This is a genomic window from Streptomyces malaysiensis subsp. samsunensis, from assembly GCF_024519315.1.
Lineage (GTDB): Bacteria > Actinomycetota > Actinomycetes > Streptomycetales > Streptomycetaceae > Streptomyces > Streptomyces malaysiensis.
Genome location: NZ_JANIIC010000003.1, coordinates 167,664 through 223,689, shown reverse-complemented (window position 1 = coordinate 223,689; position 56,026 = coordinate 167,664). Strand labels below are relative to the sequence as shown.

Genomic DNA, 56,026 nt, shown 5'->3' with positions numbered 1-56,026 from the left:
ACGACCGCTTCGGTTCGGGGTTGCGCCACAGGAAGTCGGGGTGATCGGGCAGGGCGTCGCCGGGCCCGGCGTCGGGGTGCGGAGCTCGATTGAGGGTGGTGGCGGGAGACGGGCGGGCGGGAGCGTTGTCGCGTGGGAGCGTCATCGGGCAGCCTCCTGGGCCACGAGCCGCGGATCGACGGGGTAGAGCGGGAAGCGGTCGGTCAGGACCTGGACGCGTCGGCGGAGCGCGGCGGCGACCTGGTCGTCGAAGCCGGGCAGGAACGCCGTGGCCACGATGTCGGCGACCTCCGTGAACTCCTCCGCCCCGAAGCCGCGGGCCGCCAGGGCGGGGGTGCCGATCCGGACACCGGAGCTGACCATGGGCGGGCGGGGGTCGAAGGGGACGGCGTTGCGGTTGACGGTGATGCCGACCTGATGCAGCCGGTCCTCGGCCTGCTTGCCGTCCAACTCGGAATCGCGCAGGTCCACCAGGACCAGGTGCACATCGGTGCCTCCGGTCAGCACGCTGACCCCGGCCGCCTTCGTGTCCCCGGCCAGCAGCCGCTCGGCCAGGATCGCCGCCCCCTCCAGGGTGCGGCGCTGGCGGTCCGCGAACTCGGGCTGGGCGGCCATCTTGAAGGCGACGGCCTTCGCCGCGATGACGTGTTCGAGGGGACCGCCCTGCTGGCCCGGGAAGACCGAGGAGTTGATCTTCTTGGCCAGCTCGGCGGTGGAGAGGATCACACCGCCGCGGGGGCCGCCCAGCGTCTTGTGGGTGGTGGTGGTCACGACGTGAGCGTGCGGCACGGGGGAGGGGTGCAGTCCGGCAGCGACCAGCCCCGCGAAGTGGGCCATGTCGACCATCAGGTAGGCGCCCACCTCGTCCGCTATGCGGCGGAACTCCGCGAAGTCCAGGTGGCGGGGGTAGGCCGACCAGCCGGCCACGATCAGCTTCGGCCGGTGCTCGTGGGCGAGTGCGCGGACCTGCTCCATGTCGACGCGGTGGTCGCGTTCGCCGACCTGATAGGCCGCCACCTGGTACAGGCGCCCGGAGAAGTTGAGCCGCATGCCGTGGGTGAGGTGGCCGCCGTGGGCCAGGTCCAGCCCGAGAATCGTGTCGCCGGGCTTCAGCAGGGCGGCCATGACCGCCGCGTTGGCCTGCGCGCCCGAGTGGGGCTGCACATTGGCGGCCTCGGCTCCGAACAGTCGCTTGATGCGGTCGATGGCGATCTGCTCGATGGTGTCGATGTGCTCGCAGCCGCCGTAGTAGCGGCGGCCCGGGTAGCCCTCGGCGTACTTGTTGGTCAGGACCGAGCCCTGGGCCTGCATGACCGCGAGCGGTGCGAAGTTCTCGCTCGCGATCATCTCCAGGGTGCCGCGCTGCCGGGCCAGCTCCGCGTCGATCGCCGTGGCGATCTCCGGGTCGAACTCCGCGAGCTGGGCGTCGAGAACCGAGGGGTGGGCGGCTCGCTGGGCGGGGGTGTGGGCAGTCATGAGAACTCCCTGAGGAGCAACTAAAAGGCAACTGATATATCAACCTGCTGTTGCGATACGCTAAGAGCACGCTTCGGCTCGCGTCAAGAGAGGGGTTTCGGGTGACCGCGTCGACCGTCGCCGGTCAGGGCGATGGAACCCTGGCCGATCAGGCCTATCGCTCCATCTCGGACCGTCTTGTGACCCTCCGGATCCGCCCCGGAGAGCCGATCAACGATGAGCGGATCGCCGCCGAACTCGGCTTCGGGCGCACTCCGGTCCGTGAGGCACTCAAGCGGCTGGAGCACGAGCGCCTCATCGTCGCCTACCCGCGGCGCGGAACCTTCGCCACCGAGGTGCAGATCGCCGATCTCGGACACATCTCGGAAGTCCGTGAGCAACTCGAGCCCCTCGCCGCGGGCTTGGCCGCCCGACGCGCCGGCCGAGCCGATCGCGGTGACCTCGAGCGGTTGCTGGTGCGGCTGGCGAAGGTGTCCGGGGGCGGCACGGAACTGATCCGGCTCGATATGGCCGTGCACCGCGCCATCTACGCCGCGACCCGGAATCCCTACCTCGAGGACACCCTGATCAGGTACGACAACCTGGCCACGCGGATCTGGTGCCTGTTCCTCGACCGGCTGCCGGGCCTGGCGGGCCATGTGCACGAGCACGGGCCTCTGCTGCGCGCCGTCATCGACGGCGATGCGGAGAAGGCCGCCACTCTCGCCGCCGGACACGTGGAAGGGTTCGAGGCGGCGATCCGCGGCGTCATCTGACCCACGACCCGGTCGAAGGGGGCGTGCTCGCCGGTGCCCTTCGCCGTGCGGCCGGTGAGTCCGCCGTGTCAGGGTGCCGCGCCCCGGGGTTCCCCCCCCGGGCGCATGCGGGGCCGGCCCGCCAAAGTGGTCCACAGGTACGGGGCGACGTCGTCCTCGGGGAGCTGGGCGATCATGTAGCGGACGCAGCGCTCGATCTTCACCCGCCACAGACGGGCCGCCTCGTTCCCGTCCGCGTCGCACAACGCGTCGTGGACGGCCCCGTCCTCGTTACTCGTCTCGATCCACCGCGCGTTGCGCGACGGCGACCTCGACCGCGCGCGAGCCGAATGGGCGCGGATCTACCCGCTGATGGACGCCATCATGGCCGCCCCGTTCATTCCGGCGGTCAAGGCCGCCCTGACCGCGGCCGGGTTCCCCGTCGGAGAGCCCCGTGCGCCGCTCCTCGGCCTCGACGCCGCCACCACCGCCAGGATCTCCGCCCTGGTCGAGGAGGTGCCGCGGCTGTCGGCCGCACGCTGAGCCATGCGATTCCTCGGCGAACACGACGTCCGCACCGTGTTCGCCACGGCATCGGCCGCGGTGCCGACTGGCCGGCCATCACACGACCACACCCAAGGAGCCACTGCTCATGACCACTGCCACCGGCCTCACCACGGCCACCGCACGACGCGCAGCCGACGCATCGGCTCTGATCACCGAAGCCGACCTTCCCCCGGCTGGGCACTTCATCGACGGGGCCTTCGTCGAGGGATCGACCGGGCCCGTCATCGACGTGGTCGACCCGTGCACGGAAAACGTCATCGCCCGGATTCCCGAGGGCACCGCCGAGGACATCGACCGCGCGGTCGGCGCCGCTGTGGCGGCCAAGGCCGGGTGGGCCCGGCGGGTCCCCAAGGAGCGCTCCGAGCTACTGCACGCCATCGCCGATCGGGTGGCCGAGCACAGCCGGCTTCTGAGCAGGCTGGAGTCGGCGAACACCGGCAAGCCGCTCGCGGTCTCGCGGGACGACGTCGACATGGCCGTCGACACCTTCCGCTTCATGGCCGGTGCGGTGCGCGCGACCACCTCCATGGCCGCCGGCGACTACGTCGAGAACCATCTGTCGCTCATCCTGCGGGAACCGCTCGGCGTGACCGGTGTGGTCACCCCGTGGAACTACCCGCTGCTCATGGCGGTCTGGAAGATCGCACCCATCCTCGCCGCGGGCAACACCGTGGTTCTCAAGCCGTCCGAGCAGACCCCGCTGACCACTTTGAAGTTCGCCGAGCTCGTCGCCGGTCTCCTGCCGCGCGGTGTGGTGAACGTGGTGAACGGCTACGGCGGCGTCGTCGGGACCCGGCTCGCCGAACACCCGGACGTGAACATGATCGCCCTGACCGGTTCGGTCGGCAGCGGTCGCGCCGTCGCCCGGGCCGCCGCCGACAGCCTCAAGCGGGTGCACCTCGAACTCGGCGGCAAGGCCCCCGTCGTGATTTTCCGGGACGCCGACCTCGCGGCAGCCGCGTCGTCCCTGCGCGTCGCGGGCTTCTGGAACTCGGGCCAGGAGTGCGGGGCGGCCTGCCGCGTCCTCGTCCACGAATCCGTCGCCGGGCGATTCATCGAGCGACTCGTCCGCGAGGCGGGGGAGTTGCTCGTCGGTGAGCCACTGGCCGGCGAGGATGTCGAGGTCGGCCCCATGGTCTCGAAAGCACACTTCGACCGTGTCAGCGGGTACTTGGAGCGCGCGAAGGAGGAGGGCGTCCAGGTGGCGACGGGAGGCGTGGCCCTCGACGGGCCCGGCTACTTCATCGCCCCGACCGTGCTGACCGACGTCCCCGAAGGGGCCGAAGTCGCCCGCGAGGAGATCTTCGGCCCGGTGATCACGGTCGAGACCTTCGCCGACGAGGAGGAAGCGGTACGGCGCGCCAACGACGTCCCACTCGGTCTCTCGGCATCGGTGTGGACCGAGAACGCCCGCCGCGGCCACGACATCGCCGCCCGCCTCGACTTCGGCACCGTCTGGGTCAACTCCCACCTCGTGCTGGCCGGTGAGGTCCCCTGGGGCGGTTTCAAGGGGTCCGGTTACGGCCGCGACCTGTCGATCTACGCGCTGGACGACTACTCGCGCACCAAGCACGTCATGCACAACCACGGGCGCTGACCCCGTACTCGCGCGGAGGTGCGGAGCGACCGTCAACGGCCTCCTGCCGAGTCCGTTCGTGTGATGGCCGTCGCGGTGAACACGCCGTCGGCACGGGTCATGGCCAGCGCTCCAGCACCCCAGACCGTGCCACCGTGGCCCCAGAAGGTGCCTTGACCGGTGGCTTCCGTCGGGTGCAGGCCGAGGCCGTAGTCGATCGTCTTTCCCTCTTGGGAGACGACCGGGACGGTGCGTTGCATCTGTGCCGGCGACGGCGGGCCGACGATCTCGCCGGCCAGCAGCTTGCCGCGCAACGCTGTCGGTGGGCGTTCGCTCCCGTTCGGCCATGTCGACGCGTGGCGTGGTATGCCGTACCGGCTCTGCGGGGAGCTGTGTGAAACGCACCGCGCCTGGGGGCGCTGGCGGTGGGACCGTATTCAGCGGACGGGATCCGGGCCCGCTGCCGTCACCCCATGCGGGCGTAATGTATCTATATGGGTGATGTTCGGTGCCAATGGTGCGATGCATCGCTCCCGGATCAGGCCGGCCGCAACCGGCGTTATTGCAGCCCGGCTCACCGACAGGCGGCCTGGCGGGCGCGGCATCGATGGTCGGCGGCGGCCCAGACGCGGCAGGCGATGGTGCTCGCGGGTGTGGACCTGCTGGCCCGAGTTCAGGCGGTGGCGCGGCAGACGGGTGATCCGGCCCCGGAGCGGGAGGCCGCGGTGGGCTGTCACTGTGACGCGGTGGCGGAGGTCCCCGGGCTGGCCGAGCGGTTGGTGCGGTACGCGGTGCTCGCCGATCGGCAGGCCGGAGCCGGCTGGGCACGGATCGGCGCAGCCCTGGGGACCAGTGGCGAGGCGGCCAGGCGCCGCTTCGGGCATGTGCGGGATCTCTCGGGGGAGGAGCGGGGGCCGCGCGGTGACGCCACGTCCGCTGTCTGCTCCGGTACGGAGTTCCTGGATACGTTCCTGCGTCAGGCGGTACGGGAAACAGGTGCGTCCGCGGGCATGGTGTACCTGCTGTCGCCGTGCGGGCAGGTGCTGCGGCTGGCCACCATGACCGGGGTGCCGCCGAAGATCACCGCACTGTGGGAACGGCTGCTGCTTCCGGCTTCGGGTCCGGTGGCGGACGCGTTGCGTGAACGGCGCCTGGTGTGGCTCGCCAGCCAGGCGGCGCTGGTGCGCCGCTACCCGAGGGCAGCGCTGGTATTGCCCTACCCCGTGGCGCTGGCCGCCGCACCGGTCACCTCCGGTACCACTGTTCGGGGCGGACTGGTGCTGCTGTGGCCCGAACCGCGCCCATCGCACCTGAGCGCGCAGGAGCGCGCGGTGATCCGCTCCACCTGCGACCGTACGGGTGCGTTCCTCCAGCATGCCGCCGAGGACGGACACCCGATATCACCCGAGGAGCCGCACATGGCGGCCCCACCGCGGGCCCGGACCGGCGCGCGGACCGCGGTGGACTTCGGCGACCGCCCCGCGGAGGGCTGTTGTGTGCTGGACGCGGAGGGCCGGATCGCCTTCATCAGCGCCACCGCCGCCGACCTGGTCGGTGGCGGCGTCCCGGAGCTGCTCGGTGCACCGCTGTGGGAGGCACTGCCATGGCTGGACGACCCGGTCTTCGAAGACCGCTACCGGGCCGCGGTGCTCGGCCGCCGACCCACGTCCTTCACCGCCCTGCGCCCACCGGACCGGTGGCTGTCCTTCCAGCTCCGTCCGGACGCCTCCGGCGTCAGCGTGCGCGTTTCCCCCACCGAGCGCACCACCCCGGTGGACCACCCGGGGCCGGGGCGCGGAGCGGACACCGCCACACCGGCGCGGGCCGGCACGCTGTACGACCTGATGCATGTGGCCGGTGCGCTCACCAAGGCCGTCAGCGTGCGGGACGTGGTCGAGCTGACCGCCGACCTGGTCCTGCCGGCCTTCGGCGCCCAGGGCTTCGTCCTGTCCGTCGCCGAGGGCGACCGGTTGCGTGTCGTCGGCCACCGTGGCTACCCGGCCAAGGTCATCAGCGCCCTCGACCTCCCTCCCTTCCGGGACGAGTCGGCCCCTACCGTGCGCGCGGTGACCATGGGAGTACCCCTCTTTTTCGCCTCCCGCCGCGAGATGGCACAGCTCGCCCCCGAGATCCCACGGCTGACCAAGAGAGCGGCCTGGGCCTTCCTGCCGCTGCTGGCCTCCAGCCGACCGGTCGGCTGCTGCGTGGTCTCCTACGACCAGCCCCACGACTTCACCCCCGACGAACGCGCCGTTCTGACCTCTCTCGCCGGACTGATCGCCCAGGCCCTCGATCGCGCCCGCCTCTACGACGCCGAGCACCAGCTCGCCCGTGGTTTGCAGAGCGGCCTGCTCCCCGCCACCCTCCCCACCGTGCCCGGACTGGAGGTGGCGGCCCGCTATCTGCCCACGGCTTGCGGCATGGACATCGGCGGGGACTTCTACGACCTCATCCGCTGCGACGCCACCACCGTCGCCGCGGCCATCGGCGACGTCCAAGGCCACAGTGTGAACGCCGCCGTCCTCATGGGACAGGTCCGCACCGCCGTCCACGCCACCGCCGGCGCGCCTCCCGGCGAAGTCCTGGCCCGCACCAACCGCCTGCTCACCGACCTCGACCCCGGGCTGTTCACCAGCTGCCTCTACGCCCATATCGACCTGGCACACCACCTTGCCCACCTGGCCACCGCCGGTCATCTGCCCCCACTCCTGCGCCATCCCGACGGGCACACCGAGGTCCTCCATCTGCCACCCGGCCTCCTGCTGGGCATCGATCCCGACGCCGACTACCCGGCCACCGAGATCCCCCTGCCGCCCGGCGCCGTGCTGGCCCTCTACACCGACGGCCTCGTCGAAAGTCCCGACGTCGACCTCGACGACGCGACCGCCAACCTCGCCGACCAGCTCGCACAGGCCCAGGGCCAGCCCATGGCCACCCTCGCCGACACCCTCATCCACCACGACCCGCACACCGATCCCCGCAGCGATGACATCGCCCTGCTCCTGCTCCACTCACAACCGGATTGCGGATGACATAGCCTCCGCGCCCAGTGCTGTGACCGGGAAGGTCCGCCGGTCGCCGATCCCGTGGCCGGGCGGGTACCTGCCCGGCGTGCCACGCGTCGGAAGGAGCACACCATGCCGACCAGCGATGCCCTTGCCGAATACCGGCGCAGGCGGGACGTCGGGAAGTCAGCGGAGCCGAAGGGCGGCACGAGCCGTGGTGGACACCGAGGTCATCAGCCATCGTTCGTCGTGCAGATCCATGACGCGACGACCCTGCACTTCGACTTTCGCCTTCGGCGGCCGAAGCGGAATCCCGTCGGCGCCGCTGAGCCGCTCCCTCCCGGACCGGCTCCGAGCGGACGTGTGGCCCGTGCCCGGGGGCTGGGACGTTCGTCGCCCAGGACGCATCGCGCGATGCGGCCCAGCGATGTCTTCGCAGGTCACTCCGTGGCTTCTCCGCCGTGCTCGGTCTCGCGCGCCGGGCGTTCGTGGTCCTCGATCCGCTTCAGCGGGCGTACCGCCGGTCCCTGGAGGACACTGCCGTCGACGGCGAACCGTGAGCCGTGGCAGGGGCACTCCCAGGTCCGCTCGGCGTCGTTGAACCGCACCAGGCAGCCCAGATGGGTGCAGCGGGCGGACAGCGAACGCAACCGGCCCTTCTCGTCACGGTGGACGGCCCGCTGTCGTCCACCGAGGCGGACGACCGCCCCGCCGCCGGGCGGGATGTCCCGTTCCGCGTCGGCGCCGTCGCCGGACAGCCGGTCGCCGATGAAGTGGCGCGCGGCCGTGGCCTGGACGCGCAGCAGCGCGGGCGCCTCGCGCACCGGATTCAGCCGTCGCGGATCGTACAGGCCCTCCCAGGGCAGGGGCCGTCCGGTGAGTCGCGCGGCCAGCAGCCTGCCGGCGAGTACGCCACCGGTCATGCCCCACCCGGCGAACCCCGTGGCCACGAAGGCGTGGCGGGAGGCGGGGTGCAGCGGGCCCACATAGGGCACGTGGTCGGTGGTCCAGTTGTCCTGTGCCGCCCAGCGGAAGGCGGGTTCGGCGTCGGGGAAGCGGTCCCGCGTCCAGCCCATCAGCCGCTCATAGCGCCGCTCGACATCACCGACGCCGGGGGTGAACTTCTCCCCGGTGACGATGAGCAACCGCTGCCCCTGCCCGTACGGCGCGGTGCGCACCGAGCGGGTGCCGTCCTCGGGCGTGAGGTACATACCGCGCGGGGCGCGGTCGGAGGGGAGCACCGCGGCGACGACCAGCTCACGCCGCACTTCCAGCCGGGGGAAGAGCAGGGCCCGGTCGAAGACCGGGTAGGCCGTGGCGACCACCACGTCCCGGGCGCGCAATCGCGCTCCGCGGTCGGTGGTGAGACGACACGGATGGCCTTCGGCGAGGCTCACCACCCGCGAGCCCTCGAAGACCAGACCTCCCCGCGCGATCAGGTCCGCCACCAGCGCCAGCAGGTACTTCCGGGGGTGGAACTGCGCCTGGCCCGCCACCTCGACCGCCCCCGCGACGGGGAAGGGCAGATCGGTGGCGGTGGTGAACGCGGCGTCCAGCCCAGCCTCCGCGGCGGCCCCTGCCTCGGCCCGCACCTTCGCCAGGGCCTCCTCTCCCTCGGCGTAGGTGGCGGCGGGCGCCTCCTCCAGATCGCAGTCGATCCCCAGCTCGGCGGTCACCTCCCGTACCCGGTCGATGGCATCGGTCTGCGAGCGGGCGTAGCGCCGGGCCGCCTCCTCACCCCGCGCCGCCCGGATGTCCTGGTACGCGAGCCCTTGGAGGGCCGAGAGCTTGGCCGTGGTGTGGCCGGTGGCCCCGGCGGCCAGCCGGTCCGCCTCCACCAGCGCCACCCGGCGTCCGGCGCGCGCCAGCTCCCAAGCCGTGCAGATGCCCGCGATGCCCCCGCCCACCACGGCGACCTCGACATCGGGAGCGGTGCCCTCCCAGCCCGGCTCCAGGGCCGGGTAGGAGGCTCCCGGCGCTGATGACATCCAGTACGACGAGGGCGCGTACCCGGTGGGAAGACTCGTCATCGTCGGCTCCTCTCCCGATCCGCTTCCCGGCCGCGATCCCCTCCCGAGTGCCCCGATACCGATCGGCTACCGCGCTGAAGGGCGGGAGGCGGCGTGGCGGCCGTCGAGTCACCGGCTTCCACCACCGGCCGACCGGTTCCGCCCTGTCCCGCTACGAGCGCCGGGGCGGCACCGGCCTGCCGCTCGCAGCGGGGCAGGGCTAAGGGATGGGGCGCAGGGCGAGGAGGGCGATGTCATCGGTGCCGTCGGTGACCAGTCCGCCGACCAGCTCGTCGCAGAAGACGTCGAGGGGCGCGCGGGCCAGCGCCGCGGTGTGCTGGCGGAGCCGGGTCTGGCCGTGGGAGAGGGATTCTCCATGGCGCTCGATCAAGCCGTCGGTGAACAGCAACAGGGTGGAGTGGGCCGGTAGCGGATCGCGGCCGGTCGGACGCGGCAACTCGGGGTGCATGCCGAGCAGGAGCCCCCCTCCGCCGCCTTCGAGATACCGGGTGTCGCCCTCGCGGGTGGTCAGCAGGGGCGGCAGGTGTCCGGCCGAAGCGTGCTCCAACCACCAGGGGCCTTGCTCCTCTCCCTTGATCAGGGCGTAGATGCAGGTGGCTGTGGCGTTCTGGTACAGCGTGTGATTGGCCATGTCCAGTCGGCGCAGAACGTCACCCGGGGGCTCCTGACGGTCGACGGCGATACCGCGCAGCATATGGCGCAGGGCGCTCATCGCGACGGCCGCTTGCAGGTCATGGCCGGTGACGTCCCCGATCACCAGCACGGTGTCGCCCTCGGGGAGGACGAAGCAGTCGTACCAGTCGCCGCCGACCTGTGCGGTGGTGCGCGAGGGAGCGTAGCGGGCGGCCATCTGGAGGTGGCCGATCTCCGGGAGCGCGGGCAGCAGGGCGCGCTGGAAACGTTCGGCGATGTGCTGGGTCTCCTGATGGAGCCGTGCGTTGTCCACCTGGATCGCCAGGCCACGGACCAGGTCTTCGACCAGGGGGACGTCTTCTTCCGTGAACGGATGGCACGGATCGGTGCGGGAGACGGTCAGGGCGCCGAGAACCTCCCGGCGGGCCCGCAACGGGGAGACGATCGCGCTACGCGCCTCCAATTGATGGAACAGCTCCAGCTGGCGGGCGTGGAGCGGGTCGATGGCCTGGCTCGGCGGGGGAATGTCGGTGAGCAGCAGCGGCCCGGCGCCCCGCAGCACCCGTGGCAGCGGGCCCACGGCGTCCTCCGGCACCGGCGGGAGCCGGCCTTCGTATCTTCCCGGAGGCAGCACCTCGGGGGTACGGTGCACGACGCTCACACGGTCCAGACGGCCCGGCTCGCGGAGCAGGTCCACCACGCACCAGTCGCCCAGCCGCCTGGTCAGGATCCGGCACACCCGCCGCAATCCCTCGGACAGGTCCAGCGTGCTGGCCAGCGCGGCCCACGCCTCTGTCAGCAGAGCCAGCCGCTCCATCCGCGTCGTGTCGGCTTTGCGCTCCTTCACCCTTTCATCTTGCCGTGTCCCGGCCGTGAAGGCCCCGGCACCGCCGGGTGCCCATGGCCGCTGTGATGATTCGTGCGGATCCGCGCACATCACGGAAGGCGCCCGTGAGCGCGGCGGCGAACCTTGTCAAGATTTGTGGGCGGGCGCCGCACCGACCCAGCGGTGATAGGCGTCTACGTCGACGTTGCAGCACTGTAGCGCCGAAGGCGCCTATGACGTTCCTCGGACCACGTCCGGTGCTCGCACCACATCGCACACGCGCACAACGGCCCCTCGCGGGTACTCGCCACTGATGGTGTTCAAGACCCCTCCAGGTGTGTACGCGCCGCAGGACGACACATGGCTGCTGGCCGACGCCCTGCTGCGGGAGAACATCGGGGCCGATACGGCGGTTCTCGACGTGGGGACGGGCAGCGGGGCCCTGGCCCTCGCCGCGGCCGGGCGAGGTGCGGCCCAGGTGACCGCCGTCGATGTCTCACCGCTCGCCGTGGGCGCCACCTGGCTGCGGGCCCGTCTCAAAGGGCTCCCGGTGCGTGTCCTCCAGGGCGATCTGCTGACACCGGTCGCCGACCGCAGGTTCGATCTCATCGTCACCAACCCGCCCTATGTGCCGATGGCGGAGCGACGGCTCCGGCGGGGCCGCGGTGTGGCCTGGCAGGCCGGTGCCGACGGGCGGGCGCTGCTCGATCGGATCTGCCGCGACGCGCCACCGCTGCTGCGCCCCGGCGGTGCGCTGCTCCTGGTCCATTCGGGGCTGTGCGGCGCGGATCGTACGGTGGAGCAGTTGACGGGGGCCGGGCTGCGGGCGGCGGTGACCGACCGTCGCACGATCCCCTTCGGGCCGGTGCTGCGCGGGCAGACGCCGTGGCTGGAGTCCCATGGGCTGATCGCCCCGGGCGAGACGAAGGAAGAGCTGGTGGTGATCCGTGCCGAACGACGAACATGATCGCGCGGTGAGGGTGCGGCTGGGAACCGTCGGCCCGATGCTGATCGAGGGACCGGTCGAGATCACCCTCCCCGATGGCGGCGTGGTCCGCTCCGACCGCTTCATGGTGGCCGTGTGCCAGTGCGGCCGCAGCGCCCGCTACCCGTGGTGCGACACCAGCCACCGCCGCGTACCACCGAGGTCACGGCGCGGATCGGGCTCGGCGTAGAAGAAGCGCGGCATGGCGTAGCAGAACGGCGGTACGGCGTATCGGGACCCGGTACGCGAGGCCCGGGACCCGGGTCGGCCGAGGCACGCTCGGCCTCGGCGCGACCGGGGTCAGGTGGTGGCCAGCAACAGGTCTTCCCCGCTCGACGGACGGAGGCCATCGGCGCGACCGGCGAAGTAGCGCTCGGCGTGCGAAGCGCCGGACACATGGCGGACGTCCTTGAAGCCCGCTTCGCGGGCCAGCGCCAGCATGTCCTGCGGGGTGTAGAAGCTGATGAACGGTGTTCCGGCCGCTTGCGCGCCTTCCTTGCTCTTTCGGAGTCCGGGGCGATCGGCGTCGTCGAGGAGTTCGGCCGGCAGCAGGAAGGTCATGGCGAGCGTCGAGCCGGGTGCGAGCCCCGCGATCTGGCGCAGGGTGGCCGCGGTGGCGTCCTCGGTGAGGTACATGGTGACCCCGGTGGAGACGATGACCGCCGGTCGGGCGGGGTCGAATCCGGCGGCGGTCAGCCGCTCCAGCCAGGACTCGCTCGCCTCGAAGTCGACCGGCACCAGGTGCAGCCACTCGGGGATGCCGTAGCCGAGTTCGACCAGGCGCTGGCGCTTCCATGCCTGGGGGCCGGGCTGGTCGACCTCGAAGAGCCGCAGCCGGGAGGCGATCTCCGGCTTGCGCTGGGCGAAGGTGTCCATACCGGCTCCCAGGATGACGTACTGGGTGACGCCGCGGTCGGCCTGCTCGGCGACCAGGTCCTCGATGAAACGTGCACGGGCGACCACGGCCGCCCGGAACCCACGGGTGGCGTCCGGGTCCATGTCGGGGCGGCCGCGCCAGTCGTCGTCGGGCGCCGCCAGCCGCAGTCCGATCTCGTCCTGGAGCACATGTGGCGGCGGGTCGACCTGGACGTGCATCGTCCGCCAGAGGGCGACTCGCACGGCGGTGCTGTCCGGTGTGCTGGTCTGCTCGTCCGCCATGCTGGTCCCTCTCGTCGCGGTCAATTCCTCACGGGGCCGCATCCGCCGCCGGCTTCATTGAACCGTACGATTTCCTCGATCGTCCGCTGGAGCTTCAGCTCATCAGGGTCGGATACGATCGCCTGCCCCACGCGGCCGTACGGACCGACCGGCGCGTCGGGCGACGAAGCATATTGGATCTCATCGAAACGGAAGTTGCGCTCTGGGAAGTTGCGCTCGAAGTCCTCCTGGGTCACATTGCCGACTTTCGGACGGCGTAGAAGGATGTACCCATAGAAGCGTTCGGGGGCACCGCCGTCCAGTGGCCGGGGCACCTCTTCCCCGAGCGCCAGGCTGATTTCGACGTCAAAGAGATCGACGCCGAATGTCAGCTTGTTGACCTGAGGGGAGAGGGCGCCCGGGAGACGGATGGCGCACTCGCCGAAGGTGAGTCCCGAGTCTTCCGTGAACGCTTCCAGATGGAATACGCAATCAGGGGCGTCGAGGCTTGCGAGTGCCTGTCCGGCGAGCGTCTCCGCCTGCTGGAACAGCACTTCATACCGCCTTCTGTCCAATATGTGGGCGGCCAGGACGCCGCCCTGTACGGCACTCAGCGGTGAAATATGGTTGCGGCTCATGGATGACCATTGCAGCTCGCCGTTCTTCCAGATGCCGTCCATATAGACTTCCGAGGCGTCTATGAAGGACTCGGCGACGACCTCGACATCCGACAGCCCTGTGAACAGCTTCAAGGCTCGTTCATGGTCTTCCGGAGACCGGACGATGTTCGTACGAAGAGCGCCGGCTCCGGTGGCCGGCTTGACCACGAAGACATCCCCCCAGCTCGTCGGCGAGATCCGTGAACGACGTACCCCTGGGTACGTATCGGCAGCGCGCTCGCTTGACGTGAGGCGGCAGCTTGCTCTTCTGTAGACACTTGTCCCGGAAGTGGAGAGTGGTCTTTGAATCCGTATTGCCGGGAAGGTTCAGCTGCTGCCGCAGATAGGCGGCCCCGAATACGCCCATTTCATGAACGGTCAGCACTCCCGCTATATCGTCGAGGCGCGCGGAAAGCACCGCTCGCAGGATTTCCTGGGCGTTCTCCATGTCCGTGACACACCTGAAGCCCCGGCCCTTCGGTGTGCGCACCGGCGGCTGCACGATATAGAAGGGATCCAGGCCCCGGCGCTCCAGTGCCTCGTCCAGCCCGTCCCGGTATCCGATGAGGATCATCGTTGGCATTCTTTTATCCCCCGATTGCGGTCGGCCAAAACCTTGAAGCGGTAATGTGCCATACCGCCACCCGACGCCAATACGGTGGCATCCTTCCACAGGAATAGAGAGTTGCGGCCTGTGATGTGGGTCACGGCAAAATCTTTGCGATGTCAGCGGCATGGATTGCCCGTCCCTTTTTCGCTCCTCGGTGAATGGCCGCGACCGGGCCGCCGTGTGCCCGGTCGGTGGCGGCGATCGGTCGCGTGGCCCACCGGCCCGGCATGCGCGCCGCGACGTCATCACGGCAAGGGTGACGCCCGGCGTATACGATTCGTGGCGATCAATCCGGTATGCGGTTATTTGTGGAGTGGTGTCATGGAGGGCATTGCCGATATGGGCGGCACCCCGGGATGGGGTGCCGTTCATCCACCGAGACATGATGAGCCGGTCTTCGACGAGCCCTGGCAGGGCCGTGCCTTCGCGCTGGCGATTCTCTCCGGCCGCGTCGCGTGCGGCGGTGCCAATACGGATGCCTTCCGGCACGCGCTGGAGCGTCTGGACCGGGCGGCCTACCTGGACGACGGCTACTTCGGGCGCTGGCTCAACGGCGGGGAGCTGATGCTCACCGACAGCGCCATCCTGGCGCCCGGTGCGATCGACGCCCGCGCCCGCAATCTGCGGGGGGAACACGTGGCGGAGCCGCCGATCCCCGAGCCCGCGGTACCCGACTACACGCCCACCGCCGAGGGATCCCTGCGTTCCATGGACACCGCGCCGGCCTTCACCGTCGGCCGTCGCGTACGGGCCAGGGCCATGTCGGTGCCCGGGCACACCCGGCTGCCGGGCTACGTACGGGGGCACACCGGAATTGTGGAGGCCGTGCGGCCCGCTTCCGTGCTGCCGGACACCAACGCCCACTTCCAGGGCGAGAACCCGCAACACGTCTACTCCGTGCGATTCGCCTCGCGCGAGCTGTGGGGCGCCGACGCCGAACCCTTGCGCTCACCGTTGAGCTGTTCGAGAGCTACCTGGAGACCACCCCATGACCACCACCGCTGGCGGCCCCGAGGAGACCCTTCCCGTGGCCCTGCGCACCGAGGCGCTCGAGCAACTGCTCACCGAACGCGGCCTGATCGACCCGAAGGTGCTGGATAAGATCATCACCACCTACGAGACGAACGTGGGCCCGCTCAACGGGGCCAAGGTCGTCGCCAGGGCCTGGACCGACCCGGAGTACCGGCGTCTCGGCGGCCTCCGCCAGGGGCTCCTTGCGGCGCCCGCAGATCACGACACGCGCGCCGCCCGCGGCCAGGTCCAGTGCGGTGGCCCGGCCGATGCCGGTGCCCCCGCCGGTCACCAGCGCGACCTTGCCGGTGTGGACATCCGGGCGTAGCCCGCTGATCGGCGGCACGGGTTGGTCAGTGCGCACAGAGCCTCCTCGATCTGTGTGCCAGGGATGGGTGAGCCACATGTTTGACTGATGCGTCAGTTAGCCCTCCGGGCGAGACCGACGTCGAGAGGTCGCAGCAAGAAAGTTCCAGCAGCGGACGGGAGTTCACCATGGTCACGGGACTTGCTGAGGAGCTGACGCTTCAGTCAGAATGACCGACCGGACGCTGAGTGCCGACGCGGACGGGGGAGCCGGAACCGACAACCACGGGGAGACGATGTGACCACAGGGACCAAGGCGGAGCCCAGGAGCGATGAGGATCGCAGGGCACGGATCCTCGACGCCACGTGGCAGCTGATCGCCGAGCGGGGCTTCCACGCCGTGCGCATCTCCGACGTCGCCAAGGTCTGCGGCACCAGCACCGGCACGGTGCACTACTACTTCCCCGGCAAGAACGACGTACTGGCAGAAGCCCTCAAGTACTGCGTCGACCGGGCCTTCGCCCGCCAGTCCACCCAGCTGCGCGCCGTCCACAACGCACATGAACGGCTGCTGAAGCTGATCGACATGCAGCTGCCGCGGGTCGGCCAGGTCCGTGACGAGTGGTCCATCTGGCTCCAGTACTGGGCCGAGGCCACCATCCGCCCCGAGTTCCGCCCGGCCCACAATGAGTACTACGCACGCTGGCAGGAGACCGTCCGCCGGATCGTCCAGCGCGGCCAGCGGCAGGGAATCTTCCGCGCGGACGCCGATCCGCACGTTGTCGCGCTGCGGCTGACCTCACTCACCGACGGCGCGGCGATCCAGGTGCTGACGGGAGTGCCCGGTATGACCATCGGCACCATGCGCGAGCTCCTGGTGGATTTCGTCCACCAGGAGCTCGTGGCGGGTGCACGCTGAGTTCCTGACTTCCCCACCGGAGATGATGCGGCGATGTCCCTTCCGAGCCTCCTCGCGGTTTTCGCCCACCCGGACGACGAGTCCCTGTCGGCGGGCGGTGTGCTCGCCCGCCACGCGGCCGACGGAGCGCGAACCGCGGTCGTCACGGCGACCTGGGCGGAGGACACCCGGCGCGCCGCGGAGCTGGCCGACGCGCTCCGCATCCTCGGCGCGGGCGAGCCGCGGATGCTCGGCTACGCCGACGCCCGGGTGCCACAGTCGGCCCCGGGCAGTGTCCGGTTCCGCGACGCGCCGCTCGATGAGTCGGTGCGTCGGCTGGTCACGCACATCCGCGAAGTGCGCCCGGAGATCGTTGTAACCCATGACGCCTACGGCGGGCTGACCGGCCATCCCGACCATGTCCACACCCACCGGGTAACCACGCTCGCGGTCGAGGCGGCCGGGCTGGACCACCTCTACCCGGACGCCGGCATCCCCTGGCGGCCGAGCGCCCTTTACCTGGCCACGCACCCGCACTCCGCCGCACAAGCGCTGGGCGCACGTCTGGTCCGGGAGAACGGGGCGATGTACAGCGTCCCCGACGAGTGGGTCACGGCGACGGTCGATGTGCGTCCCTGGCTCGAGCGGAAGATCAGCGCTGTATTCGCCCATCGCACCGAAGTGGAGCGGGGAGCGCTGCCGGGCCGGCTTGCGGGGCTCCCGCCGGCCGACCGGGAGAGGCTGATGTCCACCGAGTGGTACATCCGCCGCGACCTCGTCCCCACGGCTGCGACCCAAACCCAGCTGACCCCTTGAACCGTGCGGGCGCGGAGTGTGTACGACCGCGATTCCATGGCGCTTTTGCTGGTCTGCGTTCTCACACCGCGTTGATCAGGTCGTGGGTGAGGTGGTGCAGGCGCAGTGCGTCGGCCTGGTTGAATGCCGGGCCTTTCAAGGGCAGTCGGCGTGTGGTGCGGTAGGCGCTGAAGCGTTCGCGCGGCGGTTCGTCCAGGAGGCGGGCCATCGGGGTGACGGCCTTTGCCGCCGGAGTGGCGAGCAGGGTGAAGGACGCCTTGGTGAGGGTGCGGAGCGGTTGCGGGAGGTGGTCGGGCATGCCGGTCGACACCATGCCCGGGTTGTAGCCGACGTAGCGGATCGGGGTGTCGGCGTGCAGTGCGGCGAAGGCCACGCCGAGCAGGTCGTTGGCGCGGAAGGACTGCAACGTGGCCTTGAAGCCGCTGTAGCGGCACGTCAGTTGGGGATCGTCCCAGTGGATCCGGCCCAACGGGATACCGGGGGTCGCCACGTTCATGATGACCGGCTGTGGCGCGGATTCCAGTGCCGTGCGCAGGCCGTGGCCGAGGACGTAGCGGCTCAAGTACGCGAGGGCGAAGCTGTGCTCGAACCCCTCGCGGGTGACGGTACGGGAGCCGAAGAGCCGGTATCGCTGGGCGCACAGGATGAGTTTGTCCACCGAGGGGCAGGCGCTCTCCACCGTGGCGACCAGGCCCCTGGTCGCCGCGACCGACGTCAGATCGGCCTGCAGGAAGACCGCGCGGCCGGCGGCCGAGATGGTCGCCGCCTGGGCCAGAAGTGCCTCGCCCTTGGCGGGCGTGCTGCCCACGGCGAGCACGCGCGCTCCTCGGCGCAGGTAGTGCAGTGCGAGCCCTTTTCCGAGCCCGTCGGTTCCTCCGGTGATGACCACAGTCTGCATCCCTGGCCCTTTCCAGAACCACGATCCGGATATCTGGTATCCGCTTCTTCGGGGACAGGACCGTAGCATGAAACGGATATGCTGTATCCGGTTATGGGTCGGTCGCGTCATCGGAAAGGCAGTCCATGGGCGGACAGAGGGAAGGCGGGGAACCTGCCGCGGCGGGGGCGCGTCCGCTGAGGCGGGATGCCGAACTCAATCGTCAGCGCATCCTCCGGGCCGGGCGCGAGGTCTTCGCCGCACGCGGACTTCAGGCCACGCTCAACGATGTCGCGCACCATGCCGGGCTCGGAGTCGGCACCGTCTACCGGAAATTCCCCGACAAGCGGGCGCTCGCTGAGGCCGTCTTCACCGAAGAGCTGGACGAGATCGCGGCGATGGCGCGAAAGGCCCTGGCCGAGGACGACGGCTTCGCGGCTCTTGCCGGCTTCCTCGAGAGAGCCCTGGGGCTGGCCGCGCACAACCGTGGGCTGCGCGAGTTGATGCGCCGTGGCGCGGTCGAGGGCACCGGCCTCGCTCGGGCGCGGCGGCAGGTCGCATCCCACTGCGAGGCTCTGGTGGCACGGGCCCGCGCCCAAGGCGCATTGCGGGACGGGGTCACCGAGACCGATATCGCGCCGATCGCCGCAATGATCGACGCCGTCATGGCTCTGCCGGGCGAACGCCCCTCCGGGCTGTGGCGACGCTATCTGGCGATCATTCTCGACGGGCTCCGCGCCCAGCCGTGCCAGACTCCGCTGCCCAGCCCTGGCCGGACATGAAGTGGCCCTCACCGACGGGGGATGCGGTGAGGGCCACTCATAGTGTGGCACGACATAGGTGCGGAATCGCACCTTCCGAGCAACACAGTCGCATATATCTACAACCGGAACTCGACGGCCCGCACGAGCGCGGCGGTCCGGCCGTCGTGACGGCCGTCGTGGCTGCCGTCGTGACGGCCTTCGTCGGCGGCCGGGATCAGGGGGGCGACGGCTCGGATCAGGAGGAGGAGCTTCGCGCCATCGCGGCGGGGTCGGCGATGCGGTCGAAATCCTCCGCGCTGACAAAACCCGAGGCCAGCGCGGCCTCGCGCAGCGTGGTGCCCTCCTCGTCGGCCTTGTGCGCGATGGTCGAGGCTCTGTCGTAGCCGATGGCCGGGGAGAGCGCGGTGACCAGCATCAGGGACCGGTTGACGTAATCGTCGATCTGGTCGCGGTTGAGCTCGGCGCCCTCGATGCAGTACTCGCGCAGCTTGTCGCAGGCGTCGGCGAGGATGGTGGCCGCGTGCAGGAAGTTGTTGATGATGACCGGGCGCATGGCGTTGAGCTCGAAGTTGCCCTGTGAACCGGCGAAGGCGATCGCCTGGTCCTCGGACAGCACCTGTATGCAGACCATGACCATGGCCTCGCACTGGGTCGGGTTGACCTTGCCCGGCATGATCGAGGATCCCGGCTCGTTCGCCGGGAGGTCCAGTTCGCCCAGGCCGCAGCGGGGTCCCGAGGCCAGCCACCGGATGTCATTGGCGATCTTCATCAGCGGCACGGCGAGGGCCCGCAGCCCGGCCGAGGCGTCGACCATGGCGTCCAGACCGCCTTGGGCCGCGAACTTGTTGTCGGCGGTGGTGAACGGATAACCGGTCGCCGCGGCGATCTCGGCGGCGATCCGCTCGCCGTACTCCGGTGGCGCGTTCAGCCCCGTGCCGACCGCCGTACCGCCCGCGGCGAGCTCATGCAGCCCTTCCGCGCACCGGGCCACCCGGCCGGCTCCCTGGGCCAGTTGGTGGGTGTAGCCGGACCACTGCTGTCCGACCGTGAGCGGGACCGCGTCCTCCAGATGGGTGCGGCCGATCTTCACCACGTCGTGCCACTGGTCCACCTTGGCCTCGATCGCCCGTCGAAGCCCCCGCACGCTGGGCAGCAGATGTTCGTGGACCGTCTGGACCGCGGCGATGTGCATGGCGGTGGGGAAGGTGTCGTTCGAGGACTGCCCCATATTGACGTGGTCGTTGGGGTGGACGGGCGTCTTGCTGCCCAACTCGCCGCCGACCAGCTGGATCGCGCGGTTGCTGATCACCTCGTTGGTGTTCATGTTGGACTGCGTCCCGGACCCGGTCTGCCATACGTACAGCGGGAAGTGATCGTCCAGCTTGCCCGCGATGACCTCGTCGGCCACCTTCCCGATCAGCTCCGCCTTCCAGGCCGGCAGCCGCCCGGCCCGCCCGTTGACGATCGCGGCGGCCCTCTTGACGTGGCCGTAGGCGTGGTAGACGGCCTTGGGCATCCGGTCGTCCCCGATGGAGAAGTGGATCAGGGACCGCTGTGTCTGCGCACCCCAGTACCGGTCCGCCGGGACGTCGATGGCGCCCATCGAGTCGGTCTCCCGGCGAGTGCCGGTTGCGTGCAGGCCGATGGGCAGGTCGAGGATCTCCGGGGCGCCGTCGCCCCCGCCCGAGGCGGGCTGCCGCGCGGTCATCACGCCGCTCCGCCGACGTAGACCGGCTCCCACATGGCCTGGTGGACGGCCTGGGCGGGATCGGCCGACGTGCTGGTGGCGACCCCCTCGCCGACCGCCGCCTTGACCACGGCGGCTGCGGTGACCTCCGAGGACTCCCGCAGGCTCGCCACCGGCGGCAGCAGGGAAGCGCCCGGTTGTGTGAGATCGACCTGGTCGGCCACCGCTTGAGCGGCCGCGAGCAGCATGGCCGCGGTCACCGTCGACGCTCCGGAGACGATCGTGCCCAGGCCCAGCCCGGGGTACAGCAGCGCGTTGTTGGCCTGTGCGATCCGGTACGTCACCCCGTCGTACTCCACGGGCGGGACGGGGATGCCGGTCGCTATCAGGGCCTTGCCCTTCGACCAGGCGATGATGTCGGCGGGCATGGCCTCGATGCGCGAGTTCGGGTTGGAGAGCGGGAAGACGATCGGGCGCTCGGTGCCCGCGGCCATGGCCTCGATCACCTGGCGGGTGAACGCCCCGTGCACGGTGGAGGTGCCCAGCAGGATCGTCGGCTCGACCTGGCGCACCGTCTCCAGCAGCGAGATCGCGCCGCCGTCGGCCGCCCAGCCGGCGACCTCCGCCGGGTCGCGCAGATAGGGCCGCTGGAAGTCCCGCAGATCGGGCATGCCACGGGTGAGCAGGCCCTGCCGGTCGATCAGCCAGACCTGTGCGGTGGCCTGCTGGGGGCTCGCCCCGTCGCGGATCATGGCATCGCGGAGCTGGTCGGCGATGCCCACCCCGGCGGTGCCCGCGCCGAAGACCACGAGTTTCTGGTCGCGCATCGGCACACCGCTGACCTTGACCGCCGACAGGGCCGCGGCCAGGGTGATCGCACCGGTGCCCTGCATATCGTCGTTGAAGATCCGGTAGGTGCCGCCGTACGTCTCCAGGATCCGCCGGGCGTTGCTGGGCCCGAAGTCCTCGAAGTGCAACAGGGCGCGCGGGAACATCGACGAGGCCGTCCGCAGATACTTCTCGATGAACGCGTCGTAGTCGGCGCCGCGGACCCGGCGGTGCCGGTTGCCCAGGTACAGCGGGTCCTTCAGCAGTGACTCACGGTCCGTTCCCACATCCAGTGACACGGCGATGACACGGTGTGGATCGATACCGGCCGCCGCGGTGTAGACGGCCAGTTTGCCGACCGAGATCTGGATCCCGCCGACGCCCCAGTCCCCGATGCCCAGGATCTGCTCGGCGTCGGTGCATACGATCAGGTCCACGTCCTCGGGCCCGAGCTGAAGCGTGGAGAAAGCCTTCTCCATGGCATCCGCCTGGTCGATGGAGAGGAAGACGCCTCGGGGACGGCGGTACTCATGGGAGTACTTCTCGATCGCCTCGCCCACCGTGGGGTCGTACACGATCGGCAACAGCTCCACGAGATGCTCGCCGAGTATTTTGTAGTACAGAGTCTCGTTGCGGTCGTGCAGTTGCTCCAGATACACGTTCTTCGCCAGGTCGCTGCCCTGAGCCTCCAACTGCTGATAGGCGCGCTGCGCCTGCTGCTCCAGCGTCAGTACCCGGGACGGCAGCCGCCCGGTCAGGCCCAACTCGTCCCGCTCCGGCTGCGTGAACGCCGCGCCATGGTTGAGGAGTGGATCCACCAGGGCGCCTGGAGTGGCGGGAGTCGGTGCGGTGCTGTTGGCCATGATGCTCTCCCCATGTGCGGATTCATGCGTGTGCCGCCCGGCGAGCCCGGACCGGAGGAGTCCGGGCCGAACGAGCCCGGACCAGGAGAGCCCGCGACGCTACCCCCACCGTGCGCACATCGCGCCCGCTTCCGCTCGTTGACCTTGGGCGTTCGAATTGTTCCGATATGCGGTGCATGCAATGCCTGTATCGGGGCATTACGTCATGTCGCAGACATACCTCGACGAAGGGCGTGTCATGAAGTTCGCGGTCATGGGCGGTACCGGGCTGATCGGGTCGCAGGTCGTCAAGAATCTGAACGCCGCCGGACATGAGGCGGTACCGCACTCGCAGTCCACCGGAGTCGACGTCATCAGCGGCCAGGGGGTGGACGAGGCGGTGGCGGGGGCCGATGTCGTCGTCAATCTGACGAACTCCCCGACCTTCGACGAAGCCTCCCCGGCCTTCTTCCAGACCTCGATGGACAACCTCCTGGCCGCGGCCCAGAAGGCCGGGGTCGGCCACTTCGTGATCCTCTCGATCGTCGGCGTGGACCAGGTGCCCGAGCTGGACTACTACCGGGCCAAGACGCTCCAGGAGGAGATCCTCGCCGCCGGGCCGATCCCCTACTCGATCGTCCGGGCGACGCAGTTCATGGAATTCATGGAGTCGGTCCTGTCCTGGACCGCCGACAGCGACACCGTCCGGCTGCCCGCCACGCCGATCCAGCCCATCGCCGCCAAGGATGTGGCCGCCGCGGTGGCGGGGGTCGCCGCGGGCACCCCGCTGCGTGGCATTCGCAACATCGCGGGCCCCGAGATCTTCCCCCTGGACGAACTGGGCCGGATCACCCTGTCCCACAAGGGCGATGACCGCCCCGTCGTCATCGACCCCACCGCCGGTATGTTCGCCGCCGTCAAGGGTGACGTCCTCACCGACATGGACGCCCACCTCGCCTCCACCCGCTACGCCGACTGGCTCTCCTGAACCGCCCGCACTCGCCTCGCGCTATGAGGTGAAGGGCCCGTGGTCGACGAAGCGGTGGAGCTGCCGGGCGAAAGCCCGCGCCTCGCCGGGTGGCCAGGCGGCGAGAGAGTCCTCGATATGCGCGGCGAGGCGCTGCCGGGTGGTTTCGATCGCCTGCCGCCCGGCTTCGGTCAGGGTGAGCAGGGTGGCGCGCCGGTCGCCGGGGTCGGGTTCCCGGCTCAGCAGGCCGGCTTCCTCCAGGCGGGTCGCGCGGCGGGTGACGCCGGAGCGGTCCAGGCCGATCTCGTCGGCGAGGCCCGCGGCGCTGCGCGGCCCGGTGCGGGCGAGCCCGCTGAGAACGGGGTAGGTGACCTCGTCCACGGCCTCGCCCAGGCCCTCGGTCAGGCGTCGGTGGATCTGCTCACGGGTGCTGCGCTTGAGCAGCGTTCCCAGCGCGTCGGCGATCTCGTGTCCCACATCGTTCGGCATGACACCAAGATTAGCGTGCGCGGGGCACGCAATATGCGGTACGGGATGCGTGCTCGACGCACGCGGTTTTCCGTTTCCGATACCGAAGGGCACCCTCATGGCCACCTCCACCCCCACCGCTCGCACCAACATCGCCGCCGCCCTCACCGATCTGCTCCTCATGCCCGGTCTCGAACTGACCGAGGCCGTCGATCGGCACTTCGCTCCCGACTACCGTCAGCGCACCGACGGCCGCTGGGACGACCGTGGTGAGTTCGTGGCCCACATCGCACATCTGCGCACGATCGTCGCCAGTGGCTCGGTCCAGGTCCTCGACGAACTCGCCCTGGGCGACCGCTATGCGGACCGTCACATCATCGACGTCGCCAAGACCGACGGCTCCACCGTGCGTACGGAGGTCTACCTCTTCGGTGAGTTCGCCCCTGACGGGCGCTTCCGCCGCATCGAGGAGACCACTCTCATGATCGAGGGCGCCGACGCCGACCGGAACCTCGGCAGCGCTCGCTGACGCCGCGCGGCTACTGACATCCCCTGGCGGGACCGCGTGTTCCGGCTTCTCGCCCGGGATGATGTGATCCCATCCGGCGGTCGCTCCTAACGGCTCTACTTGGACTCGACTCGTCCGAGCGGATCGGGACCGGCCGTCAGTGCCTCGCACGCCGTCTGCCAAGCGGAATCCCCCGGGGAGAGCTGCGTGCGGAGGTAGGCGCAGGTGAGCCGCTGGACCACGGACACCCGCTCGGGGCTCTCGTCCGTCGTCTCGGCGACGTCATATCCCGAGACCCCGCCGAGCCCGTGCTCCGCGTCGAACAGGGTGAGCAGCGACTTGGGGCCGGGGGAGAGGGTGTACGGATCGGCGTGCCATTCCGCGCCCCGAACCGTCAGATGAGGCGAGGTGTCCTTGTCGCCGGTGACCACGAGCGTGGGCGTCGTCATCTTGGAGAAGTCCGTGGGCGCACCGACTTGACCAGGGCGCGAGGTGTGGCGCCGGCCGCGGCGATCGTGGCGGACCACGACGGCGGGACGCTGCGCGAGATGACGTAGTCGATCCGCCGGTTGACGAACGTGCCCGACCCCTGGGTCCGGCGCACGACGAACCTGCGCTCCAATTCCTGAACGGCCGCCCGTGCGGCGACCCGGCCCACGCCGAACCGCCGGGCGATCTCGGCCTCGCTGGCCACCCGTGTGCCACGGGCACACTCGGCCAGCTCGGCGGACAACCGCTCCGCGATCTCCAGATACCTGGTCGCACTCACACCGGGAACTGTGATCGGCCCACTCGTCCGGACAACCTGCCGATGGCCAACGAGTCCGACCGGGAACGTGAACAACCGGGACAGTTGTTTCACGGTTCGAACCGGCCGTCTCCCGTGGAATCCAAGGTGCGCATCCGGCGGTCAGCGGTCCTGCCCGGCCGGGCCGCCCGGAAGCGCGAGCCCGGTGCTCACCCGTTCGGCGGGGCGCGTCCCGGGGCCCGGTGGCCCGGCGAAGTCACCGGTGACAGCATCGGCACTGGCAGGCCGGTGTGGCACGACAAGACGCATCAAGAAAGGTCGCGTCATGGGCGTATGCACCGTGGGTGACTATCTCCTGCGCCGTCTACAGGAGATCGGAGTCAGGCATGTCTTCGGAGTGCCCGGCGACTACCAACTCGAATTCCTGGACCAGGTCGAGGCGATGGACGGCATCGACTGGGTCGGGAACTGCAATGAGCTCAACGCCGCCTACGCCGCGGACGGCTACGGCCGGCTGAACGGGATCGCCGCGCTGGTGACCACCTTCGGCGTGGGCGAGCTGAGCGCCCTCAACGGCATCGCCGGCGCGTACGCCGAATCGGTGCCCGTCGTTTCCATCGTGGGGACACCGGCCACCTTCGTCGTGGAGGGCAAGCAGAAGGTCCACCACACGGCCGGCGACGGCGACTTCACCCGTGCCGCGAAGTGCGCCGGTGAGTACACCGTCGCCCAGGCGATCCTGACCCGTGACAACGCCGCCTCGGAGATCGACCGGGTGCTGCGCTTCTGCTGGCTGCTCAAGCGTCCCGTGTACATCATGGTGCCCTCGGACGTCGCCTACGAGACGATCGAGGCACCGGCCGCCCCCCTCGCCCTCCTGGAGCCCTCCAGCGACCCCCGCAAGCTGGAGAAGTTCGCGGGCCAGGCGCGGGATGCGCTGCGCGCGGCCCGGTCGGTGGCCGTGCTGGTCGGCCCCGAAGTCGACCGCTACCACCTCACCGGCCAGCTGATGGAACTCGCCGAGCGGATCGCCTGCCCGGTCGCCTGCCTCAGCAACGCCAAGGGTGTCTTCCCGGAGGACCACGACCAGTTCATCGGCGGATACGCGGGCAAGCTCAGCGACGCCTACGTCAGGGAGTCCATCGAGAACGCGGACTGCCTGCTGGCCCTCGGCACCCAGTTCACCGACTCGGTGACCGGCGGGTTCTCCCAGAACATCGACCCGTCACGGGTCATCGCACTGCATCCGACGGGCGCCGCCGTCGGCAACACCCAGTACGCCCATGTGTCGATGAAGGACGCCTTGCTGGCCCTTGCCGGCACCGGCATCCACAAGCCCTCCGCCATCACCTCGCTCCTCCAGCGCCGCGCCAGGGGGCAGGCGTACGAGCCCGTCCGCTCGGCCCGGCTGGTCCAAGAGCGCTTCTGGGAGCAGTTCCAGGCGTTCCTCGAGCCCGGCGACGTGGTGATCGCCGACCAGGGCACCGCGTACTACGGATGCGCCGAACTGCCTCTTCCGCGCGACTGCACCTTCGTGGGCCAGCCGCTGTGGGGGTCGATCGGCTATACGCTTCCGGCGCTGCTGGGAACCACGCTCGCGGCGCCCGGCCGCCGCCACATCCTGCTGATCGGCGACGGCTCCTTCCAGCTGACCGCGCAGGAGCTCTCCACGGTGCTGCGGAACGGGCTCCACCCCGTCATCATCCTGATCAACAACGACGGCTACACGGTCGAGCGCTGCATCCTCGGCGCGGACGCGAGCTGCAACAACATCGCCACCTGGCGCTACGACCGGCTGGTCGAGGCATTCGACCCCCAGGACCTGGCCATCACTGCCAAGGCGAACACCGAGGACACACTGGCCGCCGCGTTCGCGGCGGCCAAGAGCAACCGCGACCGGCTCGTGTTCGTCGAGGCGGTCATGGAGCGCCTGGACGCCCCGGAGTCTCTGGTCAAGCTGGGCAAGGCGTTCGCCACCGCGGACTACCACCACGCACCCGTCTCCTGAACGCGAACCGGCCCGAACTCCCGTTGAGTTCGGCGGTGGCCGGGAGCGCTGCCCTTCAGCGACGAACCGTGGTCGACTCGGGTAGCCTGACCATCAGGTTCACTTCGTGAACATGCTCAGGTTCACGAAGTGAACACGCTGTCAGGCTCTCGATCACCATCCGGCGGAGGCTCCCCATGGGCAAGTCGACACGGTCGTCCGACGCCACGCGCGCGGACCGTGGCGACCAAGCCGATATCCAGGCGGTGAGCCGGGTCAGCCAGATCCTGTCGCTGTTCGAGCCCGCCACTCCGGAAATGACCGCCGTCGAGGTGGCCGAGCGGCTCGGCCTGAACCGCACCACCGCATACCGGTACTGCACATCCCTCGTCGCGGCGGGGCTGCTCGAGCGCAACGCCGAGGGCAGCTATGTGCCCGGTGGTCTGCTGCTGCAACTCGGCGCCTTCGCCATCGGCCACCGCAGTGTCATCAACCTCGCCCCGCGCCATATGAGGGCGCTCGCGCGCGCCACGCAGACGACCGTGGTGCTCAGCCTCTGGGGCCTCACCGGACCGGTGGTCTCCCGGGTCGAGGAGAACATCTCCGCCGTGGTCGTGGTGTCCGTGCGGGTGGGCAGTCATCTGCCGCTGGATTCCGCGCAGAGCAAGGTCTTCCTCGCGTACCACGCCGACCAGCTGTCGATGGAACGGCTGATGGCGAATCTGCCGGGCCAGGCGCGGGAGGAACTGCGCGCCGATGTCGAGCGGGTGCGCACGGTGGGACACTGCTCCGCGATGAGCACTCCCGGTGTCGTCGCGGTGGGCGCGCCCGTCTTCGACGAGTACGGCATCTGCGCCACCATCGCGATCGTCGGCCCGGACAACACCCTGTCGATGGCCGACGACACCCCCGAGCTGCGTGTCGTCGTCGACACCGCGCGTGCCCTCACCCAGGAGCTCGGCGGCCACTACCGGCCCGACGACCTCGACCGGCGGGCGGTGTAGAGCGGCCGCTGGTCGTACGGGGCCGGGCCGGGTGGCGCCGAGCCGGGTGGTGCCGCGTCAGGCCAATTTCGGGATCGTGCTGTCATCGGCCATGTCGACGTCCTTCGTCTCCGGGCCGAGGAAGCCACCGAACGCGATCAGTGCGCCGGCGAGTGCGATCAGGACGGCCGGGGCGAGGTGTGATGGCATGACGCCGTCGAATTGCCGCAGATAGAACTGGTAGAACGCGGGCGCGATCAGCGCGAGGCTGTACCCGACGCCGTAGCCCGTGGAACGGATGCTCGCCGGGAACCGCTCGGTCAGATACGCGGCGATCGGGCCGAATGTGCCGACGGTGAAGACGCCGATCATGACACCCCAGCCGACGGCCGCGCCCAGGCCGCCGTCGGACACCATCAGCAGCGCGTATGATCCGGCGCCGATCACCATGACCGACAGCCCGTAGCCGATGTAGAACCGCCGCCGCCCGATGCGCTGGGAGAGCAGTCCGAAGAGGGGGTAGCACAGCGCGGCGGAGGCGTTGATCACGAGCATGGTCAGCGTGACCTGCTTGCTCGACAGCGCAAGGTGCTCCTTGAGCTGCCCGGGGGTCACGGCGGCCTCCATATTGGTGGCCAGCCAGGTGCCGGTCATCAGCACGAACACCTGGGCCAGCGATTTCGGATAGCGCACAAGGAGCTGTACCAACGGCAGTTTGTGCCGCTCCCCGGTGTACTCGGGCGGCGGCTCGTGCACCTGCTTGAGGTAGTAGCGGAACAACAGGGCCGACAGCACCGCGCCGACCAGGAAGGGTATCCGCCAGCCCCACTGCACATAGCTGCTGTGCAGTCCGGTGGACGGCATCGCTTGCAGCAACAGCAGGGTGAGCGCGGCGATCATCGCGTACGCGGCGGGGGAGGTCGAGGTGATGACCGAGGCGTAGAGCCCGCGCTTGTGCCGTGGGCTCCACTCCATCGCCAGGGGCACCGCGGTGGTGTACTCACCGCCGAGGAAGATCCCGTCGATGAATCTCAGCGCGATCAGCAGGCCGACCGACCATGTCCCGATCGTCTCGTGGCCCGGTAGACATGCGGTGATCAGTGTGATGACGCCGAAGCCGCCGACCGCGACGAGTGTGGTGCGTTTGCGGCCGACCGTATCGGCGAAGTGGCCGAAGATGATGGCGCCGAGTGGGCGGCCGATGAGTGTCGACGCGAACACCAGCGATGCGAGCAGGGCCGTGGTGCTCGCGCTCAGATGCGCCGACTGGAAGTAGTCCGTCGCGGGCGCGAGCACCACGATCGGCAGATAGATGTCGAACTGGTCGACGAAGTAGGCGAACGCCCCGCCGCGCACCGCGGCGCGCGCCTTGGCGGTGTCCGGACCGTGCGGGGTGTTCGGGTGAGCGTCGTCGTCCAAGATCGCCGACTGCTGCTCTGCGGGGGGCAGTGGGGACATCGCGTCCTCCGGATCGGTTGCTGGCTGCCCGCAGCTCTGAGGTGCCACATGCGGCGCGTTGCGAACTGCGTGTTCACGAAGCGAACTGTCGACCACCCTAAAGTTGTGACTTGAGTCGCACAAGAGTGCTGCAAGGGGTTGACTTGCGGTCTACAGTGAAACGCGAATTCACAATACGAACCGAGGTGGTTTCCTATGAGGGAACGTCCTGCCATCGCCTCCGTCCTGGACGGCCTGGTCGATATGCATGTCCACTCCGGCCCCAGCCCGTTTCCGCGTCGCCTCGACCATGTCGAAGCCGCACAGGACGGCGCCAGGATCGGGATGCGCGCCATGGTCGCGAAGTCCCACCATCACAACACCCAGATGGACATCCTGGCGATGAAGGGACGCCTCGCCGGGGTCGCCGCCTCCGCCTATGGTGGCATCGCCCTCAACAGCACCGTCGGCGGTCTCAATGTGCACGCGGTGCGCATGTGTCTGCGGATGGGCGGCAAGGTCGTCTGGTTCCCGACCATCTCCTCGGGCCGGCACATCGACTGCCACCCCGAGGACGGGGCGTTCCCGACCACCACCGTGCCCCTGACCCTGGAGCGCATCGACATCGTCGACGAGAACGGGGAACTGAAGCCCGAGGCGGCCGAGATACTCGACGAGATCAAGGAGCAGGAAGCCGTCGTCAACGGCGGTCATATGTACCCCGAGTACATCCGCACGCTGTTCCGGGCGGCGAAGGACCGCGGCATGACGCGGATGGTCGTCAGCCACCCCGACTATGTGATCGGCGCCGACCCCGACCTGTGCCGCGAGCTCATCGCACTCGGCGCGTTCATCGAGCACGAGGTCGGCATGTACGACCCCGAGGGGACCCAGAAAAGGGATCCGAAGCGGCTGCTGACCTGGATCGAGGCGCTCGGCCCCGAGCACACCGTACTGGCCTCGGACTTCGGCCAGGCGGTCAACCCGAAACCGGTGGACGCGTGGTTGCGGGTCGCCGGGGCGCTGCTCGACCTCGGCCTGCCGGAGAAGGACCTGCGGCGCATGGCCTGCGACAACCCGGCCTATCTGCTCAACCTCGACACCTGAGCGAAAGGACACCACGGTGTACGAAAAGGACGACCCCCGCTCCTCGCTCGCGACGGCGACCGCGCCACGGCCGGACAGCGGTGCCGCGATAGCCGCCGCCCAGTACTTCGATCTGCACCGCCTCGCCCCGCCCGGCGCCGCGACACCGGACGCCCGTACCGCGGTCGTCCGCGCCCAGAACGTGGTGCTGGCGCACACCGAAGCGCGAACCGGCGACGACCTCGACAACGGGACGCTCGACGGTGAGCTCGCCGTGGTGGTCACCGGCGCCTCTCCCGCCTTCACGGTGGTCACCGGCGACGGGAGCACACGCGTCGATACGCCAGGACTCGTCGTGGTCCCGCCCGGTGCCTCGCGGATCAGTGTGCACGGCGACGGCCCGCTGATCCGCCTGGTCGAGGCCGCCGAGCCGGCGTGGCGGGACCGGGCCGCCAACGCCGGAGCGTACGCGGCGGACCACCCGCGCGTCGCACTGCTGGAGCGGTGGCCGGAGCCCGTCGGCGGACCCGCCGTGCGGTTCTACCCGCTGGCCGGGGTGCCGGAGGACCCGGCACGGTTCGGCCGTATCTTCCGCACCCGGTCCTTCATGGTCAACTTCCTGCCCGAGCTGGAGGGGCCGCGCGACCCGCACAAGCTCTCACCGCACACCCACGACGACTTCGAGCAGCTGTCGCTGGCCGTGCGGGGGCAGTACGTACACCACATCCGCACCCCCTGGCTGGGCGACAGCTCCCAGTGGCGCGACGACGAGCATGTACGGCTCGGCAGCCCGTCCCTCGCGATCATTCCACCGCCCACCGTGCACACCTCCGAAGCGAGCGATCCCGAGGTGAACCAGCTGATCGACATCTTCAGCCCGCCACGCACCGACTTCTCGGAGAAACCCGGCTGGGTGCTCAACGCCGACGACTACCCGATGCCATGAGCGCGCCACGACGCACAGGCGCCGGGCTGTTCGCACCGGACCGCGCCACCACCCCGCTCGGCACCTGGCTGAAGATCGCCTCGGGTGAGCCGGCCGAGATCATGGCATACGCCGGGTTCGACTTCGTGGTGATCGACCTGGAGCATGCGCCGCTGGACCTCCAGACCGCGTACCGGCTGATCAACTCGGCCGCCGCGCTGGGCATGGTGCCCCTGGTACGGGTGCCGGACAAGACGGCCTCGACGATCCAGAAGATCCTCGACGCGGGGGCCATGGGCATCCTCGTGCCGCACGTCGACACCGTCGAGGAGGCCGCGGCCGTCGGGCGGGCCTGCCGGTTTCCGCCCCACGGGGTGCGCGGCGCCGGCGGCACCAGCCGGGCCGGGGCGTGGGGGCTGGCCCCCGGTGCCGACTACCTCGCCACCGGCAACGACGATGTGCTGTGCATTCCGCAGCTCGAAAGCGTCGAGGCCATCAAGGCCGCACCGCGGATCCTGGCCCTCGACTCCGTCGACGCGGTGTTCGTGGGCGCCGCGGATCTTTCGATGTCGATGGGCTCCACACCGGCCTCGCCCGAGGTGCTGGAGCTGATCAGCTCGGCGGAGGAAGCCGCGCACACCGCGGGAAAGCTCTGCGGGCTCGCGTTCGGCGGTGTGCCCGAGCGCGCCGCGCGGGCGGTGCGCGACGGCTGCGACTTCGTCCTGCTCAGCAATGACACCTCGATGCTGGCGGAGACCGCGCGCGGGCTGGTCACGGCGTTCCGGGAAGCGGACGGGCACCGATGACGCTCTCCCTGCCCCGCGCGGCGCTGTCGGTCGCCGAACTGGACGACCTCGACCACGAGGGAGCGGTGCGCTTCCTCCGGGCCCTCGAAGAGGGCGGCCACCGGATGGTCTGGATCCCCGAGGTCGCCGGGCGCGAAGCGTTCACCACCGCGGCGCTCGCGCTCGGTTCGACACACCGGATGATCGTGGGCAACGGCGTGGCCCGCGCGCTCGAACGTGTGCCGAAGTCCGCCGCGTCGGCGGCGCGGGACCTCGCCGCCGGCTACCCCGGGCGCTATGTGCTGGGGCTCGGGGTCAGCGGCGCGGTCCGCGAGCGGGGTGTCGGCCCGCTGTCGTTCCTGCGCGACTACCTCGACGAGGTCGACGCGACCATCGCCCGCCGGGGCGGCAGCCGGGCGGCGGTGCCACGGGTGCTCGGCGCGTATTCGGCCGGGATCACCCGCCTCGCCGCCGAGCGCGCCGACGGCCTGATCACCTTTCTCGTCACACCCGAGCACACCCGCTGGGCGCGCGAGACGATCGGGGACGACCTGTTCCTCTCGGTCGTCCAATGGGCGGTGGTGGGCCGCGACCGTGCCGCGGCCCGCGCAGTGGCGCGCGAACGCCTCGCCTACTACCTGACGCTGCCGCACCAGATCGCCAAGCTGACCCGCCTCGGGTTCACCGAGGCCGACCTCGCACCACCCGGCTCCGACCGGCTCGTGGACGCCCTCGTCGCCTGTGGCACACCCGACCAGGTGCGCCAGGCGGTGCGGCGGCAGTACGACGCGGGCGCCACCCAGGTGGCCATCAGCCTGGTCGGCCGGCTCGACGACGCCAAACTCGACGCCTACCGGGCACTCGCGCCCCCGCACACGATCCGGACGACAGGAGACGACGACACATGACCATCACAGAGGAGAAGAACTGATGCGGGCGGCCGAGAAGGTCATCATCACCACCGCGGTGACGGGCTCCGTACACGTGCCGTCCCAGAGCCCCTACCTCCCGCTGACCGCCGAGCAGGTGGCCCAGGCCGCGGTCGAGTCGGTCGAGGCGGGATCCGCCGTCGTACATCTGCACGCCCGGCGGCCGGACGGGCAGCCCACCTTCGAGCCCGAGGTCTTCGAGCGGATCATCGCGTGGATCACCGCGCGGACCGACGCCGTCATCAACATCACCACCGGTGGCTCACCGGCGATGACGATGGAGCAGCGCCTGGCGGGTGCCGTCCGGGTCCGGCCCGAACTCGCGTCGATGAACATGGGCTCGATGAACTTCGTGTACTCGGGGATGGCCGACCGGGTCACCGACTGGAAGCACGACTGGGAGAGGCCCCATGTGCTCACGTCCTACTCCCGCCCGTTCATCAACACCTTCGACGCCATCGAACACGCCTTGCGCACGCTGGGTGAGTCCGGCACCCGGTTCGAGTACGAGTGCTACGACATCGGACACCTCTACTCGCTCGCCCACTTCGTGGAACGGGGCCTGGCGAAACCACCCCTGCTGATCCAGGGCGTGTTCGGCGTCCTCGGCGGCATCGGCGCCGATCACGAGAACCTGGACCACATGGTGCGCATCGCGGACAAGCTCTTCGGCGACGACTACTCCTTCTCCGCCTTCGCGGCCGGCCGTGACCAGATGCGCTTCGGCACCCACAGCGCCCTGCTCGGCGGCCATGTGCGGGTGGGGCTCGAGGACAGCCTGTGGATCGGCAGGGGACGGCTGGCGGAGAGCAACGCCCAGCAGGTCAGGAAGATCCGGTCGCTTGTCGAGGAGTTGGACCTGCCGATCGCCACCCCCGCCGACGCCCGGGCGATGCTCGCGCTGCGCGGCGCCACGGACACCGACAGGAGCACGGTCTCATGAGCACTCCGCCGCTCGCCGGCAAAGTCATCCTTCTCGTCGGGGCCAGCGCGGGGATCGGGGCCGATGCCGCGCGTGTCCTCGCGGAGGACGGCGCCGCCCTCATGCTCGTCGCACGCACCAAGGAGCCGCTCGCCGCCCTCACCGAGCAACTCACCTCCGAGGGACACGATGTGGCCTTCACCACGGGCGATATCTCCGACGCGGCGAGCGTGGCCGGGTTCGTCGACGCCACCGTCGCACGGTTCGGCCGGCTCCACGGCGCGTTCAACAACGCCGCGATGACCCAGGGCGGGCGCCTCGACGCGGTCCCGGAAGCGGACTTCGACCGGATCATGGCCGTGAATGTGAAGGGCACCTGGCTGTGCATCCGTGAAGAGGTACGTGTCATGGAGGGGCAGGGCTTCGGCTCGATCGTCAACGTGAGCAGCATCGGCGGTCTCCGCGGCAGCTCCGGCATGGGCGCGTACCAGGCCACCAAACACGCGGTCATCGGCCTGACCCGCACCGCCGCCCACGACTTCGGACCGCTCGGAATCCGGGTGAACGTGCTGGCTCCCGGCCCGACCGAGACCCCGATGCTCGCCGAGACCCGGCGGGCCATCCCCGGTGGCGTGGAGGCACGGATCGCGGCCACGCCCTTGCGCAAGGCCGGAACGGGAGCGGAGGTCGGGGCGAGCGCGGCGTTCCTGCTGAGCGACCGGGCGAGCCATATCAGCGGGGCCATACTGCCGGTCGACGGCGGGTTCTGCGCCTGACCCTCGCACCCGCCCGCGTGGGGCTTCTACTCCGCGCTCTCCAGGAGCCTGAACTCCGTCAGGCCGAATTGATGACCGTTGACTTGAAGCTGCACGGCGTGGGCGCCCGGGTAGTAGACGCGTGTGCTGATGGGGCGAAATGAATGGCTGCGCGTCACATCAACGGATTCCGCGGGAGCCAGATCGCGTTTGGTGAGCTTGAACACCTTGGGTGCCAGCTTTCCGTTCGCCTTGAGGTGATGAACGACGTAGTCGATGGCGAGGGAGACGGGCCGGTCGGAGACGTTGGTGACGCTCGCGGTGAAAACGAGGGTTCCGCCATGGGGGATCGCCGTCTCCGTCAGCAGCGGCCCGACCACCTGGAGATCCTCGCGGCCGCCATGGAAACCGACCAGCTCCAGGGCTGCCGGATCGCCCTTCTTGACGAGGGTGCGCATGGCGTGACGCACCAGCGCCGGTGTGGTGGGCGCCGGGTTGTGCGTCCACCGGGCGGCCACCTTGGTGGCGAGTTCGGCGTCGAGGCGGGAGATGTCATTGACGTGGTTCGCCACCGAGCGGCGCACATCCGGCGAGATGTCGGAGTGCAGCTTGTCCAGCACCGGAACGGTGGCGCCGGGATCGCGGTTGAGCTCGGGAACCTGCCGCGCCCAGGGGAGTTTGGGACGGCTGCCCTCGCTCGACAGCCGTCGTACGGCCGGGTCGGGGGAGTCCGTCCAGGCCAGCGCCGCCGCAAGCGTGCGTTCCAGATCCTGGTTGAGGAATGTCCGCAGGGCGAACTCGCTCGTCAGGCGTGGGGTGAGCTCCGCCAGCAGGTCGAGGCCGTCGTCGAAGTGCTTGCCGTCGGCGGCCTCGGTGGCCGCCACGGCGACCGCTTCGCCGACCGGCCAGATCATCCAGCCCGTCAGGTCCGGGTGTGTCAGGCCCTTGCGCACCGCGTGCGCCAGGCGTTCGTAGTCGCGGCCGCAGTCGGCCAGGAGCGCGTCGGCCACGGACCGCGCCCGTTCGCTGAGGCCGAGGGGCCCCAGCGTCCTTGAGCTGTCGGCCACGGACTGCCAGCGTGAGGGGGCGGGGGAGGACTTCTGGAGGATGGCAGCCAGGCGGCGGATGCCGTCGGGGCTGATCAGCTCGTCTGCGGTGGGCACATGTGCTCCAGGAAGGGGTGTTGCTCCGGCGGGATCTGCGTGGGCTCGGTCGCAGCGGCTACTGCGCGGGCGCGGGAGGGAAGTCCGCGCCGCGGGACGCGGTTTCGAAGGCGCGCAACTCCTTGAGCATGCCTTCGAGTTGGTCGTGGACGGCATCGTAGCCCGCGCCGCCGAGGACGATCCGGCGAGGAGGGGTGTCCTGTTCCATGGCGTCCAGGACGGCCCGCACTCCGCGGTGGGGGTCGCCGGGCTGTGTACCGTCCTGGCCGATCATGGAATCGCGGACGGTCTCGACGAACGGCACATAGGCGTCGACCGTCTCGTCCACCGGCTCGGCGGCGAATCCGGCGTACGCGCGGGTGCGGAAGGCGCCCGGTTCGACGGCGAGCACCTTGATGCCGAACGGCGTCACTTCCTCACGCAGCGCTTCGGTGAGACCTTCGAGGGCGAACTTCGCGGCGCTGTAGTAGCCGAAGCCGGGCACGCCCCTGAGCCCCGCGACCGAGGACATGTTGACGATCCACCCGCCGCGGCGGGCCCGCATGCCCGGCAGGACGGCGCGCAGGACCGCGGTGACGGAGAAGAAGTTCAGCTCGAAGGAGCGCCGGATGTCGGCGTCGGGCGACCCTTCCACGGAGCCGTACCAGCCCCGGCCGGCGTTGTTGACCAGGACGTCGATGCCGCCGAACCGTTCCACGGCGGCGGTGACGGCGTCGTGGATCTGCTGGGCGTCGGTGACGTCCAGCGGCAGCACGAGCGCCTTCTCGCCGTGGCTCTTCGCCCACTCGTCGAGCAGGTGCGGGCGGCGGGCGGTGAGCACGACGTGGTCACCCCTCTCCAGGGCGGTGTCGGCGTAGGCCATGCCGAATCCTCCGGGGGTGCCGCCGGTGATGAACCAAGTCTTCATGGGTTGCCTCTTAAGCGGGTGGGCGTGCGCTGCTGTCATGGCGGCCAGGACGGCCGGACCAGCAACTGCTAAAATAGAAGCTAGTGACTTCTACTTTAGCAGTAACCCTGGGAGGGTGTCATGCCGAGCCGGATCCGGCTGGAGGACCGTGAGTGTCCGCTGTCGACCACGGTGCAGCACGTCGGCGAGTGGTGGACGCTGCTGATACTCCACGACGCCTTCGATGGCTATACGCGCTTCGACCAGTTCCAGCAGAGCCTGAACATCTCCACCAGCATGCTCACCGCCCGGCTGAAGACCCTCGTGGCCGACGGCCTGCTGGAGCGGCGGCCGTACCAGACCAACCCGGTCCGCCATGAGTACGTCCTCACCGAGCGCGGGCGCTCCCTGCGGCCGGTGATCGTCGCCCTGGCGGCCTGGGGCAATCAGCACCTCGCCCCCGAGGCCCGCGCCATGATCCTCGTCGACGCGGAAACCGGCGAGGAGGCCGAACCGGTCGTGGTCGACGCGCGCACCGGCAAACGCCTCGACGACAGCAAGATGTACACGTTCACCGCCGGTCCGGCCGCCAGCGAGGCCATGCGGGCGCGCTATGACGAGCTGGACCGGCGGCGCATGGAAGGGAGCACACAGTGACGCGAACACTCGGACTCATCGGCAGTGGATCGATCGGTACATCCCTCGCCCGGCTGGCCGTCGCCGCGGGGCTCGACGTCGTCCTCAGCAACTCGCGAGGGCCCGAAACCCTTCGCGAACTCGTGGACAACCTGGGTGACCACGCCCGTGCGGCCACCCCCGCGGAAGCCGCACACGCCGGAGACCTGGTGGTGGCGACCATCCCGCTGAAGGCTTACCAGCAGATCCCCGCGGACGCGCTGAACGGCAAGACCGTGCTGGACACGATGAACTACTACCCCGACCGTGACGGCCGGATGGCCGAGCTCGACGCGGACGACATCACCTCCAGCGGCCTGCTCCAGCGCCATCTGACGGGCTCGTCCGTGGTCAAGGCGTTCAACAACATCGGCTTCCACCAGCTGTTCACCCTCGCCCGGCCCGCCGGGGCACCCGACCGCAGCGCCCTGCCCATCGCCGGCGATGACACAAGGGCCAAGGAAGAGGCCACGCGTCTGCTGGACACCCTCGGATACGACGCGGTGGACATCGGCACACTCGCCGAGAGCTGGCGCAGCGAACCGAACACCCCGGTGTATGTCGAGCCCTATCGCGGCGAGGCACCTGCCGGACTCGGCCCGAAGGACTGGTTCCGGTGGACCTCGGAGGACCCCGGCAGCACCGTCCCCGCGGCGCGGGTCCGCGAACTGGTCGCGAGCGCGGTGCGTGGGCCGTCCCGCGCCGGTGTCCTGCCGGCAGGGTTCGACGGCTGACCGCCACACCGGTCCGCGGTCACGCGGCGGCGGCCGCACCGGCGGAGTACGGGCCGCTCAGCCCCGCCGAGAACTGGTCGACGGGCCGTTCGGGCGCTTCCCGCGCGGTGGGGTCCACCACCACGCCGCCGTCCTTCCGCACCTCGATGTGCTTGTCCAGGACGAACCAGCCCGCGGAAGGAGCGGACGGAGTGGAGCGGATCGCCGAGCCGCCACCGTACGTCCAGGACGACGCGTGCCGGACCGCCGTGGCACAGCCGGGAGTACAGCTCGGCCGGAGTGGTGAGGACGGGGGGCGGTCATACGAGGGCCTCCGTGACGGCGATGGGCGCCAGACCGGGAGCCGGGCCGGGCGTCGGGCCGGGAGCCAGCCGCAGCCGCTCCAGGAAGAGCACCACCGTGGCGGCGGCGGTGCGGTGCGTCACGTCGTTGAGTACGTCGTGCCGGGTGCCGGCCAGACTCACCAACTCCGCGCCGGGCAGGCCGCGGAACGCGCGACGGACCTCATCGAGGGGGCTGACGGTGTCCTCCGTACCGTGCAGCCCGAGCACGGGAACGGAGATCCCCTCCAGCGTGGGCGACTCCAGCGCTGGCGGTCCCGCCAGGGCGCCGCGCCGGAACGCGGGGTCGGCGGTCAGCCTGCCCCGATGCGTGGGGCAGGCGGTGCGCCGCTCCAGCTCGTCCTCCCAGTCCGAAGCGGCCGTTTCGGACTGCCCCGGCCCGGTCGGCAGTCCGGCGAGGATCAACCCGTCGAGTCCGGAGGTGCCGAGGGCGGCGAGCCGCGCCGCGTGGGATGCCCCGGTGTCGGAGCCGACCAGTACGCGGGGGCCCGGGAGCGTCTCGTCGCGCAACAGCTCGGTGGCCGTCCCGGCGATCGCCTCGGGGCCGGACGAGGCGTCGCCCAGGGCACGGACGCGATAGCCGTCGGCGGAGATCCGGCGGCCGAACCGCTCGTACACACCGCCGTGTTCACCCCGACCGGGGAGGAGCACGAGCGTGCCGCGCGGGGCGATTCCCGCTGGTTCGTCCCAGGAGCGGACAGGCTGAGCAGAGGACATGAGAACTCGATTCATCGACAGTGGCGCCACCCGCACGCGAGAGCGGGGGAGCGGCCGTGCGGGTGTGGACGGAGGAGCAGGCGCCGGGAGCGCTTCCCGACGCGGAGGCGCGCAGGTGTGCAGGCGCTCGGATGGGGAAGCGGGGAGGGCCGAACAGGCCCGGCGAGCGGGCGAAGAACCGACGAGCGCGGCGAAGAAACCTTGAGTCAGCGACAGCGCATGGCACCGGTGCGGCCGAAATCGACCACGCGCCGTCGTGTCAGCGTGGCGCCCGTGGCACGGCACACCACCGGTCCGGCGGCCGACGGACCGGACCCGGTGCGGTGAGTGCGCGGCCCGGCGGCCGCCACGAACGCTGTACGCGGCATGACCTCAGAATGCACGAGGCCGGAGCCGGCCGTCCAACGATGATGTGCACATCGTCGAACGTGACGGCCGGAAGACCCGGTTCACCGACCACGGCACCCGGCTTCTGGAAGAGGCCCAGCAGATCGTCGGCACCCACGACGCCGCTCTCCGCCGGCTCATGGGGGAGGGCCCGGCCGACGCGGTCCCCATCGTGGTCGGCGCCACCGATCACGGCGCCGACCAGATCCTCCCCGTGCTCACCGCGGCCGTACGCGACACCCGCGGCCCGTACCCCGATGGCCTCACTCCATGCCACGACCTCCCCGCCGTCCCCCCGGTCGGTCTCAGCGCCCGGGCCCGCGGCGGCTGCGACCCCGCCCTGACCACAGCCACCATCGAGGCGGTGCGCGCCCTGCTCGGCTTCCGTGACATGGCCCCGAGGGCCGTGTAACGCGTACATGGCAGCCGTACGAAGTCGTCATTGCCGCCTGCTGTTAACGCGAACGCGCGCTTGACCCTTTCTCGGCGTCGTGGATAGCTTCAGCGACATGCCGATCTCTCCGCGGTTCACGCAGCGGCGCCCTGCCGATCCGATGCGCCAGGCCGGCGCGCTGTGTAGCTGAAATCCAGCGGCGAACAGACCTTCATCGCGCCGAATTCCGCCCCGCGGGACCAGCTGACTTCCGTACGCCCCGCTGCCGTACGCCTCGCACCCGGGAATGTGCACGCCCAGGCGCGCGCCGCTCGTGCTGACCGCTCTGCCCTCCACCTCACCGCTGGTCGGCCGAGCGCACACGACTGTCAGCGTGCGCACCCCGACCGAGCTTTTCGCATGTCCCGACGTATGAGGAGTTGCTGGTGAGTCCGACAGCCACCCGACCGTTCATGCTCGCCCTCGGAACCGCGTCGCTGCTGGCCGCCTCGGCCGTGGCCCCGACCGCCGTCGCCGCGCCCGCCGAGTCCCGTCCATCGGTGGTGCTCGACTGGTACGACACGACAGCCCGGACGATCGCGGCGGCCGGAGCGCCGACCCAGGTGACCAACAGCCGTACGTGGGCGGTGACTTGGCTGGCCGGCGCACGGGCCGGCCGCGAGGTGCCCACGGGCGTCGACCGGGGCGACTACCAGGACGCCGCGCTGGCCTCCGCGGTGCACAGGTCCCTGGTCGCCCTCGTGCCGACGCGCACCGAGCAGCTGGACGCCGCGTTCCGCCGCACCCTCGACGGGATCCCGGACGGCCCGGCCGAGGACCGCGGCGTGGCGGCGGGTGAGCGGGAGGCCCGGTCCGTTCTCGCGTCCCGGAAGGGCGACGGCCTGGACCCGGCGTCGGTCGACGCCCCGTTCACCGTGCCCCCGGCCGCCCCCGGTGTCTGGCAGCCGACGCCGCCCGCGTATGCCCCCGCCACGCAGTACGGCAACCGCGTCGCACGGCCGTTCGTGCTGGCGGCCCCCGACCAGTTCCGGCTCGGACCGCCGCCGGCGCTGGATTCCCGGCGGTACCGTTCGGACCTGGCCGAAGTGCGTGCCTACGGCGCGGCGGACAGCACACGGCGCACCGCCCACCAGACGGAGACGGCGAATTTCTGGTACGGATCCTCGCTGACCCTCTACACCGAGCCGCTGCGGGTCGCGCTGTCCCGCTCCGCCGGGTCGGTGGAGGAGCGGGCGAAGCTGGTGGCGCTGTTCCACATCGCGTCGGTGGACACGCAGATCGCGACCTCCGACTCCAAGTACGCCTATCTGCGCTGGCGTCCGGTCACCGCCATCCGCACCGGTGCCATCGACTCCGACCCCGACTGGACGCCGTTGCACAACACACCGGCGCACCCGGACTATCCGAGCGGCCACAACACCTTCGCGGGCGCGGCGGAGGAGATACTGTCCGCGCTCACCGGCCCGCGCACCGCGCCGTTCGAGCTGACCAGCCCCACCGCGCCGGGGGTCATCCGTGAGTACACGGACTGGCACCGGCTGACGGCCGAGAACGTCGACGCGCGGATCCTCTCGGGCATCCACACCCGCTCCGCCGACGAGTCCGGAGTCGCCCTCGGCAAGAAGGTGGCCGCGTACGTCCTGCGTGTGTCCGGTCGGCTCCTGCGCTGAGCCCGCGAAACGGACGGCTCTCGCGTTCCCGCCCCCGTCGCCGGATGCGGGATCAGCCGCGCGCGGCCGGACGGCGGCGGGCGTCCGGGGCGGTGAGCGAAGGGCCGCGCCGGCGCTTGCCTCCGCTCCCGAGGCAGGAGTCGTGGGCGTCGTGAAACCGTTTCCGTCTCGTCATCACAGGGAGTCCGGCATGAGCGAACCCGCCAAGCAGGTGCACCTCGGGGCAGCCTTCCCCGGAGTGAACAACCACACCGTCTGGAGCGATCCGCGCTCCGGCAGCCAGATCGACTTCTCCTCCTTCCGCCATCTCGCGCGCACCGCCGAGCGCGGAAAGTTCGACTTCTTCTTCCTCGCCGAGGGGCTGCGGCTGCGCGAACACCGCGGGAAGATCTTCGATCTGGATGTGGTCGGCAGACCCGACACCCTGCCGGTGCTCAGCGCGCTGGCGGCGGTCACCGACCGCATCGGCCTGGCCGGGACGGTGAACGCCACCTTCAACGAACCCTTCGAACTCGCGCGGCAGTTCGCGACGCTGGATCACCTCTCCGGCGGGCGCGCCGCATGGAACGTGGTCACCTCCTCGGACGCCTTCACCGGCGCCAACTTCCGCCGGGGCGGCTTCCTGGACCGCGCCGACCGGTACACCCGCGCCGCGGAGTTCGTCGAGGTCGCTCGCGAGCTGTGGGACGCCTGGGCCCCGGACGCGGTGGCCGCCGACCCTGCCGCCGGGGTCTTCGTCAAGGACGGGGCCATCGCCGAAGTACGTCATCGGGGCCGGCAGTTCGACATCGCCGCGCGTCCGACGGTGCCGCGCAGTCCCCAGGGCCATCCGGTGCTGATCCAGGCCGGAAACTCCGGCGACGGCCGTGAGTTCGCCGCCGCGACCGCCGACGCGATCTACACCATCCACGCCGAACTGGCGGCGGGCCGGGCCTTCTACGCCGACGTCAAGGGCCGGCTCGCCAAGTACGGCCGTGCTCCGGGGCATCTGAAGATCCTGCCCCAGGCCACCTTCGTGCTCGGTGACACCGAGGAGGAGGCGCGGGAGCGCGCCCGCCACGTCCGCCTCCAGCAGGTCTCGCCGCAGGGAGCGATCGCACAGCTCGAACAGGTATGGGGACGCGACCTGTCCGGCTATGACCCCGACGGACCGCTTCCCGACGTCGAACCGCTCGCCGACGCCGTCGGCATCACCCGCGGCCGGGCACGTCATCAACACGACCCCCTCGCGGTGGCGCGCCACTGGCGGGAGGTCGCCGAGGCCAAGAAGCTGAGCATCCGCGGCCTGGTCATCGAGCTGACCGGCCGCCACGCCTTCGTCGGCACACCGGGCCAGGTCGCCGAAGAGATCAACACCCATGTGCAGGGCGACGCCTGCGACGGATTCATCATCTCCGGGCACCTCACCCCCACCGGTCTGGACGAGTTCGTCGACACCGTGATTCCCGAACTCCAGGAACGCGGGGTGTTCCGCTCGGAGTACCACGGCACCACCCTGCGCGACCACCTGGGCCTGGGCCCCGCCCCGGCCTCGGTCCGATGAGCGATATCCGCGTCCGCACCGCCCGTGCCGACGAGCATGAGCGGGTCGCGGCCGTCACCGTCGAGGGCTTTGGCAGCCGTAACAGCGCACCCCGCCCCGAACGGCTGGCCCTGCTGCGCGACACGCCCGGCCGCGCGGCCGCCGGAGATCTGCTGGTCGCCGTGCACGAACCGAGCGGCACACTGATCGGCACCGCGAGTCTGCTGCGCCCCGGCACCGCGTACGCCCGCCTGGCCCAGCCCGATGAGGCGGAACTGCGCCTGCTGGCCGTCCTGCCCGAACACCGCGGCCGCGGAGCCGGCGGTGCGCTTCTCACCGAGGGCATCGAGCGCGCCCGGTCCTGGGGCATGCGCGCCCTGGTCCTGGACACGGGCCGGGACAACGTCGTCTCCCAGCGCGTCTACCACCGCCTCGGCTTCGTCCGTCAGTACGCCCGCGAGGAGCGCGAGAACCGGCACAGGCCGCTGAAGACCGCCGTCTTCTCCCACGACCTCGGCCGGCGCCGGGCACGACGGCCGCCACCCGCCCCGACACCGGCCGACGCCGAGCAGTCGGCGATGCCGCGTCGGCGGTGTCGATCACGTGGTGGTCCCGATGCCACGGTTCGTATGCGCGGTCGGTGATGTCCGTCCAGGTGGGCAGGGGCAGGCCGGGGATGTCCACCGTGCGTTGGGACGCCCGCCTCTTGTGCTCGGCGGGATCCGAGCAGACGATCTCGATCTCGGCGGCGGCGACGCCGACACGGACAGCGACGTCGCGCCACGCGTCGTGGGTGAGGGCGAGGGGGTTCACGGATTCGGCGATCACGGTCAGCCCCTGTCGCAGATGTTCCTCGGCGAGTTCCCCGTGGCGGGCAGCCCGCACATGATGATCAGGATGGTTCATGGTGCCGTCCCTTGAAGCGGTCCGCCTCCCTCTGCCAGGCGGCGACGGTGGGCTTGCCGACCGGTTCGTACACCGAACGGCACCTGCTGACCTGTCCGGGGAATATGCCGCGGCACTGTCCGAGTTGATGATTGCGTGAGGTCACCGGCCTCACGTAGCGTTCCGAAATACCAGCCTGGGCCCCGAAGGCCCGTCGGGAACGGGAACGAGAGGCGATGGTGATGCGGCCGATGATCCGTCCGCCCGCGCCGGCTCCGGCCCTCCGCGAGGGTGTCCGCTTGTACTCCCGGCACCACATCGACCTGCTGCGCGTGGCCGGCGCGCTCTGTCGTCGCTGACCTGATCACCTCGAAGACCTCGTGCCCTCCCGTCGAGGGGGGCCGATCACCCATGGTTGAACAGGGAGGCACCCTTCGTGTCCGAGTCCTCATCCACGTCCTCTTCCGCACCCCTGCACCTGGCTGTCGCCCTCGACGGGGCGGGCTGGCATCCGGCCGCGTGGCGCGAGCCGCAGGCCCGGCCCCGGGAGCTGTTCGACGCCGCGTACTGGACCGATGTCGTCACCGAGGCCGAACGCGGTCTGCTCGACTTCGTGACCTTCGAGGACGGGCTCTCGCTCCAGTCCTCGCACCGCACGGAGCCCGACGGCCGCACCGACCAGGTGCGCGGGCGGCTGGACGCGGTGCTCATCGCCTCCCGGGTGGCACCGGTGACCCGGCACATCGGGCTGGTGCCGACCGTCGTCGCCACCCACACCGAGCCGTTCCACATCTCCAAGGCGATCGCCACCTTGGACTACGTCAGCACCGGCCGCGCGGGGCTGCGGCTGCGGGTGTCCGGGCGGAGCCATGAGGCGGAGCACTTCGGCCGCCGCACCATTCCGCGCTTCGGTCCCCAGGATCTGGACACCCCGGCCGTCCGGGAGCTGACCGCGGAGCTCTTCGAAGAGGCCGCCGACTACATCGAGGTGGTACGCCGCCTCTGGGACAGCTGGGAGGACGACGCCGAGATCCGGGACGTGGCCACCGGACGCTTCATCGACCGCGACAAGCTGCACTACATCGACTTCGAAGGCAGGCACTTCAGCGTCAAGGGCCCCTCGATCACCCCCAGGCCACCGCAGGGACAGCCGGTCGTCAGCGCCCTGGCGCATCAGAGCGTGCCCTACCGGCTGGTGGCGACCTCCACCGACATCGGCTACCTCACCCCGCACGACACGGACCAGGCGCGCGCCGTCATCGCCGAGATCCGCGCCGCCCAGGCCGCGGCGGGCCGCGCGGAGGAGCCCCTGCACCTCTTCGGCGACCTGGTGGTGTTCCTCGACGACGAACCGGGCGCCGCGGCCGCCCGGCTGGAGCGCCTGGACGCCCTCGCTGGCCACCCGTACACCAGCGACGCCAAGGTGTTCACCGGGACCCCCGCCCAGCTCGCGGATCTGCTGCTGTCCTGGCAGCGGACCGGACTGTCGGGCTTCCGGCTGCGCCCCGGCGTGATCGGCCACGACCTCGAGGCGATCACCCGCGGTCTGGTGCCCGAACTCCAGCGCCGCGGCGCCTTCCGCCGGTCCTACGAGTCCGACACCCTGCGCGGGCTGCTGGGCCTCGCCCGCCCCGCCAACCGCTACGCCACCATCTGAGCCGGAGGGACCACCGACCATGAGCACACCGCTCAAGCAGATCCATCTGGCGGCCCACTTCCCCGGTGTCAACAACACCACCGTGTGGAGCGATCCGGAGGCGGGCAGCCATATCGAGTTCAGCTCGTTCGCACACTTCGCGCGGACCGCCGAGCGCGCCAAGTTCGACTTCCTGTTCCTCGCCGAAGGGCTGCGGCTGCGCGAACAGGGCGGCCGGATCTACGACTTGGACGTGGTGGGGCGGCCGGACACCTTCACCGTCCTGTCCGCGCTCGCCGCCGTCACGGAACGGCTGGGCCTCACCGGCACCATCAACTCCACCTTCAACGAGCCCTACGAGGTGGCGCGCCAGTTCGCCAGCCTGGACCACCTTTCGGGCGGGCGCGCCGCATGGAACGTCGTCACCTCCTGGGACGCCTTCACCGGGGAGAACTTCCGCCGCGGCGGCTTCCTCCCGCAGGACCAGCGGTACTCCAGGGCCAAGGAGTTCCTGGCCACCGCCACCGAGCTGTTCGACTCCTGGCGGGGCGACGAGATCGTCGCCGACCAGGCGTCCGGCACCTTCCTCGACGACGCGCGGGCCGGTGCCTTCGCCCACCGGGGACAGCACTTCGACATCGCCGGGCAGTTCAACGTCCCGCGCAGCCCGCAGGGCCGCCCGGTGATCTTCCAGGCCGGTGACTCCGAGGAAGGCCGGGAGTTCGCCGCGGCCGGCGCCGACGCCATCTTCAGCCGGTACAGCACCTTCAAGGAGGGGCAGGCGTTCTACACGGACGTCAAGGGCCGCCTCGCCCGCCATGGCCGCACCCATGACCAGCTGCTGATCCTGCCCGCGGCCACCTTCGTCCTCGGCGACACCGACGCCGAGGCGCGGGAGCTGGCCCACGAGGTGCGGCGCCAGCAGGTCAGCGGCGCCACCGCGATCAAACACCTGGAGTTCGTCTGGAACCGGGACCTGTCCGCGTACGACCCGGACGGCCCGCTCCCCGACATCGACCCCGACCCCGGTGAGCACACCGTCGCCCGCGGCCGCGCCCAGGTGCGGATGTACCGCGATCCGCTGGCCGTCGCCCGGGAGTGGCGGGAGCTGGCGGAGGCGAACAAGTGGTCCATCCGTGACCTGGTCATCGAGACCGGCAACCGCCAGTCGTTCATCGGCTCCCCGGCAACGGTCGCCGAGACCATCAACTCCTTCGTCCAGGCCGATGCCAGCGATGGCTTCATCCTCGTCCCGCACATCACCCCCGGCGGGCTGGATGTCTTCGCCGACACCGTCGTCCCGCTGCTCCAGGAGCGTGGCGTGTTCCGCACCGAGTACGAGGGCACGACCCTGCGCGACCACCTCGGCCTGGCCCACCCCGCCACCGATACGCACCCGGAACAGGCAGCGTCATGACGTCCCTCGCCACCCCCCTCGGGGTCCTGGACCTCGTGCCCATCTCCTCCGGCTCGACCGCCGCCGAGGCACTGCGCAACAGCGTCGACCTCGCCCGGCAGAGCGAGCGGTTCGGCTACGCGCGCTACTGGTTCGCCGAACACCACCTCAACCCGGGCGTGGCCGGGACCTCGCCCGCTGTCGTCCTGGCCCTGACCGCCTCCGCCACCTCCACGATCCGCCTCGGCTCCGGGGCCGTACAGCTCGGCCATCGCACCGCCTTGTCCACCGTCGAGGAGTTCGGCCTGATCGACGCCCTGCACCCCGGACGGCTCGACCTCGGGCTCGGCCGCTCCGGCGGACGTCCCACCGAGCGCACCGGCGACGCACCGCCCACCACGACACCCGTCATCGACGGACGCGCCCCGAACGGGCTGCGCATCCCGCCCAAGTTCTCCGTCCAGCGGCTGCTCGGCTCGCCCCGTATCGCCCTCCAGCGGCGGCTCCTCCAGCAGCCGGGCGCAGAACCGCAGGACTACGGCGAGCAGATCGACGATATCCTCGCGCTCCTGCGCGGCGACTACCGCTCCGAGGGCGAAGAGGCACACGTGGTCCCCGGTGAAGGCGCCGATGTGCAGGTGTGGATCCTCGGCAGCAGCGGCGGGCAGAGCGCCCAGGTCGCGGGCCGGGGCGGTCTGCGCTTCGCCGCCAACTACCATGTCAGCCCCGCCACCGTCCTGGAGGCCGTCGAGGCGTACCGCGCCGCGTTCCAGCCGTCCGGGACGCTCCACAAGCCGTACGTCAGCGTCTCCGCCGATGTCGTGGTCGCCGAGGACGACGCGACCGCCCGCGACCGCGCCACCGGCTACGGTCTGTGGGTCCGCAGCATCCGCACGGCCGAGGGCGCCATTCCCTTCCCCACCCCCGAACAGGCCCGTACCCACGTCTGGTCCGACGAGGACCGGGAACTGGTCGCCGACCGCGTGGACACCCAGTTCGTCGGCTCGCCCGCGCGCGTCGCCGACCAGCTCGAACAACTCCAGGAAGCCACCGGCGCGGACGAGTTGCTCATCACCACCATCACCCACCGCCACGCCGACCGCGTGCGCTCCTACGAACTGCTCGCCGAGGAGTGGCGACGCCGCTGAGCCGAGCCGCACAGCGGCAGAAGAGTTGACCATCGGCCTCGGCCGCCGACACCCGTTCGGCGGCCGAGAAGACGCGTCGCCGCAGTGGAGCCGCCAGGGCAGCCGCGACGCCGAGACGGTTTACCCGTCCGTATTCCAAGACATGGTTGACAGGAATGGCGGGCCATCACAGAATTTCTGCCCATGACCTCGGATCCGCTGCTGACCAGCGAACGCTGCGTCGACCTTCTCCGGGTTTCCAGCGCGCGGTGTTGATGGCCTGGGCGCTTTGAGCCCCCAGGAATCAGTCTTCTGAATTTTTTCACCCATCTCGTTTGCCGAGATACGGGTTCAGATACGGGTTTGGCCCTGACGCGGCCCGGCCGGTCACCCCTTTCATCCGACGGCACAGCCGAAGAGATCTGTGCTGTCCACTCTTGCCTGCCGCCGGCATGGCATGCGTCCCGTCGCGGACGTGCTCGTAGTGATCGGCCTCGTCACCGTCTCATGTCCCCATGGGCCTCCGCGTCGCCCTTGTCCGGCAACGCCCATCACCGCCATGTCCTCGGAAGGAAATCCGGCTGTTATGAAAATCTCTCAACGCCGGGCGTTTTCGCCCCGCAGCGCCGCCCTGGGGGCGGCAGTCCTGCTGCTCTCGGCTTGCAGCGGCGGCACACAGAACACCGCGAACTCGTCGGGTGACGCGGGGAAGCCTCAGTACGGCGGCACACTGAAGTTCTACGACCCGGTGAGCTACAAGGCATGGCAGATAACGAACACCCTGTGGTCGAACAGCAATGTGACGACCAACCTCGCCGACCGGCTGACATGGCAGAATCCGAAGACCGGGAAGATCGAGCCCTGGCTCGCCAAGAGTTGGACGATCAGCCCGGACCATCTGACCTACACCTTCACGATCCGCTCCGGTGTGACGTTCAGCGATGGCAGCAAGCTGGACGCCAAGGTGGTCAAGCACAATCTCGACCAGCATGCCTTCGGCGACAAGAAGCTCGGCGTCGCACCGGATGAGTTCTTCGCGAACTACGCCGGCACGAAAGTCGTCGACCCGCGGACCGTCCGGGTCACGTTGTCGAAGCCCAACGCCGGTTTTCTCCAGGTGCTCTCGATCTACCGGACCGGCATTCTGGCCGAGTCCTATCTCAAGAAGGACTGGAACGACAAGGGCAAGCTCACCAGCCTGATCGGATCAGGTCCCTTCGTCGTCGCCGGAGGCAATGGCACGACCAACGTGGTCCTCAAACGCCGCGACGACTACAACTGGGCGCCGAAGAGCTTCAAGCACCAGGGCAAAGCGTATCTGTCGGAAATCCGCTACACGACGGTTCCGGAGCAGAGCACCGCTGTGGGCGCCCTGCAATCGCAGCAGGCCGACGTCGTACGCAACATCGCGCCGGATGACGAGGAAACGGTCAAGAGCTCCGGCGGTCAGGTCGAAGCGTTCCCGGCGCAGGGAGAAAGCAACGCACTCCACATCTCATTGGCGGCGAACGCGCCCACCCGGGACATCGAGGTGCGGCGCGCGCTCCAGGCGGCGACCGATCGCAAGGAAATCAACGACATCGCGCTCTCGCCCAGTTACGGAGTCGCCAAGAGCATCCTCGTCCACGGCACACCGAAGCGGCCGGATGGCAGCGCCTATCTGAAGTACGACCCGGCCAAGGCCAAGCGGCTCCTGGAAGCGGCCGGCTGGAAGACCGGCCCCGACGGAATCCGGACCAAGAAGGGTGAGCGGCTCTCGTTCACGCTCTATGTCACGCCGTACTACCAGGTTTCCCAGGCCGTGGTCGAAGTTCTTCAGTCGCAGTGGAAGAAGGCCGGGATCGAGGTGAAGCTCAAGAGCCCGTCACTGAGCCAGTACGAGGCGGAGATCGGCAAGAATACCGTCTTCACACAAGGTCAGCTCTCCCGGGCCGAACCCGATGTGCTGCGCTCCGAGTGGCACAGCGAACTCGCCGATTCGACCTACACCGAGCTCCCCGAACTGAACACGTTGCTCGAGGCCCAAGTCGCCGAGTTCGACCCGGCGAAGCGTACGGCGGACATCAAGGCCGTCCAGGACTATGTGCTCAAGAACGCCCTCGCCATTCCGCTGTACGACGAGACGCAGGTCTTCGGCCTGCGGCCGAACGTCCAGGGCTTCCAGACCGAGGCCGTGGCCCGGTCGCAGTTCTACAACACCTGGTTGTCCTGACCCATGGCCCGCTACGTACTCAAGCGCCTGGCGCACACCGTCCTGGTTCTCTGGGCGGCCTACACACTGGCTTTCATCCTGCTCACCGCGTTGCCCGGCAACGCGATATCCAATTTGATCAACAATCCGCAGAACCAGCTGACGCCGGAGGACGGCAAGCTCCTCAAGGCGTTCTACGGCCTCGACCATCCGGTGGTGGTCCAGTACGTCCGCGCGCTGGACGCCCTGCTCCACGGGAACCTCGGGTACTCGCTGAGCAGCGGGGCGAAGGTGGCGGATCTGCTCGGTGACGCGTTGCCCGGCACTCTGCGGCTGACCGCCCTCGGTTTCGTCTTCGGAGCGGTCATCGCGGCCGGAGTCGGAGTCGTCGGGAGCTACGCGCGGTGGAACTGGCTGCGAACTCTTCTCCAGTCCTTCCCGGCCCTGGCCGCCTCGGTGCCCAGCTTTGTGATCGGAATCCTGATCCTCTACTACTTCTCGTTCCAGCTGCACCTGATCCCCGCGGTCGACGACGGAACCTTCCTGGCTTTGGTGGGGCCCGCGGTCACCCTGGGGATCATGGTCTCGGCACCGCTGTCCCAGGTGTTCAGTGCCTCGATCGCGGCGACCCGGCGACAGCCCTTCGTACACGTCCTCCAGGCGAGGGGGGCCGGGGAGCGGTACATCTTCGGACGTGGTGTCCTGAGGAACTCGTCCTTGCCGGTGCTCACCATGCTGGGCCTGGCCGTGGGCGAGTTGATCGCGGGCTCGGTCGTCACCGAAGCGGTGTTCGCACGGAACGGAATCGGTCAGATCACCCTCAACGCCGTCAACACTCAGGACCTGCCCGTCGTCCAGGGCGTGGTGCTGGTCGCCACCACGGGCTACGTCCTGGTCAACCTCGTGGTCGACGTGGTCCACCCGCTCATCGATCCGCGCATCCGGGCCGACATCCTCGCCGCGCGCCCGAAGAAGACCAAGGGTTCGGAGAAGGGGGCCATACCGGCCCGGCTCGGCCCGGACGAAGCGACCTCTCCCCGGCTCCCGGAGGAGGTGGCCACACGATGACGACGACAGCCGAGAACCCCGCGCCCTCGGTCGAAGCACGGGATACCGGAGGGTCGGCGAAGACGTCGCGAGGCCGTGCCATCGCGATACTGCTGTGGTCTATCCGTCACTGGTCGGTCGTGGTGGCGGGAGCGGTCCTCGTGGTGGCGGTTCTCTGGGCGCTGGTCCCCGGATGGTTCGCCCATTCGAGCCCGACGGCGATCGGGGCGACGGACAAGCTGCTGCCGCCGTCGAGCGCGCACTGGTTCGGCACCGACCGGCTCGGCCGCGATCAGTACAGCCGCGTCGTCCACGGCGCCCGCGCGTCACTGTCGGGCTCGGTGGTGGCCGTGCTCATCGGTGTCGCGGTGGGCTCGGTCTTCGGCGCCCTCGCCGGCTGGTTCGGCCGCTGGATCGACGCCGTCGTGATGCGACTGATCGATGTCGTGCTGTCCATTCCGGGTTTCCTGCTGGCCATCACCATCGTGGTCGTCCTCGGTTACGGGATCTTGCAGGCGGCGGCCGCGGTCGGCCTCACATCGTCGGCGGCCTTCGCCCGGCTCATCCGCTCCGAGGTGCTGCGCGCCAGGACGAGCCAGTACGTGGAAGCGGCGGTCGCGAGCGGCGCCCGTTCGTCGACGGTCCTGCTGCGCCATGTGGTCCCCAACTCACTGGGGCCGACGCTGTCGCTGGTCACCATCCAGTTCGGCATCTCGATCATCTGGATCGCCTCACTGAGCTTTCTCGGGCTCGGCGCCCAGCCGCCGAGCCCGGAGTGGGGCCGCCTGGTCGCCGATGGCCGCAACTTCTTGGCGAGCAAGCCCTACCTGGTGGTCTATCCGGCGCTGACCGTCGCCGCGGTCGTCCTGGCCGGCAACCGTCTCGCCCGCCATTTCGCAGAGAGGCAGAAACGATGAGCGGTGACGTGGCACAGCGGGCCGCCCGAGACGGCACCCCACCCCCCGGTCCGGTCCTGGCCGTGGAGGATCTGAGCGTCGGCTATCAGCTCGGGCACAGTACCAAGACGGTTGTGCGGAACATCTCGTTCGAACTCGAACCGGGCCAAGTCCTCGCTCTGGTCGGTGAGTCCGGCTCCGGCAAGTCCACGATCGGACACGCCATCCTGGGACTGCTGCCCGCCAACGGCCGACTGCTCGGCGGTTCGGTCAGGTATCAGGGCCGCACCATCAGTGACCTGCCCGGTGGTCAGCTGCGGGAGCTCCGGGGACGCGCGATCAGCCTGATCCCGCAGGATCCCACGGTCTCCCTCGATCCGGTCCGTCGTGTGGGCCCGCAGGTCGAAGACGTCCTGCGCCTGCACACCGGCCTCGACGGCGAGGCGCGGCGCCGAAGGGTCCACGAACTCTTCGCGCTGGTGGGATTCGACGACGTCGAGCGGCGCTACCGGCAGTTTCCCCATGAGCTGTCAGGCGGTATGCGGCAACGGGTGCTCATCGCGGCCGCCGTGGCCGCCGAGCCCGATGTGATCGTCGCCGACGAGCCGACCTCCGGCCTGGACGCGACCGTCCAGGCCCAGGTACTCGATCTCATCGACGACCTGCGCCGCCGCGGCGGCACCTCGGTGGTGCTGATCACCCACGACCTCGGCGTCGCCGCGGACCGTTCCGATCTCGTGGGTGTGGTCCGGGACGGACGGTTGGCCGAACTCGCGCCCACGGGGGTGTTCGTCCAGAACCCACGGGACGAGTACAGCAGGCACTTGCTGGACAACGTGCCCTCACGGCTGAGCTTCACCAGGGACAGGGGCAGCGGAACCGCCTCCGAGGACCCGGGGCCCGCGGTCGAGGTGAGGCACCTGAGCAAGCACTACGGCGGACACACCGCGGTCGACGACATCTCCTTCACCGTGGCGCGTGGCCAGACCTTCTCGATCGTCGGGGAGTCCGGCAGCGGCAAGTCGACAACGGCACGAATCCTCACCGGCCTCACCCGGGCGACGGCGGGGCGGGTCTCGCTGCTCGGAACCGAGGTCGGCACCCTGGACACCAAGGCGTTCCGCCCACTGCGCCGCGATGTCCAGATCGTCTTCCAGAACCCGTACGCGTCCTTCGATCCGCGATTCGACGTCCTTTCGGTGGTCGAGGAGCCGCTGCGGTCCTTCCAGCCGGCGGGTTCCGCTCGGCGTCGCCGACAGGAGAACCGTGACCGGGTGGTCGCGGCGCTGGAGGCGGCGTCGCTGCCGGCCTCGTTCCTCCATCGTCACCCCCGCGAATTGTCCGGGGGACAGCGTCAGCGGGTCGCGATAGCGCGCGCACTCGTGCTGGAGCCGAAGGTCGTGGTGCTCGACGAGCCGATCTCCGCCCTCGATGTGTCCGTTCAGGCCCAGATCCTCGAGCTGCTGGTCAGGCTTCAGAGTGAGCTCGGCCTGACGTATGTCCTCATCTCGCACGATCTGGCCGTTGTGCGGGCGATCTCCGACCGGGTCGCGGTGATGCGGCGCGGCGGGATCGTGGAGCAGGGAGAGACCGCCCAGGTCTTCGAGAGCCCCGCTTCCCCCTACACCGCCCAACTGCTCGGTGCCATAGCCGGCCGGCGACTGGCCATCCGCTGATCCACGAAGGAGCCCCATGAGCGACCCGTCCCACGCCCTCGAAGAGGCCGTGGCCGAGTTCCGCAGGATCTTCCAGCGGCTGGAAGCGGAGGCCGGTGTCCGCGACCAGTCCCGTAAGCACCCGCATGAGTTCGTACGCGAACTGGCCGACGCCGGATTCGGCCGTCTGCGCGTGCCGATCGCGCAGGGAGGCTTCGGCGTCGACCTGCCCACCTTGTTCCGACTGCTGGCCGAGGCAGGGAAGGCCGACTCCAACATTCCGCAGATCCTGCGGGGCCACTTCACCGCGGTGGAGATACTGCGGCACGCGGACGACCCCGACATCGGCGACCACTGGCTCCGCAGGATCGCGGAGGGCGCCGTGTTCGGCAACGCCCAGTCCGAGACGGCGGGCACCAGCCCGGACTTCGGCATTTCGACACGCGTTCATGAGGTGGACGGCCGCAAGGTGGTCAGCGGCACCAAGTTCTACTCCACCGGTTCGCTGTTCGCCGACTACATCCGCGTCGCGGTCGCGGACGACGACGGCAACCGCTGGTTCGCCGTGGTTCCCGCGCGGCATCCGGGCGTTACCCACGCCGAGGACTGGGACGGAATCGGGCAGCGTCTGACCGGGAGCGGTACGACCGTCTTCGACCGCGTCCCCGTCGAGGAGAACGGGGAACTGGGCCGGTTCAAGGAGAACCTGCGCTCCCTCCCGGCCTTCGTGCAGCTCGTACACCTGGCCAACCTCGCCGGTATCGCCCACAGCCTGGTCGACGAGACCGTCGCCGTGGTGAGGTCCCGCACCCGCACCAGCCTGCACGCGCTGTCCGAACAGGCCGCCGAGGACCCCGAGGTGCTGGGTGTCGTCGGTCGCCTCCACACCCGTGCCCTCACGGTGGACTCCCTGCTCAGGACGGTCGCCGAGGGCCTTGAGACGGCCGACCGGGACGGTTCGCAGCAGGCGTACACCGCCAACTACATCGATGTGTCGGCCGCGCAGATCGCCATCGTCGAGGCCGTTCTCGACGCCGCGACCATCGCCTTCAACGCCGGCGGCTCGTCAGCGGTCCGGGAGAGTGCCCACCTCGACCGGCACTGGCGCAACGCCCGCACCCTCGCCTCGCACAACCCGGTCATATACAAGCCCAGGGTCATCGGCGCGTTCGTCGTCAACGGTGTCGCCCCGCAGTCGTCGTACGACCGCGGCCGGCGGTCCCAGGAAGGTCGGCAACAGTGACTCGCCAACTGCACATCAACGTCAACATCCTCAACGCCGGTGTCTTCGGCGGCTCGTGGCGGTTCCCCGGGACCGACGGGCGGGCGAGTTACACCATCGAGCACTACACCAGGATCGCGAAGAAGGCGGAGGCGGCGAAGCTGGACGCGGTGTTCCTCGCCGACGGCCCGGTCCTCGAGCCTCTCGTCCGCCACCGGCCCGGCAACAACCTGGAGCCGACCACCGTGCTGGCGCGGATCGCCGCCCAGACCGAGCGCATCGGGCTGATAGGAACGCTGTCGTCGAGCTACAACGATCCGATCGAACTCGCCCGCCGGGTGGGCGACCTGGATCACCTCAGCGGTGGCCGGGTCGGATGGAACGTCGTCACCACCGCAGGCGCCGCCGCCGCACGCAACTTCGGACGGCCGGGCGAGCCCGAGCATGCGCAGCGGTACCGGCGGGCGGCGGAATTCACCCACCAGGTCATCGCCCAGTGGGCGGACCGGCGGGCGTTCGCCTCTCCGCAGGGGCGCCCCGTTGTCGTGCAGGCCGGTGGATCCAGCGACGGACGCCGCCTGGCTTCGCGCGTCGGCGAAGTGATCTTCTCCGCGGACCAGGACATCGACGACGCCACGTCGTTCCGTGACGAGATCCGCGCCGGCGCGGTGGAGTTCGGACGCCGTCCCCAGGACGTCGTCGTCCTGCCCGGCCT

At 69.9% G+C, this 56,026-nt stretch carries 53 protein-coding genes and 4 pseudogenes (2 of these 57 only partly in view); 38 read left to right on the top strand and 19 right to left on the bottom strand.

The features are described 5' to 3' along the window. A protein-coding gene (locus tag NQU54_RS03935) for a sarcosine oxidase subunit beta family protein (protein ID WP_257629764.1) crosses the window boundary here: on the bottom strand, positions 1-145 show its 5' portion. Its footprint begins 1,154 nt before the window's first position; 145 of the gene's 1,299 nt are visible here — the first part of the coding sequence; the start codon lies at positions 143-145; its stop codon lies off the left edge, out of view. Beyond that, on the bottom strand, positions 142-1,476 hold the full coding sequence (glyA, locus tag NQU54_RS03930) for a serine hydroxymethyltransferase (protein ID WP_257629763.1): 1,335 nt from the start codon (positions 1,474-1,476) through the stop codon (positions 142-144). The genes NQU54_RS03935 and glyA overlap by 4 nt, the downstream gene beginning before the upstream one ends. 101 nt (positions 1,477-1,577) lie before the next feature. Between glyA and NQU54_RS03925 the strand changes: the two genes are divergently transcribed. The 3 genes from NQU54_RS03925 (at position 1,578) to NQU54_RS03915 (ending at position 4,374) form a co-directional block, all read left to right on the top strand. Continuing rightward, positions 1,578-2,231, top strand: a complete 654-nt coding sequence (locus tag NQU54_RS03925; protein ID WP_147965088.1) for a GntR family transcriptional regulator — start codon at positions 1,578-1,580, stop codon at positions 2,229-2,231. 195 nt (positions 2,232-2,426) lie between these two features. Continuing rightward, positions 2,427-2,753 carry a dihydrodipicolinate synthase family protein gene (locus NQU54_RS03920; protein ID WP_308408466.1) on the top strand — a complete coding sequence of 109 codons (327 nt, stop codon included), beginning with the start codon at positions 2,427-2,429 and terminating at the stop codon, positions 2,751-2,753. A gap of 109 nt (positions 2,754-2,862) precedes the next feature. Then, positions 2,863-4,374, top strand: a complete 1,512-nt coding sequence (locus tag NQU54_RS03915; protein ID WP_257629762.1) for an aldehyde dehydrogenase family protein — start codon at positions 2,863-2,865, stop codon at positions 4,372-4,374. An 83-nt stretch (positions 4,375-4,457) separates the two neighbouring features. Here the strand turns inward: NQU54_RS03915 and NQU54_RS03910 are convergent. Continuing rightward, positions 4,458-4,661 (bottom strand): annotated as a pseudogene (locus NQU54_RS03910) (hydrolase); the annotation flags it as partial. 330 nt (positions 4,662-4,991) lie between these two features. Between NQU54_RS03910 and NQU54_RS03905 the strand changes: the two are divergent. Beyond that, positions 4,992-7,385: a SpoIIE family protein phosphatase gene (locus NQU54_RS03905; RefSeq protein ID WP_257629761.1), complete on the top strand. Its 2,394-nt coding sequence runs from the start codon at positions 4,992-4,994 to the stop codon at positions 7,383-7,385. 413 nt (positions 7,386-7,798) lie between these two features. On the opposite strand, the gene NQU54_RS03895 is transcribed toward NQU54_RS03905, so the two are convergent. Beyond that, the gene (locus tag NQU54_RS03895) at positions 7,799-9,388 is read right to left on the bottom strand and encodes an FAD-dependent oxidoreductase (RefSeq protein ID WP_257629760.1); all 1,590 of its coding nucleotides are present in this window, start codon (positions 9,386-9,388) and stop codon (positions 7,799-7,801) included. A gap of 199 nt (positions 9,389-9,587) precedes the next feature. Beyond that, entirely contained in the window at positions 9,588-10,868 is a 1,281-nt protein-coding gene (locus NQU54_RS03890; RefSeq protein WP_308408463.1) for a PP2C family protein-serine/threonine phosphatase, read from the bottom strand. Positions 10,869-11,160: 292 nt separating this feature from the next. On the opposite strand from NQU54_RS03890, the gene NQU54_RS03885 reads away from it, so the two are divergent. Next, on the top strand, positions 11,161-11,814 hold the full coding sequence (locus tag NQU54_RS03885) for a HemK2/MTQ2 family protein methyltransferase (protein ID WP_257629759.1): 654 nt from the start codon (positions 11,161-11,163) through the stop codon (positions 11,812-11,814). Between the two features lie 37 nt (positions 11,815-11,851). Then, positions 11,852-12,022, top strand: coding sequence for a CDGSH iron-sulfur domain-containing protein (locus NQU54_RS03880; RefSeq protein ID WP_208973310.1), 171 nt, complete (start codon positions 11,852-11,854; stop codon positions 12,020-12,022). Between the two features lie 110 nt (positions 12,023-12,132). On the opposite strand, the gene NQU54_RS03875 is transcribed toward NQU54_RS03880, so the two are convergent. The 3 genes from NQU54_RS03875 to NQU54_RS49095 are packed head-to-tail and all read right to left on the bottom strand — an operon-like array spanning position 12,133 to position 14,202. Beyond that, positions 12,133-12,990 carry a class I SAM-dependent methyltransferase gene (locus tag NQU54_RS03875; RefSeq protein WP_257629758.1) on the bottom strand — a complete coding sequence of 286 codons (858 nt, stop codon included), beginning with the start codon at positions 12,988-12,990 and terminating at the stop codon, positions 12,133-12,135. Between the two features lie 20 nt (positions 12,991-13,010). Further along, complete coding sequence (locus tag NQU54_RS49100) at positions 13,011-13,721, bottom strand: ATP-grasp domain-containing protein (RefSeq protein ID WP_306278322.1); 711 nt, start codon at positions 13,719-13,721, stop codon at positions 13,011-13,013. Between the two features lie 7 nt (positions 13,722-13,728). Beyond that, a complete protein-coding gene (locus tag NQU54_RS49095; RefSeq protein ID WP_306278321.1) occupies positions 13,729-14,202 on the bottom strand; it encodes an ATP-grasp domain-containing protein in 474 nt (157 codons plus the stop codon). A gap of 357 nt (positions 14,203-14,559) precedes the next feature. Between NQU54_RS49095 and nthB the strand changes: the two genes are divergently transcribed. After that, positions 14,560-15,339, top strand: coding sequence for a nitrile hydratase subunit beta (gene nthB, locus NQU54_RS03865; protein ID WP_257629757.1), 780 nt, complete (start codon positions 14,560-14,562; stop codon positions 15,337-15,339). Further along, positions 15,314-15,367, top strand: a pseudogene (locus NQU54_RS49950) (hypothetical protein); the annotation flags it as partial. The gene nthB and the pseudogene NQU54_RS49950, both read left to right, overlap by 26 nt. Before the next feature lie 120 nt (positions 15,368-15,487). Here the strand turns inward: NQU54_RS49950 and NQU54_RS03860 are convergent. Beyond that, a pseudogene (locus tag NQU54_RS03860) lies at positions 15,488-15,655 on the bottom strand (hypothetical protein); the annotation flags it as partial. Between the two features lie 198 nt (positions 15,656-15,853). Between NQU54_RS03860 and NQU54_RS03855 the strand changes: the two are divergent. Next, positions 15,854-16,474, top strand: coding sequence for a TetR/AcrR family transcriptional regulator (locus NQU54_RS03855; RefSeq protein ID WP_257629756.1), 621 nt, complete (start codon positions 15,854-15,856; stop codon positions 16,472-16,474). Between the two features lie 33 nt (positions 16,475-16,507). Further along, complete coding sequence (locus NQU54_RS03850; RefSeq protein ID WP_257629755.1) at positions 16,508-17,269, top strand: PIG-L deacetylase family protein; 762 nt, start codon at positions 16,508-16,510, stop codon at positions 17,267-17,269. Positions 17,270-17,330: 61 nt separating this feature from the next. Here the strand turns inward: NQU54_RS03850 and NQU54_RS03845 are convergent, their stop codons facing one another. After that, complete coding sequence (locus NQU54_RS03845; RefSeq protein ID WP_257629754.1) at positions 17,331-18,167, bottom strand: SDR family NAD(P)-dependent oxidoreductase; 837 nt, start codon at positions 18,165-18,167, stop codon at positions 17,331-17,333. Between the two features lie 125 nt (positions 18,168-18,292). On the opposite strand from NQU54_RS03845, the gene NQU54_RS03840 reads away from it, so the two are divergent. Further along, a complete protein-coding gene (locus NQU54_RS03840; protein ID WP_257629753.1) occupies positions 18,293-18,928 on the top strand; it encodes a TetR/AcrR family transcriptional regulator in 636 nt (211 codons plus the stop codon). A gap of 217 nt (positions 18,929-19,145) precedes the next feature. Here NQU54_RS03840 and fumC read toward each other — a convergent pair whose 3' ends face one another. Next, positions 19,146-20,618 carry a class II fumarate hydratase gene (gene fumC / locus NQU54_RS03835; RefSeq protein ID WP_257629752.1) on the bottom strand — a complete coding sequence of 491 codons (1,473 nt, stop codon included), beginning with the start codon at positions 20,616-20,618 and terminating at the stop codon, positions 19,146-19,148. Then, positions 20,618-22,288 carry an NAD-dependent malic enzyme gene (locus NQU54_RS03830; RefSeq protein ID WP_257629751.1) on the bottom strand — a complete coding sequence of 557 codons (1,671 nt, stop codon included), beginning with the start codon at positions 22,286-22,288 and terminating at the stop codon, positions 20,618-20,620. The genes fumC and NQU54_RS03830 overlap by 1 nt, the downstream gene beginning before the upstream one ends. A gap of 238 nt (positions 22,289-22,526) precedes the next feature. Between NQU54_RS03830 and NQU54_RS03825 the strand changes: the two genes are divergently transcribed. Further along, the gene (locus tag NQU54_RS03825; protein WP_257629850.1) at positions 22,527-23,255 is read left to right on the top strand and encodes an SDR family oxidoreductase; all 729 of its coding nucleotides are present in this window, start codon (positions 22,527-22,529) and stop codon (positions 23,253-23,255) included. Between the two features lie 21 nt (positions 23,256-23,276). On the opposite strand, the gene NQU54_RS03820 is transcribed toward NQU54_RS03825, so the two are convergent. After that, positions 23,277-23,723 (bottom strand): MarR family winged helix-turn-helix transcriptional regulator, encoded by a 447-nt coding sequence (locus NQU54_RS03820; RefSeq protein ID WP_257629750.1) that lies wholly within the window; start codon positions 23,721-23,723, stop codon positions 23,277-23,279. A 97-nt stretch (positions 23,724-23,820) separates the two neighbouring features. On the opposite strand from NQU54_RS03820, the gene NQU54_RS03815 reads away from it, so the two are divergent. Next, positions 23,821-24,231, top strand: a complete 411-nt coding sequence (locus tag NQU54_RS03815) for a nuclear transport factor 2 family protein (RefSeq protein WP_257629749.1) — start codon at positions 23,821-23,823, stop codon at positions 24,229-24,231. Positions 24,232-24,326: 95 nt separating this feature from the next. On the opposite strand, the pseudogene NQU54_RS03810 reads toward NQU54_RS03815, so the two are convergent. Together NQU54_RS03810 and NQU54_RS03805 are read right to left on the bottom strand one after the other, a co-directional pair. Beyond that, positions 24,327-24,674, bottom strand: a pseudogene (locus NQU54_RS03810) (chlorophyllase); the annotation flags it as partial. Then, on the bottom strand, positions 24,656-24,979 hold the full coding sequence (locus tag NQU54_RS03805; protein ID WP_257629748.1) for a GntR family transcriptional regulator: 324 nt from the start codon (positions 24,977-24,979) through the stop codon (positions 24,656-24,658). The pseudogene NQU54_RS03810 and the gene NQU54_RS03805, both read right to left, overlap by 19 nt. Before the next feature lie 304 nt (positions 24,980-25,283). Between NQU54_RS03805 and NQU54_RS03800 the strand changes: the two genes are divergently transcribed. Then, positions 25,284-26,966, top strand: coding sequence for an alpha-keto acid decarboxylase family protein (locus NQU54_RS03800; protein ID WP_257629747.1), 1,683 nt, complete (start codon positions 25,284-25,286; stop codon positions 26,964-26,966). Positions 26,967-27,142: 176 nt separating this feature from the next. After that, positions 27,143-27,949: an IclR family transcriptional regulator gene (locus tag NQU54_RS03795; protein WP_257629746.1), complete on the top strand. Its 807-nt coding sequence runs from the start codon at positions 27,143-27,145 to the stop codon at positions 27,947-27,949. Between the two features lie 57 nt (positions 27,950-28,006). Here the strand turns inward: NQU54_RS03795 and NQU54_RS03790 are convergent, their stop codons facing one another. Beyond that, a complete protein-coding gene (locus NQU54_RS03790) occupies positions 28,007-29,386 on the bottom strand; it encodes an MFS transporter (protein WP_102933369.1) in 1,380 nt (459 codons plus the stop codon). A 195-nt stretch (positions 29,387-29,581) separates the two neighbouring features. Here NQU54_RS03790 and NQU54_RS03785 point away from each other — a divergent pair, with 195 nt between their 5' ends. From NQU54_RS03785 to NQU54_RS03760, 6 genes are read left to right on the top strand one after another with little or no spacing between them, the layout of a single operon-like run. Continuing rightward, positions 29,582-30,472: a DUF6282 family protein gene (locus NQU54_RS03785; protein ID WP_167499754.1), complete on the top strand. Its 891-nt coding sequence runs from the start codon at positions 29,582-29,584 to the stop codon at positions 30,470-30,472. 16 nt (positions 30,473-30,488) lie between these two features. Then, positions 30,489-31,397, top strand: a complete 909-nt coding sequence (locus tag NQU54_RS03780; RefSeq protein ID WP_257629745.1) for a cupin domain-containing protein — start codon at positions 30,489-30,491, stop codon at positions 31,395-31,397. Next, on the top strand, positions 31,394-32,182 hold the full coding sequence (locus NQU54_RS03775; protein WP_069862588.1) for an HpcH/HpaI aldolase family protein: 789 nt from the start codon (positions 31,394-31,396) through the stop codon (positions 32,180-32,182). The genes NQU54_RS03780 and NQU54_RS03775 overlap by 4 nt, the downstream gene beginning before the upstream one ends. Next, positions 32,179-33,069 carry an LLM class flavin-dependent oxidoreductase gene (locus NQU54_RS03770; protein ID WP_257629744.1) on the top strand — a complete coding sequence of 297 codons (891 nt, stop codon included), beginning with the start codon at positions 32,179-32,181 and terminating at the stop codon, positions 33,067-33,069. Before NQU54_RS03775 ends, NQU54_RS03770 begins: the two co-directional genes overlap by 4 nt. 22 nt (positions 33,070-33,091) lie before the next feature. Further along, positions 33,092-34,033 (top strand): 3,5-dioxohexanoate:acetyl-CoA acetone transferase, encoded by a 942-nt coding sequence (gene kce / locus NQU54_RS03765; RefSeq protein WP_257629743.1) that lies wholly within the window; start codon positions 33,092-33,094, stop codon positions 34,031-34,033. Then, a complete protein-coding gene (locus tag NQU54_RS03760) occupies positions 34,030-34,788 on the top strand; it encodes an SDR family NAD(P)-dependent oxidoreductase (protein ID WP_257629742.1) in 759 nt (252 codons plus the stop codon). Before kce ends, NQU54_RS03760 begins: the two co-directional genes overlap by 4 nt. Before the next feature lie 26 nt (positions 34,789-34,814). Here NQU54_RS03760 and NQU54_RS03755 read toward each other — a convergent pair whose 3' ends face one another. Both NQU54_RS03755 and NQU54_RS03750 read right to left on the bottom strand, forming a co-directional pair. Next, a complete protein-coding gene (locus NQU54_RS03755) occupies positions 34,815-35,930 on the bottom strand; it encodes a DNA alkylation repair protein (RefSeq protein WP_257629741.1) in 1,116 nt (371 codons plus the stop codon). 58 nt (positions 35,931-35,988) lie between these two features. Further along, the gene (locus NQU54_RS03750; RefSeq protein WP_257629740.1) at positions 35,989-36,837 is read right to left on the bottom strand and encodes an SDR family NAD(P)-dependent oxidoreductase; all 849 of its coding nucleotides are present in this window, start codon (positions 36,835-36,837) and stop codon (positions 35,989-35,991) included. 120 nt (positions 36,838-36,957) lie between these two features. On the opposite strand from NQU54_RS03750, the gene NQU54_RS03745 reads away from it, so the two are divergent. Then, positions 36,958-37,473, top strand: a complete 516-nt coding sequence (locus tag NQU54_RS03745; protein ID WP_173963367.1) for a winged helix-turn-helix transcriptional regulator — start codon at positions 36,958-36,960, stop codon at positions 37,471-37,473. Continuing rightward, positions 37,470-38,225 carry an NADPH-dependent F420 reductase gene (locus NQU54_RS03740; RefSeq protein ID WP_257629739.1) on the top strand — a complete coding sequence of 252 codons (756 nt, stop codon included), beginning with the start codon at positions 37,470-37,472 and terminating at the stop codon, positions 38,223-38,225. Before NQU54_RS03745 ends, NQU54_RS03740 begins: the two co-directional genes overlap by 4 nt. A gap of 299 nt (positions 38,226-38,524) precedes the next feature. Here NQU54_RS03740 and NQU54_RS03735 read toward each other — a convergent pair whose 3' ends face one another. After that, positions 38,525-39,283 (bottom strand): alpha/beta hydrolase, encoded by a 759-nt coding sequence (locus NQU54_RS03735; protein WP_257629738.1) that lies wholly within the window; start codon positions 39,281-39,283, stop codon positions 38,525-38,527. Positions 39,284-39,695: 412 nt separating this feature from the next. Here NQU54_RS03735 and NQU54_RS03730 point away from each other — a divergent pair, with 412 nt between their 5' ends. The 15 genes from NQU54_RS03730 to NQU54_RS03665 all read left to right on the top strand — a co-directional run. Next, entirely contained in the window at positions 39,696-40,082 is a 387-nt protein-coding gene (locus tag NQU54_RS03730; RefSeq protein ID WP_257629737.1) for a hypothetical protein, read from the top strand. A 407-nt stretch (positions 40,083-40,489) separates the two neighbouring features. Further along, positions 40,490-41,734, top strand: coding sequence for a vanadium-dependent haloperoxidase (locus tag NQU54_RS03725; protein WP_257629736.1), 1,245 nt, complete (start codon positions 40,490-40,492; stop codon positions 41,732-41,734). Between the two features lie 190 nt (positions 41,735-41,924). Further along, a complete protein-coding gene (locus NQU54_RS03720) occupies positions 41,925-43,277 on the top strand; it encodes an NtaA/DmoA family FMN-dependent monooxygenase (RefSeq protein ID WP_257629735.1) in 1,353 nt (450 codons plus the stop codon). Beyond that, on the top strand, positions 43,274-43,900 hold the full coding sequence (locus NQU54_RS03715; RefSeq protein ID WP_257629734.1) for a GNAT family N-acetyltransferase: 627 nt from the start codon (positions 43,274-43,276) through the stop codon (positions 43,898-43,900). The genes NQU54_RS03720 and NQU54_RS03715 overlap by 4 nt, the downstream gene beginning before the upstream one ends. 64 nt (positions 43,901-43,964) lie before the next feature. After that, positions 43,965-44,177, top strand: a complete 213-nt coding sequence (locus NQU54_RS49945) for a hypothetical protein (RefSeq protein WP_372505766.1) — start codon at positions 43,965-43,967, stop codon at positions 44,175-44,177. 200 nt (positions 44,178-44,377) lie between these two features. Next, entirely contained in the window at positions 44,378-44,500 is a 123-nt protein-coding gene (locus tag NQU54_RS49940) for a putative leader peptide (RefSeq protein WP_349306531.1), read from the top strand. 77 nt (positions 44,501-44,577) lie between these two features. Further along, positions 44,578-45,798, top strand: coding sequence for an LLM class flavin-dependent oxidoreductase (locus tag NQU54_RS03705; RefSeq protein WP_257629733.1), 1,221 nt, complete (start codon positions 44,578-44,580; stop codon positions 45,796-45,798). A 19-nt stretch (positions 45,799-45,817) separates the two neighbouring features. Beyond that, positions 45,818-47,194, top strand: coding sequence for an NtaA/DmoA family FMN-dependent monooxygenase (locus tag NQU54_RS03700; RefSeq protein ID WP_257629732.1), 1,377 nt, complete (start codon positions 45,818-45,820; stop codon positions 47,192-47,194). Beyond that, positions 47,191-48,321, top strand: coding sequence for an LLM class flavin-dependent oxidoreductase (locus tag NQU54_RS03695; RefSeq protein WP_257629731.1), 1,131 nt, complete (start codon positions 47,191-47,193; stop codon positions 48,319-48,321). Before NQU54_RS03700 ends, NQU54_RS03695 begins: the two co-directional genes overlap by 4 nt. A gap of 565 nt (positions 48,322-48,886) precedes the next feature. Beyond that, entirely contained in the window at positions 48,887-50,512 is a 1,626-nt protein-coding gene (locus NQU54_RS03690; protein WP_257629730.1) for an ABC transporter substrate-binding protein, read from the top strand. 3 nt (positions 50,513-50,515) lie between these two features. Further along, the gene (locus NQU54_RS03685) at positions 50,516-51,559 is read left to right on the top strand and encodes an ABC transporter permease (protein ID WP_257629729.1); all 1,044 of its coding nucleotides are present in this window, start codon (positions 50,516-50,518) and stop codon (positions 51,557-51,559) included. Next, on the top strand, positions 51,556-52,455 hold the full coding sequence (locus tag NQU54_RS03680; protein WP_257629728.1) for an ABC transporter permease: 900 nt from the start codon (positions 51,556-51,558) through the stop codon (positions 52,453-52,455). The genes NQU54_RS03685 and NQU54_RS03680 overlap by 4 nt, the downstream gene beginning before the upstream one ends. Beyond that, a complete protein-coding gene (locus NQU54_RS03675; protein WP_257629727.1) occupies positions 52,452-54,110 on the top strand; it encodes a dipeptide ABC transporter ATP-binding protein in 1,659 nt (552 codons plus the stop codon). The genes NQU54_RS03680 and NQU54_RS03675 overlap by 4 nt, the downstream gene beginning before the upstream one ends. 16 nt (positions 54,111-54,126) lie before the next feature. Next, the gene (locus tag NQU54_RS03670; RefSeq protein WP_257629726.1) at positions 54,127-55,332 is read left to right on the top strand and encodes an acyl-CoA dehydrogenase family protein; all 1,206 of its coding nucleotides are present in this window, start codon (positions 54,127-54,129) and stop codon (positions 55,330-55,332) included. Beyond that, positions 55,329-56,026, top strand: the 5' portion of a protein-coding gene (locus tag NQU54_RS03665; RefSeq protein WP_257629725.1) for an LLM class flavin-dependent oxidoreductase. The gene runs 547 nt beyond the window's last position; only the first 698 of its 1,245 coding nucleotides appear in the window; the start codon lies at positions 55,329-55,331; the stop codon falls past the right edge of the window. The genes NQU54_RS03670 and NQU54_RS03665 overlap by 4 nt, the downstream gene beginning before the upstream one ends.

Bases quoted from the DNA above. Each gene is read 5' to 3' on its own strand.
- glyA (WP_257629763.1), bottom strand. From the start codon at position 1,476: ATGACTGCCCACACCCCCGCCCAGCGAGCCGCCCACCCCTCGGTTCTC.
- NQU54_RS03915 (WP_257629762.1), top strand. From the start codon at position 2,863: ATGACCACTGCCACCGGCCTCACCACGGCCACCGCACGACGCGCAGCC.
- NQU54_RS03905 (WP_257629761.1), top strand. From the start codon at position 4,992: ATGGTGCTCGCGGGTGTGGACCTGCTGGCCCGAGTTCAGGCGGTGGCG.
- NQU54_RS03895 (WP_257629760.1), bottom strand. From the start codon at position 9,388: ATGACGAGTCTTCCCACCGGGTACGCGCCCTCGTCGTACTGGATGTCA.
- NQU54_RS03885 (WP_257629759.1), top strand. From the start codon at position 11,161: ATGGTGTTCAAGACCCCTCCAGGTGTGTACGCGCCGCAGGACGACACA.
- NQU54_RS03880 (WP_208973310.1), top strand. From the start codon at position 11,852: ATGCTGATCGAGGGACCGGTCGAGATCACCCTCCCCGATGGCGGCGTG.
- NQU54_RS03875 (WP_257629758.1), bottom strand. From the start codon at position 12,990: ATGGCGGACGAGCAGACCAGCACACCGGACAGCACCGCCGTGCGAGTC.
- NQU54_RS49095 (WP_306278321.1), bottom strand. From the start codon at position 14,202: ATGATCCTCATCGGATACCGGGACGGGCTGGACGAGGCACTGGAGCGC.
- nthB (WP_257629757.1), top strand. From the start codon at position 14,560: ATGGAGGGCATTGCCGATATGGGCGGCACCCCGGGATGGGGTGCCGTT.
- NQU54_RS03850 (WP_257629755.1), top strand. From the start codon at position 16,508: ATGTCCCTTCCGAGCCTCCTCGCGGTTTTCGCCCACCCGGACGACGAG.
- NQU54_RS03845 (WP_257629754.1), bottom strand. From the start codon at position 18,167: ATGCAGACTGTGGTCATCACCGGAGGAACCGACGGGCTCGGAAAAGGG.
- NQU54_RS03840 (WP_257629753.1), top strand. From the start codon at position 18,293: ATGGGCGGACAGAGGGAAGGCGGGGAACCTGCCGCGGCGGGGGCGCGT.
- fumC (WP_257629752.1), bottom strand. From the start codon at position 20,618: ATGACCGCGCGGCAGCCCGCCTCGGGCGGGGGCGACGGCGCCCCGGAG.
- NQU54_RS03830 (WP_257629751.1), bottom strand. From the start codon at position 22,288: ATGGCCAACAGCACCGCACCGACTCCCGCCACTCCAGGCGCCCTGGTG.
- NQU54_RS03825 (WP_257629850.1), top strand. From the start codon at position 22,527: ATGAAGTTCGCGGTCATGGGCGGTACCGGGCTGATCGGGTCGCAGGTC.
- NQU54_RS03820 (WP_257629750.1), bottom strand. From the start codon at position 23,723: ATGCCGAACGATGTGGGACACGAGATCGCCGACGCGCTGGGAACGCTG.
- NQU54_RS03815 (WP_257629749.1), top strand. From the start codon at position 23,821: ATGGCCACCTCCACCCCCACCGCTCGCACCAACATCGCCGCCGCCCTC.
- NQU54_RS03800 (WP_257629747.1), top strand. From the start codon at position 25,284: ATGGGCGTATGCACCGTGGGTGACTATCTCCTGCGCCGTCTACAGGAG.
- NQU54_RS03795 (WP_257629746.1), top strand. From the start codon at position 27,143: ATGGGCAAGTCGACACGGTCGTCCGACGCCACGCGCGCGGACCGTGGC.
- NQU54_RS03790 (WP_102933369.1), bottom strand. From the start codon at position 29,386: ATGTCCCCACTGCCCCCCGCAGAGCAGCAGTCGGCGATCTTGGACGAC.
- NQU54_RS03785 (WP_167499754.1), top strand. From the start codon at position 29,582: ATGAGGGAACGTCCTGCCATCGCCTCCGTCCTGGACGGCCTGGTCGAT.
- NQU54_RS03775 (WP_069862588.1), top strand. From the start codon at position 31,394: ATGAGCGCGCCACGACGCACAGGCGCCGGGCTGTTCGCACCGGACCGC.
- NQU54_RS03770 (WP_257629744.1), top strand. From the start codon at position 32,179: ATGACGCTCTCCCTGCCCCGCGCGGCGCTGTCGGTCGCCGAACTGGAC.
- kce (WP_257629743.1), top strand. From the start codon at position 33,092: ATGCGGGCGGCCGAGAAGGTCATCATCACCACCGCGGTGACGGGCTCC.
- NQU54_RS03760 (WP_257629742.1), top strand. From the start codon at position 34,030: ATGAGCACTCCGCCGCTCGCCGGCAAAGTCATCCTTCTCGTCGGGGCC.
- NQU54_RS03750 (WP_257629740.1), bottom strand. From the start codon at position 36,837: ATGAAGACTTGGTTCATCACCGGCGGCACCCCCGGAGGATTCGGCATG.
- NQU54_RS03745 (WP_173963367.1), top strand. From the start codon at position 36,958: ATGCCGAGCCGGATCCGGCTGGAGGACCGTGAGTGTCCGCTGTCGACC.
- NQU54_RS03735 (WP_257629738.1), bottom strand. From the start codon at position 39,283: ATGTCCTCTGCTCAGCCTGTCCGCTCCTGGGACGAACCAGCGGGAATC.
- NQU54_RS03720 (WP_257629735.1), top strand. From the start codon at position 41,925: ATGAGCGAACCCGCCAAGCAGGTGCACCTCGGGGCAGCCTTCCCCGGA.
- NQU54_RS03715 (WP_257629734.1), top strand. From the start codon at position 43,274: ATGAGCGATATCCGCGTCCGCACCGCCCGTGCCGACGAGCATGAGCGG.
- NQU54_RS49940 (WP_349306531.1), top strand. From the start codon at position 44,378: ATGGTGATGCGGCCGATGATCCGTCCGCCCGCGCCGGCTCCGGCCCTC.
- NQU54_RS03700 (WP_257629732.1), top strand. From the start codon at position 45,818: ATGAGCACACCGCTCAAGCAGATCCATCTGGCGGCCCACTTCCCCGGT.
- NQU54_RS03695 (WP_257629731.1), top strand. From the start codon at position 47,191: ATGACGTCCCTCGCCACCCCCCTCGGGGTCCTGGACCTCGTGCCCATC.
- NQU54_RS03690 (WP_257629730.1), top strand. From the start codon at position 48,887: ATGAAAATCTCTCAACGCCGGGCGTTTTCGCCCCGCAGCGCCGCCCTG.
- NQU54_RS03685 (WP_257629729.1), top strand. From the start codon at position 50,516: ATGGCCCGCTACGTACTCAAGCGCCTGGCGCACACCGTCCTGGTTCTC.
- NQU54_RS03680 (WP_257629728.1), top strand. From the start codon at position 51,556: ATGACGACGACAGCCGAGAACCCCGCGCCCTCGGTCGAAGCACGGGAT.
- NQU54_RS03675 (WP_257629727.1), top strand. From the start codon at position 52,452: ATGAGCGGTGACGTGGCACAGCGGGCCGCCCGAGACGGCACCCCACCC.
- NQU54_RS03670 (WP_257629726.1), top strand. From the start codon at position 54,127: ATGAGCGACCCGTCCCACGCCCTCGAAGAGGCCGTGGCCGAGTTCCGC.